Annotated in this window: 49 protein-coding genes and 2 tRNA genes; 42 read left to right on the top strand and 9 right to left on the bottom strand. The window is 65.6% G+C overall.

The window, feature by feature from the left end; genetic code table 11:
* The 6 genes from BMY22_RS14765 to BMY22_RS14740 all read left to right on the top strand — a co-directional run.
* The coding region (locus BMY22_RS14765) for a glucose-6-phosphate dehydrogenase (NADP(+)) (protein WP_143068502.1) at positions 1-841 on the top strand (841 nt) is incomplete at its 5' end.
* Positions 828-1,541, top strand: a complete 714-nt coding sequence (pgl, locus tag BMY22_RS14760; protein WP_090623328.1) for a 6-phosphogluconolactonase — start codon at positions 828-830, stop codon at positions 1,539-1,541. The genes BMY22_RS14765 and pgl, both read left to right, overlap by 14 nt.
* A gap of 126 nt (positions 1,542-1,667) precedes the next feature.
* Complete coding sequence (gene pgi / locus BMY22_RS14755) at positions 1,668-3,335, top strand: glucose-6-phosphate isomerase (protein ID WP_090623326.1); 1,668 nt, start codon at positions 1,668-1,670, stop codon at positions 3,333-3,335.
* A gap of 86 nt (positions 3,336-3,421) precedes the next feature.
* Positions 3,422-4,711, top strand: a complete 1,290-nt coding sequence (locus BMY22_RS14750) for a sugar MFS transporter (RefSeq protein WP_090623324.1) — start codon at positions 3,422-3,424, stop codon at positions 4,709-4,711.
* Between the two features lie 36 nt (positions 4,712-4,747).
* Positions 4,748-5,719: a carbohydrate kinase family protein gene (locus BMY22_RS14745; protein ID WP_090623321.1), complete on the top strand. Its 972-nt coding sequence runs from the start codon at positions 4,748-4,750 to the stop codon at positions 5,717-5,719.
* Between the two features lie 138 nt (positions 5,720-5,857).
* Positions 5,858-7,072 carry an aldose 1-epimerase family protein gene (locus BMY22_RS14740; RefSeq protein WP_090623319.1) on the top strand — a complete coding sequence of 405 codons (1,215 nt, stop codon included), beginning with the start codon at positions 5,858-5,860 and terminating at the stop codon, positions 7,070-7,072.
* Positions 7,073-7,174: 102 nt separating this feature from the next.
* Here the strand turns inward: BMY22_RS14740 and BMY22_RS14735 are convergent, their stop codons facing one another.
* A complete protein-coding gene (locus BMY22_RS14735; RefSeq protein WP_090623316.1) occupies positions 7,175-8,059 on the bottom strand; it encodes a LysR family transcriptional regulator in 885 nt (294 codons plus the stop codon).
* Positions 8,060-8,219: 160 nt separating this feature from the next.
* Here BMY22_RS14735 and leuC point away from each other — a divergent pair, with 160 nt between their 5' ends.
* From leuC to BMY22_RS14645, 17 genes are all read left to right on the top strand, one after another.
* Complete coding sequence (leuC, locus tag BMY22_RS14730; RefSeq protein WP_090623314.1) at positions 8,220-9,641, top strand: 3-isopropylmalate dehydratase large subunit; 1,422 nt, start codon at positions 8,220-8,222, stop codon at positions 9,639-9,641.
* 11 nt (positions 9,642-9,652) lie between these two features.
* The gene (gene leuD, locus BMY22_RS14725; RefSeq protein WP_090623312.1) at positions 9,653-10,300 is read left to right on the top strand and encodes a 3-isopropylmalate dehydratase small subunit; all 648 of its coding nucleotides are present in this window, start codon (positions 9,653-9,655) and stop codon (positions 10,298-10,300) included.
* A 61-nt stretch (positions 10,301-10,361) separates the two neighbouring features.
* Positions 10,362-11,444, top strand: a complete 1,083-nt coding sequence (gene leuB / locus BMY22_RS14720; protein WP_090623310.1) for a 3-isopropylmalate dehydrogenase — start codon at positions 10,362-10,364, stop codon at positions 11,442-11,444.
* A 49-nt stretch (positions 11,445-11,493) separates the two neighbouring features.
* On the top strand, positions 11,494-12,606 hold the full coding sequence (gene asd, locus BMY22_RS14715; RefSeq protein ID WP_090623307.1) for an aspartate-semialdehyde dehydrogenase: 1,113 nt from the start codon (positions 11,494-11,496) through the stop codon (positions 12,604-12,606).
* A gap of 157 nt (positions 12,607-12,763) precedes the next feature.
* Positions 12,764-13,774 carry an aspartate-semialdehyde dehydrogenase gene (locus tag BMY22_RS14710; RefSeq protein ID WP_090623306.1) on the top strand — a complete coding sequence of 337 codons (1,011 nt, stop codon included), beginning with the start codon at positions 12,764-12,766 and terminating at the stop codon, positions 13,772-13,774.
* A 142-nt stretch (positions 13,775-13,916) separates the two neighbouring features.
* Entirely contained in the window at positions 13,917-16,802 is a 2,886-nt protein-coding gene (locus tag BMY22_RS14705; protein WP_090623304.1) for a motility hub landmark protein FimV, read from the top strand.
* 3 nt (positions 16,803-16,805) lie between these two features.
* A complete protein-coding gene (gene truA, locus BMY22_RS14700) occupies positions 16,806-17,669 on the top strand; it encodes a tRNA pseudouridine(38-40) synthase TruA (RefSeq protein ID WP_090623301.1) in 864 nt (287 codons plus the stop codon).
* An 82-nt stretch (positions 17,670-17,751) separates the two neighbouring features.
* On the top strand, positions 17,752-18,372 hold the full coding sequence (locus tag BMY22_RS14695) for a phosphoribosylanthranilate isomerase (protein ID WP_090623299.1): 621 nt from the start codon (positions 17,752-17,754) through the stop codon (positions 18,370-18,372).
* 342 nt (positions 18,373-18,714) lie between these two features.
* On the top strand, positions 18,715-19,644 hold the full coding sequence (accD, locus tag BMY22_RS14690) for an acetyl-CoA carboxylase, carboxyltransferase subunit beta (RefSeq protein WP_090623297.1): 930 nt from the start codon (positions 18,715-18,717) through the stop codon (positions 19,642-19,644).
* Positions 19,641-20,945, top strand: coding sequence for a bifunctional tetrahydrofolate synthase/dihydrofolate synthase (gene folC, locus BMY22_RS14685; protein WP_090623295.1), 1,305 nt, complete (start codon positions 19,641-19,643; stop codon positions 20,943-20,945). The genes accD and folC overlap by 4 nt, the downstream gene beginning before the upstream one ends.
* Positions 20,929-21,834, top strand: coding sequence for an SPOR domain-containing protein (locus BMY22_RS24920; protein WP_244158877.1), 906 nt, complete (start codon positions 20,929-20,931; stop codon positions 21,832-21,834). The genes folC and BMY22_RS24920 overlap by 17 nt, the downstream gene beginning before the upstream one ends.
* A 136-nt stretch (positions 21,835-21,970) precedes the next feature.
* On the top strand, positions 21,971-22,483 hold the full coding sequence (locus BMY22_RS14670; protein WP_090623293.1) for a CvpA family protein: 513 nt from the start codon (positions 21,971-21,973) through the stop codon (positions 22,481-22,483).
* Positions 22,484-22,559: 76 nt separating this feature from the next.
* Entirely contained in the window at positions 22,560-24,065 is a 1,506-nt protein-coding gene (purF, locus tag BMY22_RS14665; protein WP_090623291.1) for an amidophosphoribosyltransferase, read from the top strand.
* A 64-nt stretch (positions 24,066-24,129) separates the two neighbouring features.
* Positions 24,130-25,341 carry an O-succinylhomoserine sulfhydrylase gene (locus BMY22_RS14660; protein ID WP_090623290.1) on the top strand — a complete coding sequence of 404 codons (1,212 nt, stop codon included), beginning with the start codon at positions 24,130-24,132 and terminating at the stop codon, positions 25,339-25,341.
* Between the two features lie 11 nt (positions 25,342-25,352).
* Positions 25,353-26,120 carry an SDR family oxidoreductase gene (locus tag BMY22_RS14655; RefSeq protein WP_208599294.1) on the top strand — a complete coding sequence of 256 codons (768 nt, stop codon included), beginning with the start codon at positions 25,353-25,355 and terminating at the stop codon, positions 26,118-26,120.
* A 248-nt stretch (positions 26,121-26,368) separates the two neighbouring features.
* Positions 26,369-26,444 (top strand) — tRNA-Val (locus BMY22_RS14650).
* 36 nt (positions 26,445-26,480) lie between these two features.
* Positions 26,481-26,557 (top strand) — tRNA-Asp (locus BMY22_RS14645).
* A gap of 262 nt (positions 26,558-26,819) precedes the next feature.
* On the opposite strand, the gene BMY22_RS14640 is transcribed toward BMY22_RS14645, so the two are convergent.
* On the bottom strand, positions 26,820-27,785 hold the full coding sequence (locus BMY22_RS14640) for a carbon-nitrogen hydrolase family protein (RefSeq protein WP_090623284.1): 966 nt from the start codon (positions 27,783-27,785) through the stop codon (positions 26,820-26,822).
* 307 nt (positions 27,786-28,092) lie between these two features.
* On the opposite strand from BMY22_RS14640, the gene BMY22_RS14635 reads away from it, so the two are divergent.
* Together BMY22_RS14635 and BMY22_RS14630 are read left to right on the top strand one after the other, a co-directional pair.
* Positions 28,093-29,379 carry a chromosome partitioning protein ParA gene (locus tag BMY22_RS14635; protein ID WP_090623283.1) on the top strand — a complete coding sequence of 429 codons (1,287 nt, stop codon included), beginning with the start codon at positions 28,093-28,095 and terminating at the stop codon, positions 29,377-29,379.
* Between the two features lie 6 nt (positions 29,380-29,385).
* Complete coding sequence (locus BMY22_RS14630; protein WP_090623280.1) at positions 29,386-30,327, top strand: 1-aminocyclopropane-1-carboxylate deaminase/D-cysteine desulfhydrase; 942 nt, start codon at positions 29,386-29,388, stop codon at positions 30,325-30,327.
* A 2-nt stretch (positions 30,328-30,329) separates the two neighbouring features.
* Here BMY22_RS14630 and BMY22_RS14625 read toward each other — a convergent pair whose 3' ends face one another.
* Positions 30,330-31,319 (bottom strand): DUF1853 family protein, encoded by a 990-nt coding sequence (locus BMY22_RS14625; RefSeq protein ID WP_090623277.1) that lies wholly within the window; start codon positions 31,317-31,319, stop codon positions 30,330-30,332.
* 42 nt (positions 31,320-31,361) lie between these two features.
* On the opposite strand from BMY22_RS14625, the gene BMY22_RS14620 reads away from it, so the two are divergent.
* From BMY22_RS14620 to BMY22_RS14610, 3 genes are read left to right on the top strand one after another with little or no spacing between them, the layout of a single operon-like run.
* On the top strand, positions 31,362-32,249 hold the full coding sequence (locus BMY22_RS14620) for an NAD(+) kinase (RefSeq protein ID WP_090623276.1): 888 nt from the start codon (positions 31,362-31,364) through the stop codon (positions 32,247-32,249).
* Between the two features lie 2 nt (positions 32,250-32,251).
* The gene (locus BMY22_RS14615) at positions 32,252-33,235 is read left to right on the top strand and encodes a metallophosphoesterase (RefSeq protein WP_208599293.1); all 984 of its coding nucleotides are present in this window, start codon (positions 32,252-32,254) and stop codon (positions 33,233-33,235) included.
* On the top strand, positions 33,219-34,088 hold the full coding sequence (locus tag BMY22_RS14610; RefSeq protein WP_208599292.1) for a rhomboid family intramembrane serine protease: 870 nt from the start codon (positions 33,219-33,221) through the stop codon (positions 34,086-34,088). Before BMY22_RS14615 ends, BMY22_RS14610 begins: the two co-directional genes overlap by 17 nt.
* A 79-nt stretch (positions 34,089-34,167) precedes the next feature.
* Here the strand turns inward: BMY22_RS14610 and BMY22_RS14605 are convergent, their stop codons facing one another.
* From BMY22_RS14605 to BMY22_RS14590, 4 genes are all read right to left on the bottom strand, one after another.
* Positions 34,168-34,314 carry a FeoB-associated Cys-rich membrane protein gene (locus BMY22_RS14605; protein ID WP_090623271.1) on the bottom strand — a complete coding sequence of 49 codons (147 nt, stop codon included), beginning with the start codon at positions 34,312-34,314 and terminating at the stop codon, positions 34,168-34,170.
* Between the two features lie 15 nt (positions 34,315-34,329).
* The gene (feoB, locus tag BMY22_RS14600; RefSeq protein ID WP_090623269.1) at positions 34,330-36,177 is read right to left on the bottom strand and encodes a ferrous iron transporter B; all 1,848 of its coding nucleotides are present in this window, start codon (positions 36,175-36,177) and stop codon (positions 34,330-34,332) included.
* A gap of 7 nt (positions 36,178-36,184) precedes the next feature.
* Positions 36,185-36,484, bottom strand: a complete 300-nt coding sequence (locus BMY22_RS14595; RefSeq protein WP_090623267.1) for a FeoA family protein — start codon at positions 36,482-36,484, stop codon at positions 36,185-36,187.
* A gap of 169 nt (positions 36,485-36,653) precedes the next feature.
* Positions 36,654-38,060 (bottom strand): carbohydrate porin, encoded by a 1,407-nt coding sequence (locus BMY22_RS14590; RefSeq protein ID WP_090623265.1) that lies wholly within the window; start codon positions 38,058-38,060, stop codon positions 36,654-36,656.
* 332 nt (positions 38,061-38,392) lie between these two features.
* Here BMY22_RS14590 and BMY22_RS14585 point away from each other — a divergent pair, with 332 nt between their 5' ends.
* The 9 genes from BMY22_RS14585 to BMY22_RS14545 all read left to right on the top strand — a co-directional run bounded on the left by BMY22_RS14585 (position 38,393) and on the right by BMY22_RS14545 (position 45,520).
* Positions 38,393-39,076 carry a thermostable hemolysin gene (locus BMY22_RS14585; protein WP_167363745.1) on the top strand — a complete coding sequence of 228 codons (684 nt, stop codon included), beginning with the start codon at positions 38,393-38,395 and terminating at the stop codon, positions 39,074-39,076.
* Entirely contained in the window at positions 39,060-40,520 is a 1,461-nt protein-coding gene (locus BMY22_RS14580; protein WP_090623262.1) for an AMP-binding protein, read from the top strand. The genes BMY22_RS14585 and BMY22_RS14580 overlap by 17 nt, the downstream gene beginning before the upstream one ends.
* Before the next feature lie 10 nt (positions 40,521-40,530).
* Entirely contained in the window at positions 40,531-41,184 is a 654-nt protein-coding gene (locus tag BMY22_RS14575) for an iron-containing redox enzyme family protein (RefSeq protein WP_090623261.1), read from the top strand.
* A gap of 10 nt (positions 41,185-41,194) precedes the next feature.
* Positions 41,195-41,986: an SDR family oxidoreductase gene (locus BMY22_RS14570; protein ID WP_090623258.1), complete on the top strand. Its 792-nt coding sequence runs from the start codon at positions 41,195-41,197 to the stop codon at positions 41,984-41,986.
* A 35-nt stretch (positions 41,987-42,021) separates the two neighbouring features.
* A complete protein-coding gene (locus BMY22_RS14565; protein WP_090623256.1) occupies positions 42,022-42,678 on the top strand; it encodes a tetratricopeptide repeat protein in 657 nt (218 codons plus the stop codon).
* An 18-nt stretch (positions 42,679-42,696) separates the two neighbouring features.
* A complete protein-coding gene (locus BMY22_RS14560; RefSeq protein ID WP_090623251.1) occupies positions 42,697-43,356 on the top strand; it encodes a response regulator in 660 nt (219 codons plus the stop codon).
* The gene (locus tag BMY22_RS14555) at positions 43,356-44,774 is read left to right on the top strand and encodes an ATP-binding protein (RefSeq protein WP_090623250.1); all 1,419 of its coding nucleotides are present in this window, start codon (positions 43,356-43,358) and stop codon (positions 44,772-44,774) included. Before BMY22_RS14560 ends, BMY22_RS14555 begins: the two co-directional genes overlap by 1 nt.
* A gap of 108 nt (positions 44,775-44,882) precedes the next feature.
* Positions 44,883-45,308, top strand: a complete 426-nt coding sequence (locus BMY22_RS14550) for an HIT family protein (RefSeq protein ID WP_090623247.1) — start codon at positions 44,883-44,885, stop codon at positions 45,306-45,308.
* Positions 45,305-45,520, top strand: coding sequence for a SlyX family protein (locus tag BMY22_RS14545; RefSeq protein WP_170849385.1), 216 nt, complete (start codon positions 45,305-45,307; stop codon positions 45,518-45,520). Before BMY22_RS14550 ends, BMY22_RS14545 begins: the two co-directional genes overlap by 4 nt.
* A 44-nt stretch (positions 45,521-45,564) precedes the next feature.
* On the opposite strand, the gene BMY22_RS25225 is transcribed toward BMY22_RS14545, so the two are convergent.
* Positions 45,565-46,182, bottom strand: a complete 618-nt coding sequence (locus tag BMY22_RS25225) for a cold-shock protein (RefSeq protein WP_090623243.1) — start codon at positions 46,180-46,182, stop codon at positions 45,565-45,567.
* Positions 46,183-46,471: 289 nt separating this feature from the next.
* Here BMY22_RS25225 and BMY22_RS14535 point away from each other — a divergent pair, with 289 nt between their 5' ends.
* The 4 genes from BMY22_RS14535 (at position 46,472) to BMY22_RS14520 (ending at position 51,966) form a co-directional block, all read left to right on the top strand.
* Positions 46,472-46,735 (top strand): YeaC family protein, encoded by a 264-nt coding sequence (locus tag BMY22_RS14535; RefSeq protein WP_090623241.1) that lies wholly within the window; start codon positions 46,472-46,474, stop codon positions 46,733-46,735.
* Positions 46,735-47,562 (top strand): DUF2797 domain-containing protein, encoded by an 828-nt coding sequence (locus BMY22_RS14530; RefSeq protein ID WP_090623239.1) that lies wholly within the window; start codon positions 46,735-46,737, stop codon positions 47,560-47,562. The genes BMY22_RS14535 and BMY22_RS14530 overlap by 1 nt, the downstream gene beginning before the upstream one ends.
* Positions 47,563-47,632: 70 nt before the next feature.
* The gene (gene pepN, locus BMY22_RS14525) at positions 47,633-50,290 is read left to right on the top strand and encodes an aminopeptidase N (protein ID WP_090623237.1); all 2,658 of its coding nucleotides are present in this window, start codon (positions 47,633-47,635) and stop codon (positions 50,288-50,290) included.
* 179 nt (positions 50,291-50,469) lie between these two features.
* Positions 50,470-51,966 carry an acetyl-CoA hydrolase/transferase family protein gene (locus tag BMY22_RS14520; protein WP_090623235.1) on the top strand — a complete coding sequence of 499 codons (1,497 nt, stop codon included), beginning with the start codon at positions 50,470-50,472 and terminating at the stop codon, positions 51,964-51,966.
* Between the two features lie 108 nt (positions 51,967-52,074).
* Here the strand turns inward: BMY22_RS14520 and BMY22_RS14515 are convergent, their stop codons facing one another.
* Positions 52,075-52,641 carry a hypothetical protein gene (locus BMY22_RS14515; protein ID WP_143068500.1) on the bottom strand — a complete coding sequence of 189 codons (567 nt, stop codon included), beginning with the start codon at positions 52,639-52,641 and terminating at the stop codon, positions 52,075-52,077.
* Between the two features lie 439 nt (positions 52,642-53,080).
* Between BMY22_RS14515 and BMY22_RS14510 the strand changes: the two genes are divergently transcribed.
* Positions 53,081-53,342 (top strand): IS1 family transposase (locus tag BMY22_RS14510; RefSeq protein WP_143068499.1); only part of this gene is annotated, 262 nt, incomplete at its 3' end.

Raw genomic sequence — 53,342 nt, 5'->3', positions numbered from 1 at the left:
CGTGGCCGAGCAGGTCGGCATCGAGGGCCGCTGGGGCTACTTCGACAAGGCCGGCCAGCTGCGCGACATGATCCAGAACCACCTGCTGCAGCTGCTCTGCCTGATCGCCATGGACCCGCCGAGCGACCTGTCGGCCGACAGCATCCGCGACGAGAAGGTCAAGGTGCTCAAGGCGCTGGCGCCGATCGACGCCGCCCAGCTCAGCCAGCAGGTGGTGCGCGGCCAGTACGTGGCCGGCAACATCCAGGGCAAGGCGGTGCCGGGCTATCTGGAAGAGGACAACGCCAACCCGCGCAGCGACACCGAGACCTTCGTCGCGCTGCGTACGGAGGTCCGCAACTGGCGCTGGGCCGGGGTGCCGTTCTACCTGCGTACCGGCAAGCGTATGCCGGAGAAGCTGTCGCAGATCGTCATCCACTTCAAGGCGCCGCCGCACTACATCTTCGCCGCGGAGCAGCGCCCGTTGATCGGCAACAAGCTGATCATCCGCCTGCAGCCGAACGAGAGCATCGCCCTGCAGGTGATGACCAAGGAGCAGGGGCTGGACAAGGGCATGCAGCTGCGCAGCGGTCCGCTGCAGCTGAATTTCTCCGACACCTACCGCAGCGCGAGGATCCCCGACGCCTACGAGCGGCTGCTGCTGGAGGTGATGAAGGGCAACCAGAACCTCTTCGTGCGCAAGGACGAGATCGAGCACGCCTGGCTGTGGTGCGACCGGCTGATCGCCGGCTGGCGCCTGCAGGGCGAGGCGCCCAAGCCGTACGCGGCGGGCAGCTGGGGGCCGCTGGCGTCGATTGCCCTGATCACCCGCGACGGGAGGAGCTGGTATGGCGATTTCTGAACTCGATCTACCCGCCGGGGTAGTGGCCCGGCAACTGGCCGACGGCACCGCCCTGGCCGAGGGGCTTGCCGAGCATGTGGCCGAGGTGTTGCGCCAGGCCGTCGAAGCCGACGGCCTGGCCAGCCTGCTGGTGTCGGGCGGGCGCAGCCCGATTCCCTTCTTCGAGGCGCTGTCCGCCTTTGAGCTGGACTGGAGCCGGGTACAGGTCGGCCTGGTCGACGAGCGCTGGGTGGCACCGGATCAGGAGGGCAGCAACGAGGCGCTGGTGCGCCGCCACCTGCTGCGCGGCCCGGCCGCCGCGGCGAGCTTCCTCGGCCTCTACCAGCCGGCGGCCACCCTGGAGGCGGCGGCGCGCCAGGCGGGCAGGGCGCTGGAGCCCCTCAAGCGGCCGGTCGATATGGTGGTGCTGGGCATGGGCGAGGACGGCCACACCGCCTCGCTGTTCCCCGGCAGCCCGAACCTCGCCCAGGCCCTGGCCGGCACCTGCGCCGAGCCGTGCATGGCGATGCTCGCGCCGGTCGCCCCGCATCCGCGGATCAGTCTGACCTGGCCGCTGCTGGCCCGGGCGCGCCGGCGCTGTCTGGCGATCCAGGGGCCGGCCAAGCTGGAGACCCTGCGCCAGGCCCTGCGTGCCGATCCGCTGCGGATGCCGATCCGTGCCTTTCTCAACGATCCGCTGGAAATCTACTGGAGCCCCTGAGGGCGAAAGCGCAGGAAAGCCCGGCCCTTGCGAGGCCGCGGGCAACGAGTCCGCGAATCCGGGCAGCCAATCGGGATGGCCGCATTCATTACAAGACCAAGACAGATTTAAGGAGGCCGTACGCCCATGAGCTACTACCAGCAACCGTTCGACGTCACCCGCCTGGCTTCCTGGCAGGCGCTGCAGGAACACCGTCAGGCCATGCAGGACTTTCGCATGCGTGAGGCCTTCCAGGCCGATCCGCGGCGCTTCGACGACTTCTCCACCTCCAGCTGTGGCCTCTTTCTCGACTACTCGAAGAACTTGATCACCCAGGAAACCCGCACCCTGCTGGTCGCCCTGGCCCGCGAGGCGGGCCTGGCCGAGGCCGCCCGGGCGATGTTCGCCGGCGAGCCGGTCAACGCCTCGGAAGGCCGCCCGGTCCTGCACACCGCGCTGCGCCGCCCGATGGGCGACAGCCTGGTCATCGACGGCCACAACATCATGCGCGACGTGCACGCCGCTCTGGCGCAGATGACCGACATCGTCGGGCGCATCCACAACAAGCTGTGGCGCGGCTACAACGACAAGGCCATCACCGACGTGGTGAACATCGGCATCGGCGGCTCCTACCTCGGCCCCGAGCTGGTCTCCGAGGCGCTGTTGCCCTACACCCAGCAGTCCGGCGTGCGCTGCCACTACCTGGCGAACATCGACGGCAGCGAGTTCCGCGAGCTGACCGCCCGGCTGAACGCCGAGACCACCCTGTTCATCATCTCCAGCAAGACCTTCGGCACCCTGGAGACCCTGAAGAACGCCCAGGCCGCGCGCACCTGGTACCTGGCCAAGGGGGGCACCGAGGAAAAGCTCTATCGCCACTTCATCGCGGTGAGCAGCAACAAGCAGGCGGCGATCGAGTTCGGCATCCGCGAGAAGAACATCTTCCCGATGTGGGACTGGGTCGGCGGGCGCTATTCGCTGTGGTCGGCCATTGGCCTGCCGATCGCCCTGGCCATCGGCATGGCCAACTTCAAGGACCTGCTCTCCGGCGCCTATGCCATGGACTGCCATTTCCGCAACGAGCCGTTCGAGAACAACATGCCGGTGCTGCTGGCCATGCTCGGCATCTGGTACCACAACTTCTGGGGCGCGCAGACCCACGCCTTCCTGCCCTACGACCACTACCTGCGCAATTTCGTCAAGCACCTGCAGCAGATGGACATGGAGTCCAACGGCAAGAGCGTGCGCCAGGACGGCAGCCCGGTGTCCTGCGGTACCGGCCCGGTGATCTGGGGCGGCGTCGGCTGCAACGGCCAGCATGCCTACCACCAGCTGCTGCACCAGGGCACTCCGCTGATCCCGGCGGACTTCATCGTGCCGGTGGTCAGCCACAACCCGGTGGCCGACCACCACCAGTGGCTGTACGCCAACTGCCTGTCGCAGAGCCAGGCGCTGATGTGCGGCAAGAGCCGCGAGGAGGCTGAGGCCGAGCTGCGCGCCAAGGGCCTGCCGGAAGCGGAAGTGAAGCGCCTGGCGCCGCACAAGGTGATCCCCGGCAACCGGCCGAGCAACACCCTGGTGATGGAAACCCTCAACCCCAGCCGCCTCGGCGCGCTGATCGCCCTGTACGAGCACAAGGTGTTCGTCCAGGGGGTGGTCTGGGGGATCAACTCCTTCGACCAGTGGGGCGTCGAGCTGGGCAAGGAGCTGGGCAAGAACCTCTATGGCCGGCTGACCGCCTACGAGGCGCCGCCGGCCGAGGATTCCTCGACCCAGGGGCTGATCGACTATTTCCGCGGACGCCACCGCGGCTGATCCGAACGAGGTTGTACCCTGCGGGCCACGCCGTACGGCGTGGCCCGCTCGTACCTGAACAATAAATCCAAAAGGAAGGGTTACCGATGAACGTCGAACTCAGTCTGCAAGAGCGGTCGCCAGCCGCGGCCGGGACGAGCGCGCCCATTTCCACGACCTTCGCCTTCGTCCTGGTGACGGCCCTGTTCTTCATGTGGGGGCTGTCCCATGGCCTGCTGGACGTCCTGAACCACCATTTCCAGGAAACCCTGAACATCTCCCGGGCCAAGTCCGGGCTGATCCAGACCGCCTATTTCGGTGCCTATTTCATCATGGCGCTGCCGGTCGGCCTGTTCATGGAGCGCTGTGGCTACAAGGCCGGCATCCTGCTCGGCCTCGCGCTGTTCGCGATCGGCGCGCTGCTCTTCGTGCCAGCTTCCTGGGCCGCGACCTTCGACGCTTTCCTGGTCGCGCTCTTCGTGCTCGCCTGCGGTCTGGCCTGCCTGGAGGTGTCCGCCAACCTCTACGCCGCCGCGCTGGGCAGCCCGGACAAGACCGTGCAGCGCCTGAACTTCGCTCAGTCCTTCAACGGCCTCGGGGTGTTCCTCGGGCCGATGATCGGCGGCGCGGTGCTCTATGCGCCGCCGCTCGAGTTCGCCGGCAGCACCATTGCGCCGACCTCGTTGATCTATGTGTCGCTCGCCGTGCTGGTGGTGATGCTGATGGTGGTCTTCGCCCGCACCGCCTTCCCGGCGGTCGGTAGCGACCAGGCGTCCCATGAAGCCAGCGAGGCGCCGGCCGACGAGGAGGTCTCGCTGTGGCGCCGCAAGAACTTCACCTTCGCTCTGCTGGCGCAGTTCTGCAACATCGGCGCCTATGTCGGCGTCGGCGCCTACTTCATCAACTTCGCCCTGGAGCACTGGCAGGGCAGCACGCCCCAGTTCTGTTCCTTCCTGCTGTCGGTGGCGATGATCGGCTACATGGTTGGCCGTTTCTCCGGCACCTGGCTGATGCGCCGCATCCCGGCCCGCTCTCTGCTGGTGTTCAACGCCATCGCTTGTGCCTTCCTGAGCGTCGTCGCCATGCTGGCGATGGAGAAGGTCTCGGTCGTCGCGGTGATCGCCATGTATTTCTTCATGTCGATCATGTACCCGACGATCTTCGGCATGGGCGTGCAGGGCCTGGGCCGGCAGACCAACAAGGGCGGCTCGATCCTGGTGATGACCCTGGTCGGCGCCGCGCTTCTGCCCCTGGTGATGGGCGCGATCGCCGATGCCGCCGGCATGGCGACGTCCTTCATCGTGCCGTTCGCCTGCTGCGTGGTGGTGGCGCTCTACGGACTTTCCCAGAAGCCGGCCGTGGCCAGCGTTCCCCATTCCACGCTGGCCAGCGAATGAGCCGGTGACGTTGTTTCAGTGACCAAGAGGTGCGCAATGTTTCTAGTATGCGGCGAAGCGCTGTTCGACCTGTTCGTCGAGCCGGCGCACAGTGAATTGCCACGGCAGGTAGGGTTCAAGGCGATTGCCGGCGGCTCTCCCTTCAACGTGGCGGTGGGGCTCAGCCGGCTGGGGGTGGATTCCGCCCTGCTGACCGGGATCTCCACCGATTTCCTCGGCCTGCAGTTGCGTCAGGTGCTGGAGGACGAGGGGGTGTCGACCCGCTACCTGGTCCCGCTCGAGGCGTCCACCACGACCCTGAGTCTGGTCGCCGTCGACGCGCAGGGCGTGCCCCACTACAGTTTCTACGGGCATTCCGGGGCGGATCGCCAGCTGCGTCCGGAGCAGGTGCCCGCGCTGGGCGGCGAAGTCCGCGGCATCCATGTCGGCTCCTACTCGCTGGTCGTGCGGCCGACCGCGGACACCCTTTACGGGCTGGTGGCCAAGTCCTCGCAGGAGCTGCTGATCACCCTCGACCCCAACGTGCGTCTCAACGTCGAGCCCGACCTCGACGTCTGGCGCGAGCGGATTGGCGCCTTCGCCCGGCACGCCCATCTGGTCAAGGTCAGCGAGGAGGATCTGGAACTGCTCTATCCGGGCGAGGACCCGGCGGCGATGGCCGAGGGCTTTCTGCAGCACCAGTGCCGCCTGGTCTTCCTCACCCGCGGCGAGCGCGGCGTGACCGTGTTCAGCCGCGTCTACGGCAGCTGGTCGAGCCCGGCCCACGCGATCGTCCCGGTGGATACCGTGGGCGCCGGCGACACCTTCCAGGCCGCCCTGATCACCTACCTGGCCGAGCAGGGTTTCGATCGTCCGGGCCTGCTCGACAGCCTGGAGAAGTCCCACCTCGAGCAGATGCTCGCCTTCGCCCAGGCGGCGGCGGCGCTGACCTGCCAGCGCCGCGGGCCGGACCTGCCGCGCCGCCACGAGCTGACGGCCGCGGTCGGCCAGCCGGAGCCGGTCGTCTAGCCTGTATTCAGCGCGGCCCGGATCGGTTCGCGCCGACTCCGGAGGGCCGGGGCGAGGGGACGCCGCATGGGCGTCCCCGTTTCCCTTTTCCCCTCGGCCGGCCCGGCCGACAACCCGATCAACCCCAAGGAATCCATCATGAAGAAGCATTCCGGCCTCGCCGGCCCGGGCGCCATCGCCAGCGCCACGCCCGCGCCGGTCCATGAGTTTGTCCTGATCGACAGCGACAAGGCCCCGCAGAACTGGAGCATCGACAGCCGGCAGTTGGGTATCGAGACCGACACGCCGTTCTCGGTCACCCTGCGCACCCTGCACGGCGGGCGCCAGGAGGGTGTCAGCCTGATCGACATCGATACCGGCGCCATGCAGATCACCCTGGTGCCGACCCGCGGCATGAACGTGCTGCGCGCGGTGGCCGGCGACGTCCGCCTGGGCTGGGATTCCCCGGTCGGGGAAGTGGTCAACCCGGCCTTCATCGAACTCAACGGCCGCGGCGGTCTCGGCTGGCTGGAGGGCTTCAACGAGCTGGTCACCCGCTGCGGTTACGAATGGATCGGCCATCCCGGCGTGGACAAGGGCGAGCTGCTCACCCTGCACGGCCGGGTGTCGAACATCCCGGCTTCGCGGGTGGTGCTGAGCATCGACGAGAGACCCCCGTACACCATCCGCCTGCGCGGCGAGCTGAAGGAGCAGGCATTCAAGAAGGTCGACTTCGCCATCGTCACCGAGCTGAGCACCGAGCCGGGCGCGCAGAGCTTCACCCTCGACGACACCCTGACCAACCGCGGCGACTATCCCCGGGAATACCAGGCGCTCTACCACAACAACTTCGGCACGCCGCTCCTGGAGCAGGGCTCGCGTTTCGTCGCCCCGGTCAGGCAGGTGTCGCCGTTCAACGAGCGGGCCCGCGGCGAACTCGCCGAGTGGCAGAGCTATCGCGGGCCGACCGTGGACTACGACGAGACCGTCTACAACCTGATCCCCTACGGCGATGCGCTGGGCGACAGCCTGGCCGTGCTGCACAACCGTGCCGGCGACCGGGGCGTGGCGGTCGGTTTCAACCTCGGCCAGTTGCCGGTGTTCTCCCTGTGGAAGAACACCGATACCGAGCGGCAGGGCTACGTCACCGGCCTCGAGCCCGGCACCAGCTTCTCCTACAACCGCCGCTACCAGCGCCCGCTGGGCCTGGTGCCGACCATCGGCCCGAAGGAGCGGCGCCACTTCCAGCTCAGCTTCACGCTGCTCGCCGACGGCCAGGATGTGGAGCGGGCCCTGCAGCGGGTCGAGGAAATCCAGGCCGGGCGCCCGACCGAGGTGCGCGAAACGCCGCTGGTCGATCTGGGCGGGGAGTGAGCCCGCGCGGCAAGCGGGAGCTTTCGGCGTATTTTGTGCGGCGAGGTCTGACCCGTCGGGGTCTGGATGGCCCCCACAAAAGTCTTCGCGGTCGTCTGGGGTTCAGAGGGCGGGCGTCTCGCGTGCGCCGTCGAGCAGGGCCATGAAGGCCCGTGCCGCGTTGGACAGGGTCCGCTCGGTGTGCAGGATGTAGCCGAGCTGGCGCGACAGGCGGATGCCCGGCAGCGTCAGGGGTTTCACCTGGTCGTCCAGCATGGTGCGCGGCAATACGCTCCAGGCGATGCCGATGGACACCATCATCTTGATCGTCTCCAGGTAGTTGGTGCTCATGGCGATGTGGGGCGCCAGCCCTTCGCCTTCGAACAGGCGCTGGACGATGTGGTGGGTGAAGGTGTTGCCGCCGGGAAACACCGCCGGATGCCGGGCCACGTCGGCCAGGCTCACCCGGGCGTTGCGCGCCAGCGGGTGTTCCGGGGCGGCGACGAAATCCAGCGGATCGTCCCAGACTCTCACCGCCCGCACCGGCGCCGCCGTCTCCGGGGCCAGGGTGATCACCGCCAGCTCGGCACGGCCGTGGAGAATCTCCTCGTAGGCCACCTCAGAATCGAGAAAGTGGATGTCCAGCGTCACCTGCGGATGGGCGCGGGTGAAGGCGCGCAGCAGCGGCGGCAGACGGTGCAGGCCGATGTGGTGGCTGGTCGCCAGGGTCAGCCGGCCGCTGACGTCGCCATTGAGGTTGCTCAGCGCCCGCCGGGTATCCTCCAGCACGCTGAGAATCCGGTAGGCCCGCGGCAGCAGCGCGCGACCGGCTTCGGTCAGGTTCACTTCGCGGCCGAGGCGATCGAACAGGCGCACCTGGAGCTGCTGCTCCAGTGCGGCGATGCGCTTGCTCACCGCCGGCTGGGTCAGGTGCAGCCGCTCGCCGGCCTCGGAGAAGCTGCCGGTTTCGGCAATCGCGATGAAAGCGTTGAGGTTGGCGAGGTCCATGGTGGTTCGGTGCTCCGGGTGGTTGGCCGCTCGCTGTATTCCTTGTGGGAATGCAGTGGATGAAAAATATGAATTTGAGTAATTCATCGCAAGCCCCTAGCATCCCCCCATCGCGCACGGGGCGGGCCGCCCCTGCTGAGACACTGACGAGGAAAGTCCGATGGCCGGCAAAACGCTCTACGACAAGCTCTGGGACATGCACGAGGTGAAGCGTCGCGACGATGGTTCGTCGCTGATCTACATCGACCGGCAGATTCTCCACGAAGTGACCTCGCCGCAGGCCTTCGAGGGGCTGCGCCTGGCCGGCCGCAAGCCGTGGCGCGTGGACGCCAACATCGCCACCCCCGACCACAACGTGCCGACCACCCAGGACCGCCAGTCCGGCGTCGCCGCCATCGCCGACGAGACCTCGCGCATCCAGGTGCAGACCCTGGACGAGAACTGCGACGAGTTCGGCATCGTCGAGTTCAAGATGAACGACCCGCGCCAGGGCATCGTCCACGTGGTCGGCCCGGAGCAGGGCGCGACCCTGCCGGGTATGACCGTGGTCTGCGGCGACTCGCACACCTCCACCCACGGCGCCTTCGGCGCGCTGGCCCACGGCATCGGCACTTCCGAGGTCGAGCATGTGCTCGCCACCCAGTGTCTGGTGGCCAAGAAGATGAAGAACATGCAGGTGCGGGTGGAGGGCACGCTGTCCTCCGGCGTCAGCGCCAAGGACATCGTGCTGGCGGTGATCGGCAAGATCGGCACCGCCGGCGGCACCGGCCACGCCCTGGAGTTCGCCGGCAGCGCCATTCGCGAGCTGTCCATGGAAGGCCGCATGACCCTCTGCAACATGGCCATCGAGGCCGGCGCCCGGGTCGGCATGGTGGCGGTGGACGACAAGACCATCGAGTACGTCAAGGGTCGTCCCTATGCGCCGCAGGCTGCCGACTGGGACAAGGCGGTCGCGCAGTGGAAGGGGCTGGTCTCCGATGCCGACGCCACGTTCGACACCGTGGTCGAGCTGAAGGCCGAAGAGATCAAGCCGCAGGTCACCTGGGGCACCTCGCCGGAGATGGTTCTGCCGGTCGACGCGCGCGTGCCGGACCCGGCCCTCGAGGCCGATCCGGTCAAGCGCGACTCCATCGTCCGCGCGCTGAAGTACATGGGCCTCTCGGCCAACCAGCCGATCGGCGAGATCAAGGTCGATCGCGTGTTCATCGGTTCCTGCACCAACTCGCGGATCGAGGATTTGCGTGCCGCCGCCGAGGTGGCCAAGGGCCGCAAGGTCGCCGCGAGCGTCAAGCAGGCGCTGGTGGTGCCGGGCTCCGGTCTGGTCAAGGAGCAGGCGGAGCAGGAGGGGCTGGACAAGGTCTTCATCGAGGCCGGCTTCGAGTGGCGCGAGCCGGGCTGCTCCATGTGCCTGGCGATGAACCCGGATCGCCTGGAGAGCGGCGAGCACTGCGCCTCGACCTCCAACCGCAACTTCGAGGGCCGTCAGGGCGCCGGCGGGCGTACCCACCTGGTCAGTCCGGCCATGGCCGCCGCCGCGGCGGTCGCCGGTCACTTCGTCGATGTGCGCGAGCTGCTGAACTGAGGAGCGATGAGATGAAAGCCTTTACCCAACACACCGGCCTGGTCGCTCCCCTCGATCGCGCCAACGTCGATACCGATCAGATCATTCCCAAGCAGTTCCTCAAGTCGATCAAGCGCAGCGGCTTCGGCCCCAACCTGTTCGACGAGTGGCGCTACCTGGACGTCGGCCAGCCGGGCCAGGATTGCTCGAACCGTCCGCTCAACAACGACTTCGTGCTGAACTTCCCGCGCTACCAGGGGGCCAGCGTGCTGCTGGCCCGCGAGAACTTCGGCTGCGGCTCCTCCCGCGAGCACGCGCCCTGGGCGCTGGAGGAATACGGCTTCCGCGCGGTCATCGCACCGAGCTTCGCCGACATCTTCTTCAACAACAGCTTCAAGAACGGCCTGCTGCCGATCATCCTGCCGGAAGCGGAAGTGGACGAGCTGTTCAAGCAGGGCGAGGCGACCGAGGGCTACCGGCTGACCGTCGACCTGGCTGCACAGACGGTGACCCGTCCGGACGGCAAGGTGCTCGGCTTCGACATCGATCCGTTCCGCAAGCATTGCCTGCTCAACGGCCTGGACGACATCGGCCTGACCCTGCAGGACGCCGACGCGATCAAGGCATTCGAGGCCAAGCACCAGCAGAGCAGCCCCTGGCTGTTCGGCGCGATCAAGTAATCCCTTTCCCGGTGGTGGCGGGTGCGTCCCGCTCCCACGCTTCGACATTCAAGGACATGCAATGAGCAAGCAGATTCTGGTTCTTCCGGGCGACGGTATCGGTCCGGAAATCGTCGCCGAGGCGATCAAGGTCCTGAAGCTGGCCAACGAGAAGTACCAGCTGGGCTTCGCGCTGAGCTACGACGAGCTGGGCGGCGCGGCCGTCGACAAGTACGGCGTACCGCTGGCCGACGAGACCCTGGAGCGCGCCCGCCAGGTCGATGCCATCCTGCTCGGCGCCGTCGGCGGGCCGAAGTGGGACAGCATCGATCCGGTCATCCGTCCGGAGCGCGGCCTGCTGAAGATCCGCTCGCAGCTGGGCCTGTTCGGCAACCTGCGCCCGGCGCTGCTCTACCCTCAGTTGGCGGCGGCTTCCAGCCTGAAGCCGGAAATCGTGGCGGGCCTGGACATCCTCATCGTTCGCGAGCTGACCGGCGGCATCTACTTCGGCCAGCCGCGCGAAAGCAAGGTGCTCGACAATGGCGAGCGCATGGCCTACGACACCCTGCCGTACAGCGAGAGCGAGATCCGCCGTATCGCCAAGGTTGGCTTCGACATGGCCCGCGTGCGCAACAAGAAGCTGTGCTCGGTGGACAAGGCCAACGTGCTGGCTTCCAGCCAGCTGTGGCGCGCGGTGGTCGAGGAAGTCGCCAAGGACTACCCGGACGTCGAGCTGTCGCACATGTACGTCGACAACGCCGCCATGCAGCTGGTGCGCGCGCCCAAGCAGTTCGACGTGATCGTCACCGACAACATGTTCGGCGACATCCTCTCGGATGAGGCCTCCATGCTCACCGGCTCGATCGGCATGCTGCCGTCGGCTTCGCTGGATGCCGACAACAAGGGTATGTACGAGCCGTGCCACGGCTCGGCGCCGGACATCGCCGGCAAGGGCATCGCCAATCCGCTGGCGACCATCCTCTCGGTGTCGATGATGCTGCGCTACAGCTTCGCCCAGGTCGAGGCGGCCAACGCCATCGAGCAGGCGGTCAGCAAGGTGCTGGACCAGGGGCTGCGTACCGGCGACATCTGGTCGGAAGGCTGCCGGAAGGTCGGCACGGCCGAGATGGGCGATGCGGTAGTCGCGGCGCTCGTCACGTTGTAAGCTTTCGGCTCGCATGTAGGCGGGCCACTTTTATATAGGTGCAGTTGCAATGAAACGTGTAGGTCTGATCGGTTGGCGCGGCATGGTCGGTTCCGTGCTCATGCAGCGGATGCTGGAGGAGCGGGATTTCGACCTGATCGAGCCGGTGTTCTTCACCACTTCCAGCGTGGGCGGCGAGGGGCCGGCCATCGGCAAGGAAACCGCGTCGCTGAAGGATGCCTACAGCATCGACGAGCTGAAGGGCCTCGATGCGATCATCACCTGCCAGGGCGGCGACTACACCAGCGAAGTCTTCCCCAAGCTGCGCGAAGCCGGCTGGCAGGGCTACTGGATCGATGCCGCTTCCAGTCTGCGCATGGCCGACGATGCGGTCATCGTCCTGGACCCGGTCAACCGCCGGGTGATCGACCAGTCGCTGGATGCCGGCATCAAGAACTACATCGGCGGCAACTGCACCGTCAGCCTGATGCTGATGGCCCTGGGCGGCCTCTACGAGGCCGGCTTGGTCGAGTGGATGAGCGCCATGACCTACCAGGCCGCTTCCGGCGCCGGCGCGCAGAACATGCGCGAGCTGATCCGCCAGATGGGCACGATCAACGCTGCGGTGGCCGCCGAGCTGGCGGATCCGGCCAGCGCGATCCTCGAGATCGACCGCAAGGTTGCCGAAACCCAGCGCAGCGCCGAGTTCCCGGTGGACCATTTCGGTGTGCCGCTGGCCGGCAGCCTGATCCCCTACATCGACAAGGAGCTGCCCAACGGGCAGAGCCGCGAAGAATGGAAAGGGCAGGCCGAGACCAACAAGATCCTCGGCCGCATCAAGAACCCGATCCCGGTCGACGGCATCTGCGTGCGCGTCGGCGCCATGCGTTGCCACAGCCAGGCGCTGACCATCAAGCTGAACAAGGACGTGCCGCTGGCCGACATCGAAGGGCTGATCAGCCAGCACAATCCCTGGGTGAAGCTGGTGCCCAACCATCGCGACGCCAGCATGCAGGAGCTGAGCCCGGCGGCCGTTACCGGCACGCTGACGGTTCCGGTCGGTCGTCTGCGCAAGCTCAACATGGGTTCCCAGTATATCGGCGCCTTCACTGTCGGCGACCAGCTGCTGTGGGGGGCGGCCGAGCCGCTGCGGCGCATGCTGCGCATCCTGCTGGAGCGTTGACGGACTGCCTGCCGATACGGCAGACGAAAAGCGCCGCGGCCATCCCGCGGCGCTTTTCGTTGGGGCTTTCGCAGTCCGTTCGGGGAGAGTCGCCGTTTGTCGGTGCCCCCCTTCGTCAATTCCCTGTAGAGTGCGCACCCGTTCCAGGAGAGTCCTCATGCATCCAGCCATCGATATCGCCGTGGTCGGCGCCACCGGCACCGTCGGCACCGCTCTCGTCGAGATTCTCGAGGAGCGCGACTTTCCCGTCGGCCAACTGCACCTGCTGGCCAGTGCGGCCTCGGCAGGCAAGTCGGTGCCCTACAAGGGCCGGAACCTGCGGATCAGGACGGTCGAGGCATTCGATTTCGCTCAGGTGCGCCTGGTCTTCTTCGCCGCCGGCGAAGCGGTGACCCGTCAGTATGCGCCGCTGGTCCGGTCCGCCGGCTGCGCACTGATCGACCTGAGTGGCGGCCTGCCGCTGCAAGAGGCGCCGCGGGTGGTGGCGGAGGTCAATCCCCAAGTGCTGGAAGGGCTCGATGGGCCTTGCCAACTGAGCAGTCCGGCCTCCCAGGCAATTGCGCTGGCGTTGGTGCTGGCGCCTTTGCGTTCGCTGATGCAGTGGCGGCGCCTGTGCGTCACGGCCTGTCTGCCAGTGTCCAGCCTGGGGCGTGAGGGGGTGGCGGAGCTGGCCCGCCAGACCGCCGAACTGCTCAATGGGCGCCCGCCCGAGCCGCGCCTGTTCGATCGGCAGATCGCCTTCAATCTGCTGGGGCAGGTCGGCGCGGTCGACGCGGCCGGGCATGCCGGACTGGAAAGGCGCCTGGCCGAAGAGCTCCGGCAGGTACTGGATGCGCCCGAGCTGAGGGTCGCTGCCACCTGCGCGATGGCGCCGGTGTTCTTTGGCGACAGTCTGAGTCTTGCCGTGCAGGCGGCGCAGGCGATCGATCTATCCGCCGTGCGGACTGCTCTGGAGCAGGCCGAGGGCGTCGAACTGATCGCGCCGGACGATTATCCGACGGTGATCGGCGATGCGGTCGGCCAGGATGTCGCCTATGTCGGCCGACTGCGCGGCGGGCTGGACGACGCGTGCGAACTCAATTTGTGGATTGCGTCAGATAACGTACGTAAAGGCTCCGCACTTAATGCCGTGCAACTGGCCGAGTTATTGATAAAACGGGGTCTCTAAAAGATACTGCCCCAAATTCGAAGACCTATTCCTGCGTGGCACAACCGCTGTGGCCGGCTCGCTGTCGGACGTAACCGGGGGTGCGCGGGTATCAAGTATCAGGCTCCTTTCTCCGCTCAGGAAATCACTCAAGGGATGCGTTATGGTTCGGGTTCGCAAACTGGCACTGGCAATCGCAGCGGCCTCGGCGCTGTCTTCTGGTGCGGCCCATGCATTGGGCCTTGGAGAGGTGACCTTGCGCTCCACGCTGAATCAGCCGCTGGATGCCGAAATCGAACTGCTGGAAGCGCGTGACATCGGTTCCGAAGAACTTGCCCCGGCGCTAGCTTCTCCGGCGGAGTTCAACAAGGCGGGAGTCGACCGGCAATACTTTCTGAGCGATCTGAAGTTCACCCCGATAATCAAACCCAATGGCAAGAGCGTCATTCGGGTGACTTCCAGCAAGCCGGTGCGCGAGCCTTATCTGAACTTCCTGGTGGAGGTTCTCTGGCCCAGCGGTCGACTGCTGCGCGAATACACCCTGCTGCTCGATCCGCCGCTGTATTCCTCGCAGACCGCCATGTCTGCCGCACAAAAGCCCCTGACCGAGCAGCGGGTCGATGCCATCCCGCGTGCTCCGGCCGCGAGCCCCCGCCCGATCCCTCCTCGCCCGGAAGCGTCCGGCAGGTCGACGGCCAAGGAATACAGGACCACCGCCAGGGATACGCTGTGGACGGTCGCCGAGCGTGTGCGCACCTCGGGTACCGTCCATCAGACCATGTTGGCGATTCAGGATCTGAATCCGAATGCTTTCCTCGATGGCAACATCAACCGCCTGCTGAGCGGACAGGTGCTGCGTCTGCCTGACGAGCAGCAAATTCGCCGTCGTTCGGAAAGCCAGGCGCTGGCTGATGTCGCCGCTCAAAACTCCGCTTGGCGCGAACGGCGTGCCCGTCCGGCCGTCGCCTCGACCCGGCAGTTGGATGCGACCCGCCGCAGCGATGCGGATGCCGTGCCCGCGCGGGTGGAGACTGGCGACAACCTGCGTCTGGTCGCAGTCGACAGCGGCAAGGCTGTCGCCGGCAGCGACAAGGGGGGGGATGGCAAAGCCTCCGCCGACAAGCTGGCACTGGCCAAGGAAAACCTGGATGCGACCCAGCGTGAGAACACCGAACTGAAGAGTCGCATGGACGATTTGCAGGGCCAGTTGGACAAGCTGCAGCGCCTGATCTCGCTCAAGGACGAGCAACTGGCCAAACTGCAGACGAGTCTGGCGCAGCCGGGCAAGGTGGCCGGGGGAGCTGCTAGCTCGGCCGCCAGCATCCCGCCGGTGGTGCCGGGCGTGCCGGAGCCGGCGGCAGTCGCCCAGCCGGTAGCCGCGACTGTTGCTCCTGCGCCGGCGGCAGCCGGCGTGGCTCCAGCCGCTCCGACTGTTGCGCCAGTCGCTCCGCCCGAGACGCCCTCCGCCCAGCCCGCAGTAGCGGCGGCTCCCGCCCAGCCCGCTGCCGCCGCGGAAGCTCCCGCCCAGCCGGTGGTCGAGCCAGTAGCCACCGCCGCGCCTGCAGCGCAGCCGGTCCCATCCAAACCCGAGCCGGCGCCGGCCAAACCGGCGGTTTCCAAGCCCGTGCGTTCCGCCGTCGAGCCGGAGCAGCCGGTTGGGCTGGTCGACTCGATCCTTGGCAGTCCGTTGCTGCTTCCGTCGCTGGGCGGTAGCGCTGCGGCAGCTCTGCTGCTCGGTTTGCTGGCGGCCCGTCGCCGGGCTGCGAAGCAGACCGATCTGGAAAAGGATGACGAAGATGATGCGCCGGAGGCCGACGCCCGGCCGGATACCGGCTTGTTGCGGGCAGCCATCGATGTTTCCCTGGCGGACGAGGGGTCTCGGACCGAGCCGGGCTGGGATGCGCTGGTCGAGGCGGAGGACCATCTCGCTCACGGCCGTCTTAACCAGGCTGCGGAGCTATTGCAGGCGGCTTGCAAGGCCGAGCCCAAGCGCAGCGACTTGCGCCTCAAGCTGATGGAGGTCCAGGCCGAGCTTGGCGACCGCGAGGGGTTCGCCCGCGAAGAGAGGGTGTTGCGCGAGACTGCCGGCGCACAGCAACCCCAGGTCGATCACCTGAAGATGAAGTATCCGGCCATGGCCGGTTTCGCCGCCGCCGCCCTGGCGGGTGGCGCCTTGGCTGTCGGGCTGGGCGCGCTTGAAGAGGAGGAAACCCCCTCCGCGGCCACGCAGGAGTTCGAGCCGAGTTCTCCGCTCTCTGAGGCCGATATCGATCTGAGTCTGGACGATCTGGAGGCCGAGTTGGAAAGGGACCTTCAGGGGGTCGGTCAGGATGATCCTTCCCTGAGTCTGGATGATCTGGCGCTGGACGAGTCGTCGCAGCCGACCATGTCCGCGCTGGAGCCTCTTGCCGAGGATTTCTCCTTCGACCTGGAGTTGCCCGAGGAAACCGACAGCTTCGACCTGGAAGACGATCTGAAGGGGCTAGCTCTGGATCTGGAGGCGCCGGTCGAGCCGATTTCCGCTGGGGACAAGGATTTCCTTGGTCTTGATCTGGATGCTCTCGATGCACCCGCCGTCACTCGGTCCGAGGCAGCCTCCTCCGAGGAGGCACTTCTCGAGGAGGGACTGTTCGACAGTTTCGATCTGGCTGCGAATGCCGATGTCTCCGGCGCTTCGGAGCCGATTGCGCCAAGCCTCGAGCTGGCGCCGGCCGACAAGCTGGAGGAGAAAGCGGAGGCGGATGGCTTCATGTCTCAGCTGGACGAGCTGGATGTCGAACTCGAGCAGTTGGCCGCGGGTCTCGGAGGGGAGGTCGGCGAGGGGAAGCCGGCGATGCATTCGCTGGAAGCGCTGGACGCACTTGAGGAGGGCGAGGACTTCGACTTCCTGGCCGATGCCGACGAGATCGCCACCAAGCTGGATCTGGCCCGCGCCTACATCGAGATGGGCGACTCCGAGGGGGCGCGGGATATCCTCGACGAGGTGTTGAGCGAAGGAAACGAAGCCCAGCGACAGGAAGCGCGCGAAATGTCCGTAAGCCTAGCCTGATCGATGACCGACAGCGTACCGAGCGCGGCAGCCGAAGTGGCTGCCGCTGGCTTTTACAGGATCGCTCTGGGACTCGAGTACCGGGGTTCCCGCTATCATGGCTTTCAGCGCCAGAATTCCCGGGTGCCCTCGGTACAGGCGGCTCTCGAGTCGGCTCTTTCCAGGGTGGCCGGTGGCGCTCCGCTGGACGTGATGTGCGCTGGGCGTACCGATGCCCACGTGCATGCCTGCGGGCAGGTCGTGCATTTCGACACCTCGGTCGAGCGCAGCATGCACGCTTGGGTCATGGGGGCCAACATGAACCTGCCGGCGGATATCAGCGTGACCTGGGCCAGGGAAATGCCGGCGCACTTCCATGCGCGTTTCAGTGCGATGGCCCGGCGTTATCGGTATGTGATCTACAACGACCCGATCCGCCCGGCGCACATGGCCGAGGAGGTCACCTGGAACCACCGGCCGCTGGATGTCGCGCGCATGCGCCAGGCCGCCGAGGTGCTGGTCGGCTGCCATGATTTCAGTGCCTTCCGTGCCGGTCAGTGTCAGGCCAAGTCGCCGATCAAGACGGTTCATCACCTGCAGCTGATCCCGTACGGTCGTTTGATTGTGCTGGATATCCGTGCCAATGCCTTTCTGCATCACATGGTGCGCAACATCGCCGGGGTGTTGATGACCATCGGTGCGGGCGAGCGGCCTGTCGAGTGGGCGAGGGAAGTTCTGGAGGGCCGCCTGCGCCGCAAGGGCGGGGTGACAGCGCATCCCTATGGCCTGTATCTGGTGCAGGTCGATTATCCGGAAGCGTTCGAACTGCCGCAGCGCTACCTGGGGCCGCATTTCCTGTCGGGCCTGCCGGACTGCCGGCAGGTCTGAGCGGTCGGCTGGGCGGTCGATCGGGCTTGCAGCTGACGATCCTTTTGTTACCATTCGGGGCCTTTCCCTGGGTGTAGACAAATTGGCAGCCGTTCGCAGCAAAATCTGTGGGATTACCCGGGTCGAGGACGCCCTCGTTGCCGCCGAGGCCGGTGCCGACGCCATCGGGCTGGTGTTCTACCCCCCAAGCCCGCGTGCGGTGACGCTGCGGCAAGCGCAGGCGATCGTCGCCGCCTTGCCGCCGTTCGTGACCACGGTCGGACTCTTCGTCAATGCCAGCCGCTGTGATGTTGGCGAGATTCTCGATGCACTGCCGCTGGATCTCCTGCAGTTCCACGGGGACGAAACGCCGGCCGATTGCGATGGTCATCGCCGGCCCTACATCAAGGCGCTGAGGGTTCGTTCCGGAGAGGATATCGCCGCTCGCTGCCTGGAATACCGCAATGCCAGCGGAATTCTGCTGGATGCCTACGTTCCCGGTGTGCCGGGAGGAACCGGCGAGGCCTTCGACTGGTCACTGGTGCCGCGGCTCTTGTCAAAGCCGGTGATCTTGGCTGGCGGGCTCAACGCGCAGAACGTGCACAGTGCAATCGCCCGGGTCGCGCCTTATGCGGTGGACGTCAGTGGCGGTGTCGAAGCGGGCAAGGGGCTGAAGGATGCCGGGAAGGTTCGCGCCTTCATCCGCGCGGTGCGCGGTGCCTGACGGCTGCGGCAGGGACTGCGCTTCCCGCTTCCGGGAGTCGTGGGGGAGGGAGGTTGGGCTGCCATGTGACGGCAGGCGATCCACCGCCGTCCACTAGCGAGCTGCCGATGCGGCGAGACTGCCTTCCGCCGCGCATCGGCTCTGCTGTCCATGACGGCGCCCTCTGGCGCCTGTCGCTCAGGTGGCCGCCGGCTGGCGCGGCAGTGGGGTTCGGCCCGGCGGAATTCCGTCAGGGTACAGATCCCGCCGGCGGGCGGGTACATTCGTGAATTTGCTCAAAAACAGGCGTGGGGCCATGGGACGTCATGTGTCGGGTCCCCAGAGCTGCGGAGAACATCAAGCATGAGCAACTGGTTGGTAGACAAGCTGATTCCCTCGATCATGCGTTCCGAGGTGAAGAGAAGCTCGGTGCCGGAAGGCCTCTGGCACAAGTGCCCGTCTTGCGATGCGGTGCTGTACAAGCCCGAGCTGGAAAAGACCCTGGAGGTCTGCCCCAAGTGTGACCATCACATGCGCATCGGTGCGCGTACCCGGCTGAACATCTTCCTCGACCTCGAGGGGCGAGAGGAGATCGGTGCGGAACTGGAGCCGGTGGACCGGCTGAAGTTTCGCGACAGCAAGAAGTACAAGGATCGTCTTTCCGCGGCGCAGAAGCAGACCAGCGAAAAGGATGCGCTGATTTCCATGAGCGGCACCCTGCAGGGCATGCCGGTGGTCGCCTGTGCTTTCGAGTTTTCCTTCATGGGCGGTTCCATGGGGGCCATCGTCGGCGAGCGTTTCGTGCAGGCGGCCAATGTGGCCCTCGAGCAGCGCTGTCCGTTCGTCTGTTTCGCGGCATCCGGCGGCGCACGCATGCAGGAGGCGCTGATCTCGCTGATGCAGATGGCCAAGACTTCGGCGGTCCTGGCGCGTCTGCGCGAGGAGGGTATTCCGTTCATCTCGGTGTTGACCGATCCCGTCTATGGCGGCGTTTCCGCCAGTCTGGCCATGCTCGGCGATGTCATTGTCGCCGAGCCCCAGGCGCTGATCGGCTTCGCCGGTCCGCGGGTGATCGAGCAGACCGTGCGCGAGAAGCTGCCCGAGGGCTTCCAGCGCAGCGAGTTTCTGCTGGAGCACGGCGCCATCGACCTGATCATTCCCCGTCAGGAACTGCGCTCGCGTCTAGCTCGTCTGCTGGCCCAACTGATGCGCCAGCCCGTTGCCACGACTGCAAGCGCAGACGCCGCCAGGGAAGTCGCCACCGACATGGTCACGGATACCGCACCGGCATGAGCGAGCGCAGCCTCGCCGACTGGCTCGCCTATCTCGAGCGACTGCACCCCACGGCCATCGATATGGGCCTGGAGCGCTCGCGCAAGGTGGCGCGCCGGCTGGGCCTGGGGCGGCCGGCGCTGCGGGTGGTGACGGTTACCGGAACCAACGGCAAGGGCTCCACCTGTGCCTTCCTCGCCGCGCTGATGGGGGGGCAGGGGCTGAAGGTCGGTGTCTACAGCTCTCCCCATCTGCGGCGCTACAACGAGCGGGTGCGGATCGACGGCCGCGAGGCTGGCGATGCCGAGTTGTGCCGGGCCTTTGCTGCGGTGGAGGCGGCGCGCGGCGAGATTTCCCTGACCTATTTCGAGATGGGTACCCTTGCGGCCTTCTGGTTATTCGAGCGTGCCAGGCTGGATGCCGTCGTGCTGGAGGTGGGCCTGGGTGGGCGTCTCGATGCGGTCAATCTGGTCGATGCCGACGTAGCGGTGGTCACCAGCATCGCTTTGGATCACGCCGACTGGCTGGGCGATACCCGCGACTCGGTGGCCTTCGAGAAGGCCGGAATCTTCCGTGCCGGTCGGCCTGCGGTCTGTGGCGAATCGGACCCGCCGATCCCCCTGTTGGAGCGTGCGGCGTCGCTGGGCACGCCTTTTTACAGGCGCGGGCGCGATTATGAGCTGACACCCGGAAGGGACGCCTGGGATTGGCGTGGCTGCAGTGCGGCAGGCGACAGGCTCGAGCTGCCGGCGTTGCCGCCGCTCGAGCTGCCGGTGGAAAATGCGGCTCTGGCGCTGCAGGCCTATGCCTTGCTCGACCTGCCCTGGCAGGCTGGGCGTATCGCGGCGGCGCTGAGCGCCACGCGCCTGAGCGGGCGTCTCGAGCGGCGCCATATTCGCTGGCAGGGCAAGCGATTGCCCTTTCTGCTGGACGTCGGGCATAACCCCCATGCTGCGGCCTATCTGGCCGAGCGCCTTGCCAAGCGGCCTCTCGCAGGGCAGCGCCTGGCGGTTTTCGGCCTGCTCGCCGACAAGGATCTGCCCGGCGTGCTGGAGCCCTTGCTGCCTGAGGTCCGGCACTGGGCTGTGGCGCCGTTGCCGACCCCGCGGAGTCGCTCAGCCCAGGAGCTTGCCGCAGTCCTGCAGGGGCGCGGAGCGCTGGTTGTGGCCTGCGCCGATGTCGCAGAGGCGTTGCAGGCACAATGCCAGCGGGCAGTCGAGGGCGATGAAATCCTGGTGTTCGGCTCGTTCTATTGCGTGGCCGAGGCTCTGGAGTGGTTGAGTCGACAGGAAGAGGAGAGGCGAGATGGCGTGGCTGGATAGAGGGCTCAAGCAGCGGATGGTTGGTGCCTTGGTGCTGCTGGCGCTGGCGGTGATCTTCTTGCCCATACTGTTCACGCGCGAGGACGAGGTGCGGCAGGTGGTGGTCGAGGCTCCGCCCATGCCGGAGACTCCACCTGCACCGCGCGTCGAGCTGGAGCCGGTCGCGGTTCCGGAGCCAGTGATCCTGCCTGAGGACCTGCAACCCTCCACGGTGATCGCCGGCACGTCGGCCGCCGTAGCACCGACTGCTCGGGCTGCATCGGCAGCTGTCGCCGGTACGACGCCCAAGACCCCGGCGGCCAACCCGGTTCCGCCGCCGGCACAGGCCAAGGCGGCAGAGGCCAAGGCAGCGCAGGCCAAGATGGCGGAAGCCAAAGCGGCAGAGGCCAAGGTAGCGCAGGCCAAAATGGCGGAGGCCAAAGCGGCAGAGGCCAAGGCAGCGCAGGCCAGGATGGCGGAAGCCAAGGCGACAGAGGCCAGGGCAGCGCAGGCCAAGATGGCGGAAGCCAAGGCGGCAGAGGCCAAGGCAGAGCAGGCCAAGATGGCGGAGGCCAAGGCGGCAGAGGCCAAGGCAGAGCAGGCCAAGATGGCGGAGGCCAAAGCGGCAGAGGCCAAGGCAACAGAGGCGAGCCGCCTGGATGCCAACGGTCTGCCGGTCAGTTGGTCGATCCAGCTGGCCAGCCTGTCCAGTACTGCCAATGCCCAGGATTTGCAGAGGACTTTGCGCAGCCAGGGCTACAACGCCTACATCCGTCATGTGGAGGGCATGAACCGCGTCTACGTCGGGCCGGTGATCGAACGGGCCGAGGCCAACCGTCTGTGCGATCAGCTCAAGCGGCAGCATAACCTCGGCGGCTTCGTCGTGCGCTTCCAGCCCGAGCGAGGCTGAGCGGACAGCCCTGCCGGGCAAGGTCGAGAGGGGCTGTAGCAGAGGGCTTGCCTCGGGCCGGTCGATGGACTGGGTTCTTACTCAAGGGGAGGGGCTCTGCTAGAATGCAGCGCCTTTTCCATTCATGGGCTGAGCCGTGGCATTCACCGGGGTCGATTGGGCGATCATCGCGATCGTCGCCGTTTCCAGTTTGATCAGCTTGACACGTGGCTTTGTCAAGGAAGCCTTGTCGCTGGTCACCTGGATCATCGCCGGCGTCATCGCCTGGATGTTCGGCGGGGCGCTGTCGCAGCATCTGGTCGGCTACGTTGCCACGCCCTCGCTGCAGGTCATCGCCGCTTGCGCGATTCTCTTCGTGACGAGCCTGCTGGTCGGTGCGCTGGTCAACTTCCTCATCGGCGAACTGGTGCGTGTCACAGGTCTTTCCGGTACTGACCGCGTGCTCGGCATGGTCTTCGGTGCGGCCCGGGGGGGGCTGTTGGTGGTGCTGCTGGTCGGCCTGCTCAGTCTGGCGCCGGTGCAGCAGGATGCCTGGTGGCAGCAGTCGGCCCTGCTGCCGCATTTCCTGATGGTCGCCGACTGGTCGAAGAATCTCATCCTCGGGTTTTCCAGCCAATGGCCTGCCGGCGGGATAGGCATGCCGCGCTGAGCCTCCGAAAGACAGATGGGGCCGGCCTCGGCGGGCGCCCGGAATTAGCCTGAACTACTAGCAGGGGTTGCGTCACATGTGTGGCATCGTCGGTATTGTCGGTAAGTCCAACGTCAATCAAGCGCTGTATGACGCGCTTACCGTCCTTCAGCATCGCGGCCAGGACGCTGCCGGTATCGTCACCTGCCATGAGGGACGGCTGTTCCTGCGCAAGGACAATGGCCTGGTCCGCGACGTGTTTCAGCAGCGGCACATGCAGCGCCTGATCGGCCACATGGGCATCGGCCACGTGCGCTACCCGACGGCCGGGAGTTCCAGTTCGGCCGAGGCCCAGCCGTTCTATGTCAACTCCCCCTACGGGATCACCCTGGCGCACAACGGCAACCTGACCAACGTCGACCAACTGTCCCGCGAGATCTACGAGTCCGACTTGCGCCACGTGAATACCAGCTCCGACTCGGAGGTGCTGCTCAACGTCTTCGCCCACGAGCTGGCGGTGCGCGGCAAGCTGCAGCCGACCGAGGAGGACGTGTTCGCCGCGGTTTCCGGCGTGCACCGTCGCTGCCGTGGCGGCTACGCCGTGGTGGCGATGATCACCGGCTATGGCATCGTCGGCTTCCGCGATCCCAATGCGATCCGCCCGATCGTCTTCGGCCAGCGCCAGACCGACGAGGGCGTGGAGTACATGATCGCCTCGGAAAGCGTCGCCCTCGACGTGCTCGGCTTCAGCCTGATCCGCGACCTGGCACCGGGCGAGGCAGTCTACATCACCGAGCACGGCAAGCTGTTCACCCGCCAGTGCGCGGACAGTCCGAAGTACTCGCCGTGCATCTTCGAGCACGTCTATCTGGCGCGCTCCGATTCCTTCATGGATGGCGTCTCGATCTACAAGGCGCGGCTGCGCATGGGCGAGAAGCTGGCCGAGAAGATCCTCCGCGAGCGCGCCGAGCACGACATCGACGTGATCATCCCGATTCCAGACACCAGTCGTACCGCGGCACTGGAGCTGGCCAACCACCTGGGCGTGAAGTTCCGCGAGGGCTTCGTCAAGAATCGCTACATCGGCCGCACCTTCATCATGCCGGGGCAGGCGGCGCGCAAGAAGTCCGTGCGCCAGAAGCTCAACGCCATCGACCTCGAGTTCCGCGGCAAGAATGTCATGCTGGTGGACGACTCCATCGTGCGCGGCACCACCTGCAAGCAGATCATCCAGATGGCCCGCGAGGCGGGCGCCAAGAAGGTCTACTTCTGCTCGGCGGCACCGGCGGTGCGTTATCCCAACGTGTACGGCATCGACATGCCCACCGCCCACGAACTGATCGCCCATGGTCGCAGCACCGAGGAAGTGGCCGAGCTGATCGGCGCCGACTGGCTGGTCTACCAGGAACTGTCCGATCTGATCGATGCGGTGGGCGGTGGCAAGGTGAAGATCGACAACTTCGACTGTGCCGTCTTCGATGGCAAGTACGTTACCGGGGACATCGACGAGGCCTATCTGGAGCGGATCGAGAAGGCTCGCAACGATGCCAGCAAGGCCCGCAGCACGGCGGTCAGCGCGATCATCGACCTATACAACAACTGAGCGGCAAGCGAAGGCGCTTGAGGCTTCGAGTGGCGACGGCCGCTCTCATGCAAGGGGAAGGATTATGATGATCGAGTGGGATGCCGGACGGCTGGACAGCGACCTGGATGGCGTGGGTTTCGACACCCTGGCGGTGCGTGCCGGCCAGCGGCGTACTCCCGAGGGAGAGCACGGCGAAGCCCTGTTCATGACCTCCAGCTACGTGTTCCGCAGCGCTGCCGACGCGGCCGCACGCTTTGCCGGCGAGCAACCCGGCAACGTCTATTCCCGCTACACCAATCCCACGGTGCGCACTTTCGAGGAGCGCATCGCTGCATTGGAAGGCGCCGAGCAGGCGGTTGCTGCCGCATCGGGCATGGGCGCGATCCTGGCCATGGTGATGAGCCTGTGCAGCGCCGGCGATCATGTGCTGGTCTCGCGCAGCGTGTTCGGCTCGACCATCAGCCTGTTCGACAAGTACTTCAAGCGCTTCGGCATCGCGGTGGACTACCCGCCGTTGGCCGACCTGGAGGCCTGGGCCGCGGCTTGCAAGCCCAACACCAAGCTGTTCATCGTCGAGTCGCCGTCCAACCCGCTGGCCGAACTGGTCGACATCGCCGCACTGGCCGAGATCGCCCACGCCAAGGGCGCACTGCTGGCAGTGGACAACTGCTTCTGCACGCCGGTGCTGCAGAAGCCGCTGGCTCTCGGTGCCGATCTCGTCATCCATTCGGCAACCAAGTACATCGATGGGCAGGGCCGTTGCCTCGGTGGCGTGGTGGCCGGCGGCGCCAAGCTGATGCAAGAAGTGGTCGGCTTCCTGCGCACCGCCGGTCCCACCCTCAGCCCGTTCAACGCCTGGCTGTTCCTCAAGGGGCTGGAGACTCTCAAGGTGCGCATGCTCGCCCATTGCGCCAGCGCTCAGACCTTGGCCGAGTGGCTGGAGCGGCAGCCGCAGGTGGCGAAGGTCTACTATACCGGCCTGTCCAGCCATCCGCAGCATGAGTTGGCCAGGCGCCAGCAGAGCGGTTTCGGTGCGGTGGTCAGCTTCGAGGTGAAGGGCGACAAGGCGGCGGCCTGGCGGGTCATCGACGCCACCCGGATGATTTCCATCACCACCAATCTGGGCGATACCAAGACCACCATCGCCCATCCGGCCACCACTTCCCACGGCCGCCTGACCCCGGAGGCGCGAGCCGCGGCCGGGATCAGCGACAGCCTGATCCGGGTGGCGGTCGGTCTGGAGGACATCGAGGACATCAAGGCCGACCTCGCCCGCGGACTGGCCGCGCTGTGATCGATCTGAGCCTGGAGACCGACAGGCCGCCGAGTAACGGCAAGGTTGCCTTGGTCACCGGAGCGGGGCGTGGCATCGGACTGGGCATCTCCGCCTGGCTGATAGCAGAAGGCTGGCAGGTGGTGCTGGCCGACATCGACCGCAAGCGCGGCGCCAAGGTGGCCCGAGCGCTGGGCAGCAGTGCCTGGTTCGTCGGTATGGACGTCGCTCAGGAAAGCCAGGTGGCAATGGGGGTGGCCGAGGTGCTCGGGCAATTCGGTCGCCTCGACGCACTGGTCTGCAATGCTGCCTTCGCCGATCCTCGCAATCCTCCGTTGGCGGAGCTGAGGCTCAGCCACTGGAACCATGTGCTGGGGGTGAACCTGACCGGCCCGCTGCTTCTGGCCAAGCACTGTTCCGCCTATCTGCAGGCGCACCATGGTGCCATGGTCAACATCGCTTCGACCCGTGCGCACCAGTCCGAGCCGAACTCCGAGGCTTACGCTGCCAGCAAGGCCGGCCTGCTGGGGCTAACCCATGCCCTGGCGATCAGCCTCGGACCCGATGTGCGGGTGAATGCCGTCAGCCCCGGCTGGATCGATGCGCGCAGTCCCAGCGAGCGTCAGCAAGCGCCGCTGTCTGCACAGAATCACGTTCAGCATCCTGCAGGCCGTGTAGGGTCGGTCGAGGATGTCGCCGCCTTGGTTGCCTGGTTGCTGTCGGACCGTGCCGGTTTCGTCACCGGTCAGGAGTTCGTTGTCGACGGCGGCATGACACGCAAGATGATCTACCTGGACTGATCCCGCTCGGCCGCTCTCCTCTCGGAACTTGTAGGGCATGCACTCTCTTGGTGCCTTGAGGGTGAGTTTCGTGCCATCGCACGCTTTTTCCGAGCCCGTGCCATATGTATCGCACGGCTACGCCGCATTTTGGAAAAGCACATCCACACCCACATCCCCAAGGTTATCCCTCTCGAAGAAAAAATTCAGGCGGGCTGTTGACTTAGCTTCGGTTCGTGGGTAAATTGCGCGCCACCTCGCAAGGCGATGGCTGATTAGCTCAGCTGGGAGAGCACCTGCATCACACGCAGGGGGTCGGCGGTTCGATCCCGTCATCAGCCACCAGAGCTTGCGAGAAATGGACGAAAGTCCAGCCGACGCGCAGCGGTAGTTCAGTCGGTTAGAATACCGGCCTGTCACGCCGGGGGTCGCGGGTTCGAGTCCCGTCCGCTGCGCCATATATGAAAGCCTCCAGATAGCAATATCTGGGGGCTTTTTCATTGGGCCCGCTTTTTAATTCAATGGTCATCTGATTCGTCTAGGCTTTTTTGGCATGGACTTTGTCTGTCTGTTGCCTTTCCAAATTAACCAGTCGATCAGGAGTAGTCCCTATGGATGACTATCAAGAAGAACTTCTCGAATTCCACGCTGCCGAGCGAGATCCCGCAGAGCCGGCGGAAGATGCCACCGAAATGTGAGTACTCGACCGTGTGTCTGCCGTCACCGGCCCTCCGCCGGAAGATCTGTCGAGGATTGTGCGGTGACCCGAATATTCAGCAGATGACTGCCAAGTGCTGCACTTTCCCTTCTCGGTGCATGGGCAGCCGACCATTCGCAGCAGTCCGCCAAGTCTTTGACTGGCCACAGGCGGCCCCGCAGGAACAGCGCAATGCCGGTTTTCATGCCGGTTGTCATCGCCATGCTGTGTGACAGGCACCCCTCGCGGCGGACCAGCACCTTGATTTTCTTTGTTTGTACCTCCTGTACTGTGGCCTGCTCGCGAGCTTTTGTCGTGCACGGTTGCGCATGGGGAGGGCCGAGCAGATGGCCGTCCGGGCCGAAAACCAGGGCGAGGTTGTAGAGCGGACCGTTGCCCGTGTGCAGGTTGCCGTTCTCCAGTCGAGGTTCGGGTAGTAGCACGGAGCCCGCCAGCAGGGTGATGCGATACTCTCGGGCCAGGGCGCCGAACAGTTGCTGGTAGTCGCGGGCCATTCTTTCTGCCTTCATGCGCAACAGGCTTTCCCCCATTCCGGGAAAGCCTTCGCTCTGCAGCCAGCTCCAGGCCAGTCGGTGCGGATTGTCCAGGGCCAGCCATGCACGGACTTCGGAAAAGCTCCGGGCGCTATAGAGTTCGGCCCTTTCGCCGTCGAGTAGCAGCCAGGTCCCGATCTGGTCGGGTAGGGCGACCACGCTGTGCTCGTTCAGGAGGCCGCTGTCACGCGCCCGGTCCAGAATGGCAGCGAGTTTCAGGCGCAGATGCTCCGGGCTCCGGTAGTCGCTGGGATACAGCTCCGGGCGAATGGCCAGCAAATTGGCCTGGGCATCCAGCGCATCCTCTTCGTAAATGAGCGTACTGCGCAGGTCGGCGAGGTAATGTCCGGGCGAGTCAGGTGTGCTCCAGCTCGCACAGGTACCGAGGAGGGTTGCGAGGATCAGTAGCGCCGGGATGGACTGGAGTCTGCGCATGAGCGGGAGGGTGGCGGGGAATCCGCTCAGGGTAGGGAGGGATGCCGGAAATGCCAAGCCGGAGATGGTTTTTGCGGAACGGATAAAGACAATTTCATGTCAAAAGGCTGCTATGCAGTGTTCTTCGGTTTTGCCCCATGGTCGTCGGGCATAGTCGTCGCTCCGAGCGACTGTTGCCGTTCGGCTTCTTTTACCTAGACTTGCTTGCCTTGTGGAGCTGCCAGCCTGTGATCGCGGTATTGCGGGTTGGTGCCATGGATCAGGAAAAACACGACAAGAGACCAAGACCGTGCAGAAAAAACAGAAAATGGTTGAGGCCGTGATGTTCTTCAATGAGGGCGGCGTGTGCCGGGAAATGCTCTTTCCGGAGTTCGAGGCCGTACTCGATGGCGTCGTCGGCCTGCCGGATCTGGCCGATCAGCAGGTGCGTCTTGCCTACTTGCTGATTTCCCCTCGGCGGGAGGTGCGGGCCGCGGTTTTCTTCCACTTGGATTTTGATGAGGACGGTGCGGCCGATCCCGGCTGGAATATTCCCTTGCGGCAATTGTCCGAGCGGGGTGGCCTGGGGATGGATCTCGGTGGCGGACCGATTCGCCTGGTCTGCCGTAGCCAGTGCCCGGTGCCGTGGCATCAGATGCACCTGTGGGATCCCGAGCCGCAGGATCTGCTGGCGTTGCGCGATGCGGCCAAGCGCAATCATCTTGGCTTGCTCGGCGAAGAGGACGAGGCATCGATGGTCGGCGGGGCGCCGTCGCGTTTGAGCATGCCGGGGAGGCAGGGGCCGGTCGCCACTGCCAGGGGCTTGCCCGGCAAGGACTGGAATGACGAGCAGCGCCAGAAGACTGCCCACCTGATCAAGCGGCAACGCCTGCATATCCGCGATCTGAACCATCACCACGAGGCCGCGTTGGAAAGGCTGAAGCAGGCCGCCGAGCGACAGCTCAGGGCCCTGCAGGCCGAGGTGCAGCAGTTGCGCGATCAACTGCGCCGGCAACAGGAACTGAATGCCAGCCTCGAGGTGCAACGGCAAACCCACTCCGAGCCCTTGGAGCGGGCGGAGGCCGAGATGGCTCGGCTACTCGCCCTGCAGGAGCGCGAGCGTGGCGCTCAGGCGGACGAGCAGCGGCGCATTCGGCAGGCTCTGCAGGAACGGGTGGACGAACTCGAAGCCGAGCTGAGCGCCTGCGAAGAGCGGGATAGGCAGGGGCAGGAGGATGTTCTCAGGGTCCGGCATGAACAGGAACAACTGGCGGCCCGGGGTGTCGAGCAGGCCCTCGAGAAGCTGGCCGCCCTCGGTCTGACCTTCGTGGTCTACCATCCCGGTGCGGGTCACCTGACCATTCCGCTGCAGGACATCGCCCGCTATCAGGAGAACCCCATGGCCTACGTCGCGGCTAAGTGCTCGGTCAGCGAAGACAGGTACCGCCAGTGGCTGAGCCATTTCCAGCAGCCGACCTGCGAGGCCGTGTTACCCGGCGGCGGACGTTGCGCGCTGCCGATCGACCGGGTCGACAGCCCCCAGCGTTTCGTTACCGGCGAATCCGGCTGCTGTTCCCGGCACAAACCGGGAGGCCGCCTGCGCACTGCCGGCTGACTGCCGATGCTGGAGATCCGCTGGTCGCCGCCGGTTTCACTCCAGCCCCTCGCGCTCGGCTGGCTGGCCGCTGCCGGCGTCGAGGTCGGTGTGCTCCGGCTTGACCTGATCGACCCGCTGATCTCCGGCAACAAGTGGTACAAGCTGGCGCCCCATCTGGCGGCTGCCGCCCGCCAGGGAGCGGAGGGGCTGATCAGCCTGGGCGGTCCCCACTCCAATCACCTGCATGCGCTGGCTGCGGCCGGGCGGCGTTTTGCCTTTCCTACGGCGGGGCTGCTGCGCGGCGAGCCCTGCGAAACGCCGACCGTGCGCGATCTGCAGGCCTTCGGCATGCGCCTGCACTGGCTCGGCTACGGCGGTTATCGGGCGCGCCACCGGGAGGGTTTCTGGGACGACTGGCGCGAGCGCTATCCCCGTCTGCATCCGGTACCGGAAGGCGGTGGCGGTCTGCCCGGTGCGCTGGGCTGCACGGTCCTGCGGGACATGCTGTTGCCTGGGTTGGAGGCGCTCGGCTGGCCCGACTACCACGGCTGGTGGCTGGCCGCCGGTACCGGAACCACGCTGGCCGGTCTGGTCCTTGCCGAGGCCGGGGCGCATCCGGTCCATGGCGCTTTGGCGGTGCCGGCGAGTCACGGCGTGGCGCCGCAGGTCCGGGCAATTCTCGCCGAGGCTGGCATGGCCGATGTGGGTTACCGCCTGCTGGATGCCAGTCGCGGCGGATTCGCCCGGCTCGATGCGGGTCTGGCGCGTTTCATCCTCGACAGCGAGCGGGAAGGGGGCATTCCCCTGGACCCCGTCTATACCGGAAAGGCCCTGCTGGCGCTGCGTGAGCAGGTCGAATGCGGCGGAATTCCCCGCGGCAGTCGGCTGGTTTTCGTACACACTGGCGGGCTGCAGGGGCGGCGAGCGCTGGCCGAGCGCCTGCAGCGGCTGGGCACGCGGGGCTGATTCTAGGCCGTGTCCGGCCAGGCATCGCCGACCAGGAATACCCGCTCTGCCTCGCACCACTCGCCGGCTTCGCTCGCCGTCAGTCGGATCAGCAGCTGTGCCGGTGCTGCAGGCTCCTGCCCTGCGTACCAGGCATCCAGTCTCTCCTTCGTCCAGAGGTCCGCCGTCTCGAGTCGGGTCGGCGCCAGCCAGGCATGGCGGGGCAGGGGTTGCCAGCGACCCTCGGGACTGGCGGCAAGAAAGTCCGGCCAGTCGTGCCGGACCAGCCAGCGACCGCGCAGATGCGCCGGATTGGCGTCGACGGGGGAGGGGCAGCCATCTGGCCAGGGATAGAACAGATAGCCGCCGAACCAGCAGCTGGCCTGCGGGTCCGCGATGCCGAGTTCGCTCAGAATGGCCTGTGCCGCCGGAGTGCTCGACAGCGGCAGCTGATGCAGGCTGAGGCGCTCCAGCTTGAGGTCGAGCCGGTCATGCTGGCCGGGGCCGATCCATCGGGTCGGATCGCGGCCGGCGCTTGCTGCCAGTCCGAGGTAGAGCTTGACCGTCAGCTCCAGGTGATGCACCCCTTCGGCATCCTGCAGCAGCAGGTCCAGTTCGCCCAGGGTGCTGCTGCCCAGGCGAATCGGCAGATTGGCGGCGAGCAGTCGGACTCCTGGCGCCCGGTCCAGGGCGAACTGCCAGAGCCGCTCGTAGTAGAGGCCCAAGCGGCGCGTTGGGTGCTGTGCCAGCCAGGCGTCCAGCGGAGCGCTACAGGCGTCCAGCGCCCGCAGCCAGTCGGCCAGGCCGCCCGGCTCGCGTGCCCAGCGGCTGGCAGCCAGCGGATGGCGTTGCGGCCAGGGCGCCGCAGCGAGCAGGGGCGGCGACAGCAGGGTCCAGGCCAAGTCGCGCACCTGGGGCAGGCGAAGGCACGCCGGGAGATCGGCGAGACTGCCGAAAGGTCCCGTTTCCCCCCCGTTGGGGGTGGTTTGCCGCTCTGCCCGGCTTTCCCGCATAATCGCCTCTTGCCTGTAATCGCAGCCCCCCGCAGGAGCCCCATGGAGCACTTTCGCAATATTGGCATTATCGGTCGCCTGGGCAGTACCCAAGTGGTGGATACCATCCGCCGACTGAAGAAATTTCTCCTGGACCGGCACCTGCACGTGATCCTCGACGAAAGTATCGCCGAACTGCTGCCCGGGCATGGCCTGCAGGTGTCCTCGCGCAAGCAGTTGGGCGAGGTCTGCGACATGGTCGTCGTCGTCGGCGGCGACGGCAGCATGCTCGGCGCGGCGCGCGCCCTGGCCCGCTACAAGGTGCCGGTGCTGGGCGTCAATCGCGGCAGCCTGGGCTTTCTCACCGACATCCGTCCCGACGAGCTGGAGGTCAGGGTCGCCGAGGTGCTCGACGGCCAGTACACCGTGGAGAGCCGCTTCCTGCTGGAAACCCAGGTGCGCCGCAAGCTGGAGCCGATCGGTCAGGGCGATGCGCTGAACGACGTGGTGCTGCATCCGGGCAAGTCGACGCGGATGATCGAGTTCGAGCTGTACATCGACGGCCAGTTCGTCTGCAGCCAGAAGTCCGACGGCCTGATCGTCTCCACGCCGACCGGCTCCACCGCCTATGCCCTGTCGGCCGGGGGGCCGATTATGCATCCCAAGCTGGACGCCATCGTCATCGTGCCCATGTATCCGCACACCCTGTCGAGCCGGCCGATCGTGGTTGCCGGCAACAGCGAGCTGAAGATCGTGGTTTCGCCGAAGATGGACATCTACCCCCAGGTGTCCTGCGACGGGCAGAACCATTTCACCTGTTCGCCCGGGGACATCGTTACCATCAGCAAGAAGCCGCAGCGGCTGCAACTGATCCATCCGCTGGACCACAACTACTACGAGGTGTGCCGGACCAAGCTGGGCTGGGGTAGTCGTCTGGGCGGTGGCAGTTGATGCTGCTGGATCCTGCGCGCAGCTACGATCTGATCGGCGACGTGCATGGCTGCGGCCATAGCCTGGAGGCCCTGCTCGAGCGTCTCGGCTATCGGCGCCAGGGCGGCGTGTGGCGTCATCCGTGGCGGCTGGCGCTGTTCGTCGGCGACATCGTCGATCGCGGTCCGCGCATCCGCGAGGCCCTGCATCTGGTGCGCGGCATGGTCGAGGCCGGCCAGGCGCTGTGCGTCATGGGCAACCACGAATACAACCTGCTGGGCTGGTCCACCGAGGCGCCGCCCGAAAGCGGCCTGCAGCACGTGCGCGAACACACCCCGCGCAACGAGCACCTGATCCACGAGACCCTGACGCAGTTCGCCAACCATCCGGGCGACTGGCGGGCCTTTCTCGACTGGTTTTACGAGCTGCCGCTGTTCGTCGACGCCGGTCGCTTCCGGGTCGTGCATGCCTGCTGGGACGCCAGCCTGATCGATCCGTTGCGCCAGCAATACCCGGATGGCCGGATCGACGAGCCTTTCCTGAAGGCCTCCGCGCTGCCCGACAGTTTCGCCCATCAGGTCTTCGAACGTCTGCTGCGCGGCATCAACATGCGCCTGCCCCATGGCATGACGCTGACCGGGCGGGACGGGCTCAGCCGTGAGACCTTTCGTACCAAGTTCTGGGCGGACCAGCCGCAGACCTACGGCGACATCGTCTTCCAGCCGGACCCGCTGCCCGAGCCGGTCGCGCAGATGCCGATTTCCCCGGTGCACAGGACCGAGCTGCCCTCCTATGGTCCCGAGCAGCCGCCGCTGTTCGTCGGACATTACTGGCGCCACGGGCAGCCGACGCTGATCCGTCCCAACCTGGCCTGCCTCGACTACAGCGCGGTGATGTTCGGCAAGCTAGTGGCCTACCGGCTGGACCAGGAAACCCAGCTCGATCCCCAGAAGTTCGCCTGGGTCGAGGTGGAGCGCCCGGAGGCTCCCCATGAATACAGCGATTGAAGCTCTGCGCCTGCCACTGGGGACCGATCTCAGTGGTTTCGTCGCCCTGCTGCGGCGCCTGGGCGTGCCTCACCGGGTCAGCGAGGATGGCGGCGAGCAGGTGCTCTGGGTTCCCGATCCCCGTCTGGCCCAAGAGGTGAACCTGCTCTATGCACGCTTTCCCGAGGGCGATCCGCAGGGGCTGACGCCCGCGGCACCGCGTCGCGCGCCCGGTGCGTCCGGCGTTTTCCGCCAGTTGCGTCACAGTCCGCTGACCTCGCTGATGCTGCTGGCGACCCTGCTGGTAGCGGCGCTGACCCTGCTTGGGGAAAACCTCGCCACCGTCGGCTGGCTGAGTTTCCAGGCCTTCCATATCCGCGGCGATTACCTGTATTTCGTGCCCCTGACGGAAAGCCTCGCGGTGGGGCAGTGGTGGCGTCTGCTGACGCCGATGCTGCTCCACTTCGGTTGGCTGCACCTGGCGATGAACTCGCTCTGGTACTGGGAGCTGGGGCGGCGCATCGAGGCGCGCCAGGGCAGCCTGATGCTGCTGCTCCTGACCTTGGCGTTCGGTTTGGCTTCCAACGCCGCGCAATACCTGTTCGGCGGCCCAGGGTTGTTCGGCGGCCTGTCCGGCGTGCTCTACGGCTTGCTTGGACACTGTTGGATCTTCCACCGGCTCTCGCCCGATGCGGCCTATCGTCTGCCGCCGGGGGTGGTGGTGATGATGCTGGTCTGGCTGTTGGTCTGCCTGTCCGGGCTGGTCAGCGCCTTGGGGCTGGGCGCTATTGCCAACGCTGCGCATGTCGCCGGACTGCTCGCCGGCTGCCTGACCGGCGTCATCGGCGGGGCTTGGGCGCGTCGGCGAGGCTGAACGCGCAGCCGGTGCAGCCGGGGGGGCTCTGGCTGCCGGCTATGATGCCGTAGCTAGGCCAGGCTTCGGCGAGACCAACTTAGTGGCACTTACCGCCAGAGCAGTTCCCACAGCTGCCGCGGCCTGCGGCCTTGCGGCGACGCGGCAGATACTTGCGCAGCAGGTACAGTACCGCGCACGCCACCACTAGCCCGACGATGGCATCCTGTATCCATTGACCTGCCATATTTCACCTCCTCTTTCACAGCCAGATTGCCGAGAGTTGCCGCACCAGTAGTGCAGCGACATAGGCCAGCGCAAACAGGTAACCGGTAAATATCAGTGTGGCCCGTACCGAGTTGGTTTCGCGCCTTACCACGGCAATGGTCGACAGACACTGCGGCGCATACACAAACCAGGCCAGATAAGCCAATGCCACCGGAACGGTCCAGCTATGAGCGAGCGAGCTACCCAGCGCATCCTCACCGCCACTGACCGCGTACACGGTAGCCAGCGTGCTGACCGCCACTTCGCGTGCAGCCATGGCCGGAATCAGTGCAATACACATCTGCCAGTTGAAGCCCAGTGGCTCGAACAGCGGCTGTATGAGCTTGCCCAGCATGCCCGCAAAGCTGTATTCGATGGCCGGCAGCGTGGCGTCTTCCGGTGCATGGGGGAAGGTCGCCAGAAACCAGAGCACGATGGACAGCGCGAGGATGACGGTGCCCACGCGGCTCAGGAAAATCCATGCCCGCTCTTTCAGCCCCACTAGAAAGTGGTACAGGTTGGGCCAGCGGTAGTTGGGCAGCTCCAGCAACAGGGGGAAGGAGTTGCCTTCCCCCTGTTGCTGGCGCGTGATCCACGCCACCAGCGCGGCACTGGCGATACCGGCGATATACAGGCAGAACAGGGTGAGCCCTTGCAGATTGAACAGGCCCCAAACCGTGCGGTGCGGTATGAAGGCGCCGATCACCAGCGCATACACGGGCAAGCGCGCCGAGCAGGTCATCAATGGCGCCGTCATGATGGTGACCAAGCGCTCACGCGGGTTGGCGATGGAGCGGGTGGACATGATGCCGGGTACCGCACAGGCAAAACTGGACAACAGCGGGATGAACGAGCGGCCGGAAAGGCCAACGCCACGCATCATGCGGTCCAGCAAGAAGGCTGCGCGTGGCAGGTAGCCGGAGTCTTCCAGCGCCAGAATAAAGGCGAACAGGATGATGATCTGCGGCAGGAAAACCAGCACGCTGCCCATGCCGGCAATCAGACCGTCCACCACAAAGTCGTGCAGGATGCCGGCCGGCAGCAGTGCACCGACCTGCTCGCCCAACCAGCCGACCAAGGTTTCGATACCGTCCATCACCGGTGCTGCCCAAGCGAACACCGCCTGGAACATCAATAGCAGGATGGCCGCCAGAATCGCCACCCCCAGTACCGGATGCATGACCAGTGCGTCCAGCTTGTCTTGCCAGCGCGGTGTGAACTCCGGCGCATCGACGCACTCAGCCAACAAGGCGTCGATGCGTGCGTACACGGACTCAACTGCTTCGCTGCGTTCGGGCAGGCTGAGGTTGCCCGTGCGCGTCTGCACGCTAGCGGCCAGGCTGCGCAGCGCCGTCTGCAGGTCGCCCACACCGTTCTTGCGCACGGCGACGGTTTCCACCACGGGCATGCCCAGGCGTTCGGCCAGCAGTTCGGTACGGATGTTGATGCCACGGCTGCGTGCTGCGTCGGCCAGGTTGAGCACCAGAACCATCGGCAGGCCCAGCGCTTTCAGCTCCAGCACCAGACGCAAGCCCAGTTTGATATTGGTGGCATCGATGACCGCCACCAGCACGTCGGGACGCACCTCGCCGGCCATCTCGCCGAGGATCACGCGGCGCGCTACCTGCTCATCGGGCGAGGCCACGTACAGGCTGTAAGTGCCGGGCAGGTCGATCAGTTCGGCGGGGCGGGACAGGCCCGCCAGTGGGCCGCTACGCTTTTCTACGGTGACACCGGCGTAGTTTGCTACCTTGGCCTTGGCGCCGGTCAGGCAGTTGAAGAGTGCGGTTTTCCCGCAATTGGGGTTGCCCACCAGAGCAAAGTGCAAAACAGACTGAGACATAAGGGCGTCACATGGGGTGAATGGTAGCGAGGACTTTCTCGGCCTCGGCTCGGCGCAAACCAAACTTGGTGCCATTGATGCGTACGGCAACCGGATCGGAGCCAAACAGGCCAAAGCCGATGACTTGCAACATGGCGCCGGGCAAAAAACCCAACTCCTTCAGCCGTAACGTCACCTGCTCATCCATATCGCCAAACACCGCGTGGGAGACGATGTCCACAATCGTGGCTTTAGCGCCTTTGGGGAGCTGATGCAGCGGGGTGTGGGCGGATGGCAAGGCAACTCCTTCAGTGAGTTTACTGTGCATTTTTGCTTACGCCTCATAACTGCAATTGATTCTTATTAGGCTAGCAGCAGTCATCCGTTTGATGCAAGCTTTCTGCCTAATTCATAATTCAATCGATAAATAGTGCGTCCGAAAGAGTTGCACTGCGCTGCTTAGTTCGTGGCAGGCAACACCTGATCGAAGTGGTGCTTCAGAATATGACGCGGGTATGCAGGCCAAATAAGGTTTCGTCGTGTAGCCTGTGGCCTGTTTCTTCGTTCAACACACCACCACCGGGCCTATGGATGTATTGAAAGTCGGGTTGGATAATGAGCCACGGCGTAACCTGTGCTTGATAAGTGACTTCAATATGATGCTCGTCATGACGGATAGGATAATAGCCATCCGCATATGAGCGGGCATCCCGATCGGCATCCCTGGCTTTGCTTCCCGTGTGCCCCATACCCCAGCCAATACCGAAGACATCGTTTTCTCGGTTTTTGAAGGGCGCTGTCAGATTAAACCCTGCGTCCGCCACAAAGCTGACCACATTTCGGTCGCTCCTGTTGCTGGTCACGCGCGCGAATACACCCACCGAAGTGGGGGAGGCCAATGAGGGTCGCCAGATCATTTGATCCATGATGGCGTAAAAGATCCAGTTGCCCCGATGTTCTTTGGGGATGCCCGAGCTATCGGGCGAGGACAGCGGCTTGCCGTCTTTATCGTAGCGCTGATCCGCGAATTGAGCGGTATCGTACATGCCGCCGATTTTGTAGGTGCCGGGCAAGCCGGGGTCGATACTGGCGTTAGTCAGGCCTTCCGGCTGTGGATTGAGGTTGTACTGGGCCTCGCTGATCAGCAGGGCGCCCGTGTCTAGATTGAAGTTGTCGCCGTGTGGATGCACGCTTTGGTTGGAGGGATCTTTTTCGTTATAAAAGCTGTGGCCGGTCGGATTGTCGTTGGCGGCGGCAAATAGCAACGACAGCTGGTCGGTGGGCCGGTAGCGAAAGCGGACGCCCAGCGAGGCCAGCGGCCAGGAGGGGCCGCCCGAATAGAGGTTGATGGAGGGCGCCATGGGCCAGCCGAAGTTGGAGTTGATGAACAGGCTGGCGTAATCGCTGATGAGAAACTCATTATCCAGCGCCTGCTGGCCGATTTTCACGTCCAGTCGGTCATCCAGAAAGCTCTGCTGATACCAGAGCTCGAGCAGGCGATTGGATCGATAGGCCTCGTAGCCACTGATGGGGTTGTAGTCGCCAAGTTGGTCCGCGGTGATGGAGCGGCCGCGGATATTGAGCCAGCTGACGTTGAACACCCCCCCTTCAAGACCGATGAGCCTGTTCAGGTCGACGTCGATCTGCACGGTGCCCACGCCGTCGTAGGTTCCGTGTTGCCGGGTTCCTCCCTTGGTGTTGACCCAGAGCTCATCGTCGCTCTGGATATGCATCGTCACACCGTGCCGGTAGAGCCACTGGCGAAAACCGAGCATGTCCCCCAGCAGGTTCCCGCTGGTATCCAGATGGACTTCTTCGGCCGATTCGGGCGCGACGGTGCCGGTGTGCGCCTGCGCCGGCGTACTCGTGCCGCCCAGAATGCTCAACAGGCCGATGCCCAGCATCCGTGCTACGCGGGAGTTGGGGAGGGCGAATGGTCGATTTGGCCGATGGGGGCGGAGAGCGCCAAGAGTATTCTGCACGCTAAACCTTTTACAGTCGCAGTGAAGCCCTGAGGAGGAGAAGAGTAGTTCTAATCTACCTGCTTATGATTTTTGTTAAAGAATATTTCTTATTTGTGCTTGTGCGCAAGCCGGGTACGTCCGGTGGCGTATGCGGTGTGGCTCCCCGAGCGGTTCCGGGCAAGTTCTGCCGGTCTTATACAGACTTAAGCGTTTGTTAAGGCTGGGGGGACGAGAATGCCTCCATCCCCTACACGTCCCCCGAGGTCCGCAAGATGGAGCTGTCATGGGAGCACGAACCGCTGGCGCTGATCGGTCGCCAGCGACCGCTGAGTGTGCACCTGGTCAAGCAATCTCCTGATTCCGCCCGCCGTCGCGAGCTGGAAGCCTTCATTCGTGCCCGTTTCGTCGACTATTACGCGGCGCGCATCCACCATTTCATGCCCTGCCTGCTAGGGTTCGAAGATGACGTCGGGCAGGTGCAGGCCGTGGTTGGCCTGCGTCCCGCCGACGATACCGAGGGGCTGTTTCTCGAGCGTTATCTGGACGAACCCATCGAAAGCGTTATCAGCAAGCGTACGGGCTTGGCGGTCGCGCGCAGGGATATCGTCGAGGTGGGCAATTTCGCCGCACGGGGCCCCGGTGGGGCGCGTCTGATGATTACCGCCCTGACCGACCTGCTGGATGTCCAGGGCTTTCGCTGGGTCGTCTTCACTGGGACGGCGATGCTGCTGAACAGCTTCGGGCGCCTGGACCTGTCGATGGTCGAGCTGGGGCTGGCGGACCCGGCCCGCATGGGGGCGGACCTGGCCGACTGGGGGCATTACTACGACACCCATCCCCAGGTCATGGCGGCGAATATCACCGATCCTCACAACCGCGCGCAGTTTTTGGGCCTTCACCAGCGCTTCGCTTACCGGCCCTTGTACCAGGAGGTTGCCGATGTCGCCTGTGGTTGAGTCCTTCTGGCAGACCCTGGCGGCCCAGGGCGAGCGACCGGCGCTGCAGGAGGGCGAGCGCCGGCTGGATTACCGCCAGTTGCTCGACGAGGTCGGAGTGCGGGCCGCTTACCTGCGGCGAATCGGTGCCCAGCGCCTGTCGCTGGAGTTGGACAACGGCATCGAGTGGGTGCTGTGGGATCTGGCGGCGCTGCGGGCCGGGGTCGTCTGCGTGCCGCTGCCGGGGTTCTTTTCCCCGGACCAGCAGCGCCATGTGCTGGACAGTGCTGGCGTCGATACGCTGATCGCCGCCGATCCTTCCCGCCATGCGCCGCTGGGCTTCGAGCCGTTGGCCGAGGGGTTCGCGCAGCGTCGGCCGCCGCAGGTCGCCGAACTGCCGACGGGGACCGCGAAGATCACCTACACCTCCGGTACCACCGGCCAGCCGAAAGGCGTCTGCCTCGGCGCCGACCTGCAGTTGCGGGTGGCGACGAGCCTCTGGCAGGTCTGCGGGCCGAGCGGGGTCGAGCGTCACCTGTGCGTGCTGCCGCTGGCGGTCCTGTTGGAGAACGTCGCCGGCTTCTACGCGCTGCTGTTGGGCGGGGCGCTGATCGAGCTGGCGCCGCTGGCCCGGGTGGGTCTCGAAGGAGCCAGCCGCTTCGACCTGCCGTGCTTTCTCGGGGCGCTCGAGCGCAGCCGGCCGAACAGCCTGATCCTCCTGCCGCAGCTGCTGTTGGCCTGGGTGACAGCCCTGGAAAGCGGTCTGCCGCTGCCGGGCTCCCTGCGCTTCGTCGCGGTCGGCGGCGGGCGGGTCGCGCCGCAGCTGCTGGAGCGCGCCGAGGCCCTCGGCCTGCCGGTGTTCGAGGGCTACGGACTGTCCGAGTGCGCCTCGGTGGTTTGCCTGAATACCCCCGAACAGCGCCGCATCGGCACCGTCGGCCGGCCCCTGCCGCATCTGGAGGTGCGCCTGGCCGCCGACGGCGAGGTAGAGGTGCGGGGCGCGCGGATGCTCGGCTACCTCGGCGAGCCGGCACCGACCGGCGACTGGTTGGGCACTGGCGATCTCGGCCATTTCGAGGAGGGCTTCCTGGTCCTGCACGGGCGCAAGAAGCACCAGTTCGTCACCGCCTTCGGACGCAACGTCAATCCGGAGTGGGTCGAGGCCGAACTGGTGCAGCAACTGCCGATCGCCCTGGCCTGGCTGCACGGCGAGGCGCAGGCGGCCAACGTGGCGGTGCTGCAGCCGCGCACGGCCGATACTACCGACGAGGCCTTGGCACAGGCCGTGGCGCGGGTCAATGCCGGCCTGCCGGACTATGCCCGCGTCCACCACTGGCTGCGCGCCGAGCAGCCGTTCGGCGCCGCCAACGGCCTGGCCACCGCCAATGGCCGTTTGCGCCGGGCGGCACTGTTTCAGCATTACCGGACGGCCATCGAGGGAGTGCTGGCCGCCCATGACGTTTGAAGGAGACACCATGGATTTCTATACGAGCTTGCAGGAGCAGACCGCTGCCGAGCGCGACTACCTGCTGGCGGCGCCGCTCATCGGGGAGGCCCTGCAGGGGCGGCTTGCGCTGGCCAGCTACCTGGCGTTCCTCGGCCAGGCCTACCACCACGTCAAGCATACTGTGCCGCTGCTGATGGCCTGCGGCGCGCGTCTGCCGGAGCGGCTGGAATGGCTGCGCGAGGCGATCGCCGAGTACATCGAGGAGGAGTACGGCCACCAGGAGTGGATTCTCAACGACATCCGCGCCTGCGGCGGAGACGCCGAGGCGGTGCGCCACGCCACGCCCAACCTGCCTACCGAGCTGATGGTCAGCTACGTCTACGACCGCATCCAGCGAGGCAATCCGGCGAGCTTCTTCGGGATGGTCCAGGTGCTCGAGGGCACCAGTGTCGCCATCGCCACCCGCGCCGCCGGAGCCCTCCAAGAAACCCTGGGGTTGCCGGCGCAGGCGTTCAGCTACCTGACCTCCCATGGCAGTCTCGATCTCGACCACATCGAGTTGTTCAGGGGGCTGATGAATCGCCTGGACGACGCGCAGGATCAAGCCGCGGTGGTACATACCGCGAAGGTGGTCTATCGCCTGTACGGCGACATGTTTCGCAGTTTGCCGTTGACGGCTTAAGGAGAGAAATATGCAGTTGTCAGATTGTCGAGGATTGATCACCGGAGCCAGTGGTGGCATCGGTCAGGCGCTGGTCACCCGGCTCTGCGAGGGCGATGCCCGGCTGCTGCTGGTGGGCCGCCATGCCGAGCCCCTGCAGGCCCTGCTGAAGCGCTATCCGGCGCAGCTGGAAATCGTCCAGGCGGACATCGCCGAGGCGGAGGGGCGCCAGGCGGTACTGGCGGCAGCCCGGCGTTTCGGTGGGCTGAATACGTTAATCAATGCCGCCGGCGTCAACTGTTTCAGCCTGCTGGAGGATCAGGACGAGGGGTCAATCGCCAATATCATCGGGCTGAACGTCACCGCTACCCTGCAACTCACCCATCGCCTGCTGCCGTTGCTGCGCCTGCAACCACGTGCTCTGGTGGTCAATATCGGATCGACCTTCGGCTCCCTCGGCTACCCCGGTTTCAGTGCCTACTGCGCCAGCAAGTTCGCTGTGCGCGGTTTCTCGGAGTCCTTGCGCCGCGAACTGGCCGATACCGAGGTCAAGGTACTCTACATCGCACCGCGGGCAACCAACACGGGGATGAACGCCAGTGACGTGATCGCGATGAACGACGAACTGAAGGTGGCGATGGACGACCCGCAGACGGTGGCGGAGGCGCTCGCCCAAGCGATCCTGCGAGAGCAGGAGGAGACCTATATCGGCTGGCCGGAGAAGTTCTTCGTGCGTCTCAACAGCCTGTTGCCGCGGGTCGTCGACCAGGCGCTGCGCAAGCAGCTGCCGATCATTCAGCGCTTTGCCCGCGGCAAGTCCTGAGCGAAGGCCCCATCCCTACCGAACGGAGTCACCCCATGAAGAAATCCATCCTGCGCGGCCTGTTGCTGGGCGGCGCGCTGCTCTGCAGTCTGCCCGGCTTCGCTCTCAGCGAGGCGGGCACCCAGAGCCTGCGGCACCTGCAGAACCGCTGGGCCGAGATCAACTACCAGTTGCCCGAGGCGCAACGCGAAGCGGCCTTCGAGCGTCTTGCCGGCGAGGCCGAGGCGGCGCTCAAGAGCGAGCCGAACTCGGCCGAGCTGTTGACCTGGCGCGGCATCGTCCTCAGCACCTGGGCCGGCGCCAAGGGCGGGCTGGGCGCGCTGGACCTGGCCAAGCAGGCCCGCGCCAGCCTCGAGCAGGCCTTGGCGACCGATCCCAAGGCGCTCGACGGTTCGGCCTACACCAGCCTCGGCAGTCTGTATTATCAGGTACCGGGCTGGCCGATCGGCTTCGGCGACGACGAGCGCGCCGAGGCGCTGCTCAAGCAGGCCCTGGGGCTGAACCCGAAGGGCATCGATCCGAACTACTTCTACGGCGATTTCCTGTTCCGCCAGAAGCGCTACCCCGAGGCGCTCGAGGCGCTGCAGAGGGCGTTGGCGGCGGCGCCGCGGCCGGGCCGCGAGGTCGCCGACGCCGGTCGGCACAAGGAAATCGAAACATTGCTCGGCAAGGTCCGCGTCGAGCTGAAATAAGGGAGACGGAGCAAGGGCATGCGCATTCTGCTGGTGGAGGACGACGTGGCGCTGGGCGAGGGCATCCGCACTGCGCTCAAGCCCGAGGGATATACGGTCGATTGGCTGCAGGACGGCGCCAGCGCGCTGCATGCGCTGGGCTGCGAGAGCTTCGACCTCTGCGTGCTCGATCTCGGTCTGCCGCGGCTGGACGGGCTGGAGGTGCTCCGGTGCCTGCGCACCGCGGGCCATCCGCTGCCGGTGATGGTGCTGACCGCACGCGATGCGACCAGCGAGCGTATCGCCGGGCTGGATGCCGGTGCCGATGACTATCTGGTCAAGCCGTTCGATGTCGCCGAGCTGAAGGCGCGGCTGCGGGCATTGTTGCGGCGCAGCTTCAACCGTCCGCAACCGGCGCTGGAGTACCGCGGCATCTGTCTCGATCCGCAGAGCCAGGCGGTCAGCTACGAGGGGCGGGAGGTCGCCCTGGCGCGCAAGGAGTTCCTGCTGCTGCACGAACTGCTCGCGCAGCCGGGGCGGGTTCTGACCCGCGACAAGCTGCAGCAGGCGCTCTACGGCTGGGACGAGGAGGTGGAGAGCAACGCCCTGGAGGTGCATGTCCACCATTTGCGCAAGAAGCTCTTTCCCGAATTGATCCGCACGGTGCGCGGCGTCGGCTACATGGTGGACAAGCCCTGATGCGCTCGATCCGCGCCCGCACCTTGGCCCTCGTGTTGGGCGTACTGAGCCTTTCCCTGCCGCTGATCACCTACAAGAGCTATCGGGATGCCCAGCACGAGATCGAAGAGCTGTTCGATGCCCAGCTGGCGCAGACCGCCCGGATGCTGGCCGGGCTGGTCGGCCGGGGGATGGCCGAGCGCGAGCGCGAGGAGGTGCAGGCCATGCTCGACGAGGCGCTGGGGTTGCAGTTCCTGCCGGGTGGGCACGGGGCGCTGTCGCTGGGCCATCGCTACGAAGGCAAGTTGGCCTTCCAGGTGTTCGACGAACAGGGCCGGCTGCTGCTGCATTCGGCGAGCGCCGCGCATACCCTGTTCTCCGGTCTGCTGGCGGAGGTGCCGGCGGCCCTGGCCGACGAGCGCCTGGTCGGCTATCACCTGCTGGAGACGGAGCCGTTCCGCTGGCGGGTCTTCGCCCTCCATGACCGGATCGACCGGCGCTGGATTCTGGTGGGCGAGCGCGAGGACGTGCGCGGCGAACTGGCGGGCAAGATCGCCCAGCGCAGCCTGCTGCCGGACCTGGTCGGCCTGCCGCTGCTGGCTCTGCTGGTCTGGCTGGCGATCGGCTGCGGGCTGACCCCGCTTGAACGGATGGTCGGTCTGATCCGGGCGCGCGATCCGAACAACCTGGCCCCGCTTCTGCTGGCGCCTTTGCCGCGGGAGCTGGAGCCGGTGATGGCGGCGCTCAATCGCCTGCTGTTGCAGGTGACCCAACTGCTGGAGCGGGAGCGCCAGCTGCTGGCCGCCGCCGCCCACGAGTTGCGCACGCCGCTGGCGGTGCTGCGCATTCATGCGCAGAATGCCCTCGAGGCGCCGGACCCGGCCGACCGCGACGAGGCACTGCGCCAGCTGGGGCCGGGCGTCGAGCGGGCGACCCGGGTGGTCGGGCAGCTGTTGGCGCTGGCCCGGCTGGAGCCGGCGGCGGTGCAGCTCAATATGATCCCCCTCGACCTGGCCGTGCTCCTGCGCGACGAGCTGGCCGAGCTGACGCCACTGGCGCTGGCCAAGCGGCAGGAGCTGACCCTGGAAACCTCCGGTGCGGGAGGGTACGAATTGCGCGGCGACGCGCCCAGCCTGGCGATCCTAGTACAAAACCTGGTCGCCAATGCCGTGCAGTACACCCCGGATGGCGGGCGCGTCCGGCTGCAGCTCGAGGCCGCGGCGGACAGCCTGCTGCTGCGCGTGCAGGACAGCGGTCCGGGGATCCCGCCGGCGCTGCGCGAAAAGGTCTTCGAGCGCTTCTTCCGGGAGGGCGGCGGCCAGGGCGCCGGGCTGGGGCTGTCCATCGTGCGTCGGGCGGTGGAGCTGCACGGCGGCGAGATCGCCCTGGGCGAGTCGCCCCTCGGTGGGCTGGAGGTTTCCGTTTATCTGCCCCGTTAGCTATGCTGCGTAGCCCTTCGAACTGCCCGCTGTGGCGTGATGAGCGGGTACGGTAATTTTCCAACGGCTTGCTAAGATCCAATCGGAAGCCGAACAAGGAGAGCGGTCATGTTCGCCCTGGATTCACGTTTGCAACAGGACACCCTACCCATCGGCGATTTTCCCCTGTGCCGTCTGCTGCTGATGAACGACGCCCATTACCCCTGGTTCGTTCTGGTGCCGCGGCGGGAAGAGATTGTCGAGCTGTTCCAGCTCGATGCCGGAGACCAGCGGACTTTCTGGCAGGAAACCACCGAGCTGGCGGAAACCCTCAAGGATACCTTCGGCGCCGACAAGATGAACGTGGCTGCCCTGGGCAACGTGGTCGCCCAGCTGCACATGCACGTCATCGTGCGCCGGCGCGACGACGCCGCCTGGCCGACCCCGGTATGGGGACGGCATCCGGCGCAGCCCTACTCGGCCGAACAGGTGGCCGCCATTCGCGACAAGCTGCGCCTGGTGCTGACCGGGGACTTCCGCTTCATCGAGGAATGAACATGAATCTGGAAACGCGCATCAACGATCTGGAAACCCGCCTGGCCTTTCAGGACGACACCATTCAGGCGTTGAACGACGTGCTGGTCGTCCAGCAGCGGGTGGTCGAGCGGCTGCAGCTGCAGCTGGAGGCCCTGGCCAAGCGCCAGGAGGAGTTGCTGGGCGAACTCGGCTCGGTGGACGACGACGAGGCGCCGCCGCCCCATTATTGATCCGATCGTTGCTCCCGCGATCCGGCCGGACCGCGGGCTTTTCCTCAGTGCCGGAATCGTGGTTTGGCGACCACGTTCTCGGCCTGCAGTCCTCGGTCGCGCCGAATCACGCTGAACTCCACCTGTTGCCCCTCGATCAGCGCCCGCGGCCCCTCGCCGCGAATGGCGCGAAAGTGCACGAACACATCCTCCCCCGTATCGCGGGCGATGAAGCCGAAGCCCTTGGTGGTGTTGAACCACTTCACCGTGCCGGTTTCGCGCTCGCTCCACTCCCCCTCGTCCGCTCCCTGGACGGCCTGGGAGCGGCCTTGCCGCGCCGTGGCGCGCCGGCCCAGGTCAAGGCCTAGGTGCAGGAGCACGGCGGCCGAGGCGCAGGACAGGCTGAGCAGCACGGCCGGTTGTCCGCCGATGCGCTCCAGCGGCACCAGCAGAATCGACGCCTGGAGCAGCGCGCCCAGCACCAGTAGCGTCGAGACCAGCCGCTGCGCCGGGCGTGCGAGGCGCTCGGCACTGGGCGCCTGGAGCAGGTTGAGCAGGCCGAACAGGTTCAGGTAGACGGCATCGGCCTGTTGCAGGAAGGGCAGGGCGTCGCTGCCGAAGGCGGGAGCGAACGACAGCACCAAGGCCGTGCCCCCTGTCGCGAGGTGAAGGATCTTCAACATGTTCGATGGGCTCACGGTGAGAATGAAAAAGCTCGGGATCGGTAAATAGATAGACGATCGGGGGGCCGGGTTCTGGTTGGAGCGGCCCGCTTTCCGGCCGTTCCGGCCGGGTGAGGTTGCGAAAGAGCGCATGCTGCGCGACGGGTGATTATCGACCTGCCGGAGAGTATGTTTCATGCGCTGCGACAGGGACGGCGTGGCGTTTCCGGCAGTTTTCCGGGCGGCTTCGCCCGGGGCAGCCCGCGCGGCTCTGGGTTAGAATGCAGGCAGAATCCTGCTGGAGCCGTCCATGTCGTCCTTCAAAGAAATGATCGAGAACATCACCCCGGAAATCTACCAGAGCCTCAAGCTGGCGGTGGAGATCGGCAAATGGCCGGATGGCCGCAAGCTGACCCAGGAGCAGAGGGAGCTGAGTCTGCAGGCGATGATCGCCTGGGAGAGCCGGAACCTGCCGGAGGAGGAGCGCACCGGCTACATGGGCGAGCAGAAGTGCAAGTCGAGCGGTGAGCCGATTCCCAACCCGCTGTTCAAGTCCTCGGGCACCCTGCACTGATGGCCGAGCTCGCACGCGGCGCACTGGACAAGATGGCGACGCGCCTCGACGCCCCGGTGCAGTACGCCCTGCGCCTTGGCGAGGCACAGGTGCCGGTCAATCCGCTGATCGGCAGGCCCCTGCGCCTGGAATACCTGGGCGCGATCCATTGCAGCCACTGCGGGCGCAAGACCGCCAAGAGCTTCGGCCAAGGCTACTGCTACCCCTGCTTCAAGAAGCTGCCGCAGTGCGACAGCTGCATCGTCAGCCCGGAGAAGTGTCACCATGCCCTCGGCACCTGCCGCGACCCGGCCTGGGGCGAGCGCTTCTGCATGACCGAGCATGTCGTCTACCTGGCCAACTCTTCCGGGGTCAAGGTCGGCATCACCCGGGCCAGCCAGGTGCCGACCCGCTGGCTCGACCAGGGCGCCTGCCAGGCGCTGCCGATCCTGCGCGTCGCCACCCGCCAGCAGTCCGGGCTGGTGGAGGATCTCCTGCGCAGCCAGGTCGCCGACCGCACCAACTGGCGCGCCTTGCTCAAGGGCGAGGCCGCGCCGGTCGATCTGTCGGGCGTGCGCGAGCAGCTCTTCGAGACCTGCGGGGAGGGTCTCGAAGCCCTGCAGGCGCGCTTCGGCGTGCAGGCGATCCAGCCCCTGGCGGATGCCGAGCCGCTGGAGATCCGCTATCCGGTGGAGGCCTACCCCGAGAAGATCGTCAGCCTCGACCTGGACAAGACGCCGGTGGTCGAGGGGACCCTGCAGGGCATCAAGGGCCAGTACCTGATCTTCGATGTCGGGGTGATCAACATCCGCAAGTACACGGCGTACCAGCTGGCGGTCTCGGCCTGAGCCGGGCCCGGTTTTTATCCCCCACCCCACCCGCTCCCCACGGGGGAGCGGGTATCGATGGAGCCGAACGATGCGTACCGAACAGCCGAAAACCATCCATCTCAAGGACTATCGGGCACCGGACTACCTGATCGACGAGACCCACCTGAGCTTCGAGCTGCACGAGGACCGCACCCTGGTGCAGGCGCGCCTGACGATGCGTCGCAACCCGGCCTGTGGTGCCGGCCTGCCGCCGCTGGTGCTGGACGGTCAGCAGCTGGAGCTCTTGTCGGTGGTCCTCGACGAGCGCGAACTGGGCGCCCACGAGTACCAGGTGAACGACAGCCACCTGACCCTACAGCCGGCGTGCGCCGAGTTTGTCGTCGAAACCCGCGTGTGCATCCATCCGGAAAGCAACACCGCGCTGGAAGGGCTGTACAAGTCCGGCAAGATGTTCTGCACCCAGTGCGAGGCCGAGGGTTTCCGCAAGATCACCTACTACCTCGACCGCCCGGACGTGATGAGCACCTTCACCACCCGGCTCAGTGCGGACAAGCAGCGCTACCCTGTGCTGCTCTCCAACGGCAATCCGGTGGCCAGCGGCAGCGCGGACAACGACCGGCACTGGGCGAGCTGGGAGGACCCGTTCAAGAAGCCCGCCTACCTGTTCGCCCTGGTCGCCGGCGACCTCTGGTGCGTGGAGGACCGCTTCGTCACCCACAGTGGGCGCGAGGTGGCCCTGCGCATCTACGTCGAGCCGGAGAACATCGACAAGTGCCAGCACGCCATGGACAGCCTCAAGCGCTCCATGCGCTGGGACGAGGAGGCCTACGGTCGCGAGTACGACCTCGACATCTTCATGATCGTCGCGGTCAACGACTTCAACATGGGTGCCATGGAGAACAAGGGGCTCAACATCTTCAACTCCAGCGCCGTGCTGGCCAAGGCCGAGACCGCCACCGACGCCGCCCACCAGCGGGTCGAGGCGATCGTCGCCCACGAGTACTTCCACAACTGGTCGGGCAACCGGGTGACCTGCCGCGACTGGTTCCAGCTGTCGCTCAAGGAAGGCTTCACCGTGTTCCGCGACGCCGGCTTTTCCGCCGACATGAACTCCGCCACGGTCAAGCGCATCGAGGACGTCGCCTACCTGCGCACCCACCAGTTCGCCGAGGACGCCGGTCCGATGGCCCACTCGGTGCGCCCGGACTCCTACATGGAGATCTCCAACTTCTATACCCTGACCGTCTACGAGAAGGGCTCCGAGGTGGTCGGCATGCTGCGTACCCTGCTCGGCGCCAAGGGCTTCCGCCAGGGCAGCGACCTGTACTTCCAGCGTCACGACGGCCAGGCGGTGACCTGCGACGACTTCGTCAAGGCCATGGAGGACGCCAATGGCGTCGACCTGACCCAGTTCAAGCGCTGGTACAGCCAGGCCGGCACGCCGCGTCTGGAAGTCAGCGAGCACTACGATGCCGCAGCGAAGACCTGCACCTTGACCTTCCGCCAGAGTTGCCCGCCGACCCCCGGCCAGGCGCACAAAGAGCCCTTCGTGATTCCCGTGGAGTTGGGTTTGCTCGACGCTCGGGGCCTTGAATTGCCGCTGCGCCTGGCCGGCGAGGCCGAGGCCGGTGGCACCAGTCGGGTGCTGGCGGTGAGCGCCGCCGAGCAGTCGTTCACCTTCGTCGATGTTCCCGAGCAGCCGTTACCGTCGCTGCTGCGCGGCTTCTCGGCGCCGGTCAAGCTGCTCTACCCGTACAGCCGCGACCAGCTGATGTTCCTCATGCAGCACGACTCCGACGGCTTCAACCGCTGGGAGGCCGGTCAGCAACTGGCCGTGCAGGTGTTGCAGGAGCTGGTCGGCCAGCGCCAGCACGGCGAGTCCATGGCGCTCGACCGGCGGCTGGTCGCGGCGCTGCAGAGCGTGCTGGAGAACGAAACCCTGGACCCGGCGATGGTCGCCGAGATGCTCTCCCTGCCGGGCGAGGCCTATCTGATCGAGATCAGCGAAGTGGCCGATGTCGACGCCATCCACGCAGCCCGCGAGTTTGCCCGCCGCGAACTGGCTGAAGCGCTGTACGAGCCGCTCTGGCAGCGTTACCGGGCCAACCGCGAGCTGTCGCGGCAAAGCCCCTACGTCGCTTCGGCCGAGCACTTCGCTCGTCGCGCCCTGCAGAACATCGCGCTGTCCTACCTGATGCTCAGCGAAAAGCCCGAAGTGCTGGCGGCCTGCCAGGACCAGTACCAGGCGACCGACAACATGACCGAACGCCTCGCCGCCCTGGCCGTGCTGGTCAACTCGCCGTTCGAGCAAGAGAGGGCCCAGGCGCTGACCCTGTTCGCCGACTACTTCGAGGACGACCCGCTGGTCATGGATCAGTGGTTCGGCGTGCAGGCCGGCTGCCCGCTGCCCGGCGGCCTGGAGCGCGTGCAGGCGCTGATGGAGCACCCGGCGTTCACCCTGAAGAACCCCAACAAGGTGCGCGCGCTGATCGGCGCCTTCGCCAACCAGAATCACGTCAATTTCCACCGCGCCGACGGCCTGGGTTATCGCTTCCTCGCCGACCAGGTGATCATGCTCAATGCCCTCAACCCGCAGATCGCCGCCCGTCAGTTGGCACCGCTGACCCGCTGGCGCAAGTACGATGCGGCCCGCCAGGCGCTGATGAGGGCCGAGCTGGAGCGCATCCTCGCCTCCGGCGAGCTGTCCGGCGACGTTTACGAAGTGGTCAGCAAGAGCCTGATCTAGAGCTTGCGGCCCTGCCTTTCCGGATGCGGGAAGGGCAGGGCCGAAGCGCTTCGCTCGAGTGCGAGCGTTGGTGGTTTTGGCTATTCGACGTTGGTCTGGGCGCGACTTTCGTCTGGAAGCCAAATTGTCGCAAATGGATGAGACTCGGATCGTCGTCAACCTGATTCCGAGAAGCTCCCATGTATTCTGATCGTATTCGCCTGCCTGCCCTGCTTGAAAAAATCATGAGCGCCGACGAAGCCGCAGCGCTGATTCAGGACGGCATGACCGTCGGCATGAGCGGTTTCACCCGCGCCGGCGAAGCCAAGGCAGTACCCCTGGCGCTGGCCAAGCTGGCCACCACCTCGCCGCGCAAGATCTCCCTGGTCACCGGCGCCAGCCTCGGCAACGATCTCGACAAGAAGCTCACCGAAGCCGGTGCGTTGGCCCGCCGCATGCCCTTCCAGGTGGACAATACCCTGCGCAAGGCGATCAACGAAGGCAAGGTGATGTTCGTCGACCAGCACCTGTCGGAAACCGTCGAGCAGATGCGCTCCAAGCAGATCAAGGCTCCGGATATCGCGGTGATCGAGGCCGTCGCCATCACCGAGGAAGGCCACATCGTGCCGACCACCTCCGTGGGCAACTCCGCCAGCTTCGTCGCCGAGGCCAAGCAGGTGATCGTCGAGATCAACCTGGCCCACAACCTGAACCTCGAAGGTCTGCACGACATCTATGTTCCGGTCGCTCGTCCGGGTCGCGGTCCGGTCCCGCTGATCAACGTTGACGACCGCATCGGCACCAAGGCCATCCCGGTCGATCCGGCCAAGATTGCTGCCGTGGTGATCTGCGACACCCCGGACTCCCCGTCCACCGTCACCCCGCCGGACGACGAGACCCAGGCCATCGCCGATCACCTGATCGCTTTCCTGGAGCGTGAAGTGGCCGCCGGTCGTCTGACCAAGAGCCTGCTGCCGCTGCAGGCCGGTATCGGCTCCATCGCCAACGCCGTGATGTGCGGTCTGCTGAAGTCCGACTTCAGCGGCCTGACCATGTACTCCGAAGTGCTGCAGGACTCCACCTTCGAGCTGATCGACGCCGGCAAGATGGACTTCGCTTCGGGCTGCTCCATGACCCTCTCCGAAGAGTGGGGCAAGCGCGTGTTCGGCAACATGGAGAAGTACAAGGACAAGCTGGTACTGCGTCCGCAGGAAATCTCCAACCTGCCGGAAATCGCCCGCCGCCTCGGCATCATCGGCGTCAACACCGCGCTGGAGTTCGACATCTACGGCAACGTCAACTCCACCCACGTGGGCGGCACCAAGATGATGAACGGCATCGGCGGTTCCGGCGACTTCGCCCGTAACGCCCACACCTCGATCTTCGTCACCAAGTCCATCGCCAAGGGCGGCGCGATCTCCAGTGTGGTGCCGATGGTCGGTCACGTCGACCATTGCGAACACGACGTGGACGTCGTGGTGACCGAGCAGGGCCTGGCCGACCTGCGTGGCCTGGCGCCGCGCGAGCGCGCCCGTGCCATCATCGACAACTGCGTGCATCCGGACTACCGCGCTGCGCTGAACGATTACTTCGAGCGCGCCTGCGCCAAGGGCGGTCAGACCCCGCACATCCTGCGCGAAGCCCTGGAGTGGCACATCAACCTGGAAGAGCGCGGCAGCATGCTGGCCAAAGGCTAACGCCTGACGCTCGCTCGACTCCGAAAACCGCGGCCCTTGGGCCGCGGTTTTCGTTTTGCTGGCCAGTGCCGGGAAAGCGCTCTGGAACCGGGCCTCGCTGGCGACCGCTCAGAGGGTGGAGCGAATCCCGGCCGGGCAAATGGCCGGCTTGCGAAACTCCCACTGCAGGCAGCCATCCTCTTCAAGGGCCGGTTCCGCCATGTCGCCTGCCAGCGGCGAAAGTCGAATGACGAAGTCTATGTATGGCCCTTCTTCTTCGAACTCGTCGGTCATCCAGATCGGTGGCGTCTCGTCCGGGCGCGTACGCCGCCAGTATTCGAGTGGTTTTTCAGGTTGTATGCCAGGGTGAGAGCCGAACACCCTTGGGGCGGTGATCTTTCCCCAACCGCTCGAGAGATCGCCTGGGGGGTAGCCGTAGACCTCAACCTGGTATGCGCCTGGTGGTACTGTGATGTATGCGCCAACCCAATACGACCCGTTGGTTTCTGCCGCTGCCATGGTCGCGAACTCTTCCTGGAAGTCAGGCGTGAGCACACCGGAAACCAGGACCTCGCCACAGGGAATGTCGAGCTTCCAGATGACGCGTGAGGTCCACTCGGCGGCTTCCTGCTCGGCCAGGTCTCCGAGAATGAAGCGCACCACATACCCATCATCCTGATACAGAGCCATGGGCATCAGTACTCCCCGTTGGACAAGCTCTTGGAAGGCGACCTCTTGCTGCCCCATCCAGGCTTGTGCCAGGTCATCCGCAGACAAGCCTCCGAGGCTTCTAGGCGCGACCCAAATCAAGCATCCAGCATTCTTCAATGCAGAAATCGAGACGTTTACCGGCCATTGCCTATCCCTACAACTTCGGTGAATTTTCCCAAGGGGGCGGACTTGTCGATCCGTACTCAGGTGCAGTCGGGTACGATTGTCTGCGATCGAAACATTCGACCGCACAAACGCTTCGACATTCAAATGCTAGCGATGCAGCATGGTGCGGCCGGTTCAATTCAGTAGCCGTATTGCGCTCAGCTTCTGCAATCGCCGTCTGATTAATAAGGCTATGTCTGAGTTAGCTGTTGCAGCAGGCTAAGCTGATCATGACGTCTCCGCATGCGGGAGGTGGATTATGAAAGCGAGTCACTTCACGCGATGGATCGCTCAGCTCTCCAGCCTCAGCCCAGAACAGCGTGAGCAGTTGAAGGCATGCCTGTCGGCACCTGGCAGCCTTGCGCAGGACATGATCGCCACGCCCAGCAGTTGCCCGCACTGTCAGTCCAGCGAGTTACAGCCGTGGGGCTCCAATGGCGGCCTGCCACGGTATCGCTGCAAGTTTTGCGGCAAAACCAGCAACCCATTGACGGGTACACCGATGGCGCGACTGCGAAAGC

Origin of the sequence: Azotobacter beijerinckii (assembly GCF_900110885.1) — a bacterium.
In the GTDB taxonomy this organism is placed as follows: domain Bacteria; phylum Pseudomonadota; class Gammaproteobacteria; order Pseudomonadales; family Pseudomonadaceae; genus Azotobacter; species Azotobacter beijerinckii.
The sequence above is the reverse complement of the archived record's forward strand: the minus strand, read 5'-3'. Positions and strand labels throughout refer to the sequence as shown.

Bases quoted from the DNA above. Each gene is read 5' to 3' on its own strand.
- pgl (WP_090623328.1), top strand. From the start codon at position 828: ATGGCGATTTCTGAACTCGATCTACCCGCCGGGGTAGTGGCCCGGCAA.
- pgi (WP_090623326.1), top strand. From the start codon at position 1,668: ATGAGCTACTACCAGCAACCGTTCGACGTCACCCGCCTGGCTTCCTGG.
- BMY22_RS14750 (WP_090623324.1), top strand. From the start codon at position 3,422: ATGAACGTCGAACTCAGTCTGCAAGAGCGGTCGCCAGCCGCGGCCGGG.
- BMY22_RS14745 (WP_090623321.1), top strand. From the start codon at position 4,748: ATGTTTCTAGTATGCGGCGAAGCGCTGTTCGACCTGTTCGTCGAGCCG.
- BMY22_RS14740 (WP_090623319.1), top strand. From the start codon at position 5,858: ATGAAGAAGCATTCCGGCCTCGCCGGCCCGGGCGCCATCGCCAGCGCC.
- BMY22_RS14735 (WP_090623316.1), bottom strand. From the start codon at position 8,059: ATGGACCTCGCCAACCTCAACGCTTTCATCGCGATTGCCGAAACCGGC.
- leuC (WP_090623314.1), top strand. From the start codon at position 8,220: ATGGCCGGCAAAACGCTCTACGACAAGCTCTGGGACATGCACGAGGTG.
- leuD (WP_090623312.1), top strand. From the start codon at position 9,653: ATGAAAGCCTTTACCCAACACACCGGCCTGGTCGCTCCCCTCGATCGC.
- leuB (WP_090623310.1), top strand. From the start codon at position 10,362: ATGAGCAAGCAGATTCTGGTTCTTCCGGGCGACGGTATCGGTCCGGAA.
- asd (WP_090623307.1), top strand. From the start codon at position 11,494: ATGAAACGTGTAGGTCTGATCGGTTGGCGCGGCATGGTCGGTTCCGTG.
- BMY22_RS14710 (WP_090623306.1), top strand. From the start codon at position 12,764: ATGCATCCAGCCATCGATATCGCCGTGGTCGGCGCCACCGGCACCGTC.
- BMY22_RS14705 (WP_090623304.1), top strand. From the start codon at position 13,917: ATGGTTCGGGTTCGCAAACTGGCACTGGCAATCGCAGCGGCCTCGGCG.
- truA (WP_090623301.1), top strand. From the start codon at position 16,806: ATGACCGACAGCGTACCGAGCGCGGCAGCCGAAGTGGCTGCCGCTGGC.
- accD (WP_090623297.1), top strand. From the start codon at position 18,715: ATGAGCAACTGGTTGGTAGACAAGCTGATTCCCTCGATCATGCGTTCC.
- folC (WP_090623295.1), top strand. From the start codon at position 19,641: ATGAGCGAGCGCAGCCTCGCCGACTGGCTCGCCTATCTCGAGCGACTG.
- BMY22_RS24920 (WP_244158877.1), top strand. From the start codon at position 20,929: ATGGCGTGGCTGGATAGAGGGCTCAAGCAGCGGATGGTTGGTGCCTTG.
- purF (WP_090623291.1), top strand. From the start codon at position 22,560: ATGTGTGGCATCGTCGGTATTGTCGGTAAGTCCAACGTCAATCAAGCG.
- BMY22_RS14660 (WP_090623290.1), top strand. From the start codon at position 24,130: ATGATGATCGAGTGGGATGCCGGACGGCTGGACAGCGACCTGGATGGC.
- BMY22_RS14640 (WP_090623284.1), bottom strand. From the start codon at position 27,785: ATGCGCAGACTCCAGTCCATCCCGGCGCTACTGATCCTCGCAACCCTC.
- BMY22_RS14635 (WP_090623283.1), top strand. From the start codon at position 28,093: ATGGTTGAGGCCGTGATGTTCTTCAATGAGGGCGGCGTGTGCCGGGAA.
- BMY22_RS14630 (WP_090623280.1), top strand. From the start codon at position 29,386: ATGCTGGAGATCCGCTGGTCGCCGCCGGTTTCACTCCAGCCCCTCGCG.
- BMY22_RS14625 (WP_090623277.1), bottom strand. From the start codon at position 31,319: ATGCGGGAAAGCCGGGCAGAGCGGCAAACCACCCCCAACGGGGGGGAA.
- BMY22_RS14620 (WP_090623276.1), top strand. From the start codon at position 31,362: ATGGAGCACTTTCGCAATATTGGCATTATCGGTCGCCTGGGCAGTACC.
- BMY22_RS14610 (WP_208599292.1), top strand. From the start codon at position 33,219: ATGAATACAGCGATTGAAGCTCTGCGCCTGCCACTGGGGACCGATCTC.
- BMY22_RS14605 (WP_090623271.1), bottom strand. From the start codon at position 34,314: ATGGCAGGTCAATGGATACAGGATGCCATCGTCGGGCTAGTGGTGGCG.
- feoB (WP_090623269.1), bottom strand. From the start codon at position 36,177: ATGTCTCAGTCTGTTTTGCACTTTGCTCTGGTGGGCAACCCCAATTGC.
- BMY22_RS14595 (WP_090623267.1), bottom strand. From the start codon at position 36,484: ATGCACAGTAAACTCACTGAAGGAGTTGCCTTGCCATCCGCCCACACC.
- BMY22_RS14590 (WP_090623265.1), bottom strand. From the start codon at position 38,060: ATGCTGGGCATCGGCCTGTTGAGCATTCTGGGCGGCACGAGTACGCCG.
- BMY22_RS14585 (WP_167363745.1), top strand. From the start codon at position 38,393: ATGGAGCTGTCATGGGAGCACGAACCGCTGGCGCTGATCGGTCGCCAG.
- BMY22_RS14580 (WP_090623262.1), top strand. From the start codon at position 39,060: ATGTCGCCTGTGGTTGAGTCCTTCTGGCAGACCCTGGCGGCCCAGGGC.
- BMY22_RS14575 (WP_090623261.1), top strand. From the start codon at position 40,531: ATGGATTTCTATACGAGCTTGCAGGAGCAGACCGCTGCCGAGCGCGAC.
- BMY22_RS14570 (WP_090623258.1), top strand. From the start codon at position 41,195: ATGCAGTTGTCAGATTGTCGAGGATTGATCACCGGAGCCAGTGGTGGC.
- BMY22_RS14565 (WP_090623256.1), top strand. From the start codon at position 42,022: ATGAAGAAATCCATCCTGCGCGGCCTGTTGCTGGGCGGCGCGCTGCTC.
- BMY22_RS14560 (WP_090623251.1), top strand. From the start codon at position 42,697: ATGCGCATTCTGCTGGTGGAGGACGACGTGGCGCTGGGCGAGGGCATC.
- BMY22_RS14555 (WP_090623250.1), top strand. From the start codon at position 43,356: ATGCGCTCGATCCGCGCCCGCACCTTGGCCCTCGTGTTGGGCGTACTG.
- BMY22_RS14550 (WP_090623247.1), top strand. From the start codon at position 44,883: ATGTTCGCCCTGGATTCACGTTTGCAACAGGACACCCTACCCATCGGC.
- BMY22_RS14545 (WP_170849385.1), top strand. From the start codon at position 45,305: ATGAACATGAATCTGGAAACGCGCATCAACGATCTGGAAACCCGCCTG.
- BMY22_RS25225 (WP_090623243.1), bottom strand. From the start codon at position 46,182: ATGTTGAAGATCCTTCACCTCGCGACAGGGGGCACGGCCTTGGTGCTG.
- BMY22_RS14535 (WP_090623241.1), top strand. From the start codon at position 46,472: ATGTCGTCCTTCAAAGAAATGATCGAGAACATCACCCCGGAAATCTAC.
- BMY22_RS14530 (WP_090623239.1), top strand. From the start codon at position 46,735: ATGGCCGAGCTCGCACGCGGCGCACTGGACAAGATGGCGACGCGCCTC.
- pepN (WP_090623237.1), top strand. From the start codon at position 47,633: ATGCGTACCGAACAGCCGAAAACCATCCATCTCAAGGACTATCGGGCA.
- BMY22_RS14520 (WP_090623235.1), top strand. From the start codon at position 50,470: ATGTATTCTGATCGTATTCGCCTGCCTGCCCTGCTTGAAAAAATCATG.
- BMY22_RS14515 (WP_143068500.1), bottom strand. From the start codon at position 52,641: ATGCCCATGGCTCTGTATCAGGATGATGGGTATGTGGTGCGCTTCATT.